Source organism: Pseudomonas sp. HLS-6, assembly GCF_002753995.1.
GTDB lineage: Bacteria > Pseudomonadota > Gammaproteobacteria > Pseudomonadales > Pseudomonadaceae > Aquipseudomonas > Aquipseudomonas defluvii.
Window position 1 is genome coordinate 5,045,646 of record NZ_CP024478.1, and the last position, 57,260, is coordinate 5,102,905.

General features: G+C 60.9%; 55 protein-coding genes, 1 tRNA gene and 1 pseudogene (2 of these 57 cut by a window edge). 26 read left to right on the plus strand and 31 right to left on the minus strand.

The window, feature by feature from the left end; all coding sequences use genetic code 11:
• Positions 1-1,256, minus strand: the 5' portion of a protein-coding gene (gene gabD / locus CS390_RS23790; protein ID WP_065761378.1) for an NADP-dependent succinate-semialdehyde dehydrogenase. 187 nt of this gene lie to the left of the window's left edge; only the first 1,256 of its 1,443 coding nucleotides appear in the window; it begins with the start codon at positions 1,254-1,256; the stop codon falls past the left edge of the window.
• 339 nt (positions 1,257-1,595) lie between these two features.
• Between gabD and CS390_RS23795 the strand changes: the two genes are divergently transcribed.
• Positions 1,596-1,672, plus strand: a tRNA-Arg gene (locus CS390_RS23795).
• A 165-nt stretch (positions 1,673-1,837) separates the two neighbouring features.
• Here CS390_RS23795 and cysC read toward each other — a convergent pair.
• The 5 genes from cysC to CS390_RS23820 are packed head-to-tail and all read right to left on the minus strand — an operon-like array spanning position 1,838 to position 7,730.
• Positions 1,838-2,419 carry an adenylyl-sulfate kinase gene (cysC, locus tag CS390_RS23800; RefSeq protein WP_065759735.1) on the minus strand — a complete coding sequence of 194 codons (582 nt, stop codon included), beginning with the start codon at positions 2,417-2,419 and terminating at the stop codon, positions 1,838-1,840.
• A gap of 55 nt (positions 2,420-2,474) precedes the next feature.
• Positions 2,475-3,605 carry a non-hydrolyzing UDP-N-acetylglucosamine 2-epimerase gene (gene wecB / locus CS390_RS23805; RefSeq protein ID WP_099776289.1) on the minus strand — a complete coding sequence of 377 codons (1,131 nt, stop codon included), beginning with the start codon at positions 3,603-3,605 and terminating at the stop codon, positions 2,475-2,477.
• Entirely contained in the window at positions 3,596-5,371 is a 1,776-nt protein-coding gene (locus CS390_RS23810) for an ATP-binding cassette domain-containing protein (RefSeq protein ID WP_099776291.1), read from the minus strand. The genes wecB and CS390_RS23810 overlap by 10 nt, the downstream gene beginning before the upstream one ends.
• Positions 5,368-6,435 (minus strand): glycosyltransferase family 4 protein, encoded by a 1,068-nt coding sequence (locus CS390_RS23815; RefSeq protein WP_065759738.1) that lies wholly within the window; start codon positions 6,433-6,435, stop codon positions 5,368-5,370. Before CS390_RS23815 ends, CS390_RS23810 begins: the two co-directional genes overlap by 4 nt.
• On the minus strand, positions 6,435-7,730 hold the full coding sequence (locus tag CS390_RS23820; RefSeq protein WP_065759739.1) for a hypothetical protein: 1,296 nt from the start codon (positions 7,728-7,730) through the stop codon (positions 6,435-6,437). Before CS390_RS23820 ends, CS390_RS23815 begins: the two co-directional genes overlap by 1 nt.
• A gap of 194 nt (positions 7,731-7,924) precedes the next feature.
• Here CS390_RS23820 and CS390_RS23825 point away from each other — a divergent pair, with 194 nt between their 5' ends.
• Positions 7,925-8,995, plus strand: coding sequence for a nucleotidyltransferase family protein (locus tag CS390_RS23825; protein ID WP_177442429.1), 1,071 nt, complete (start codon positions 7,925-7,927; stop codon positions 8,993-8,995).
• A gap of 81 nt (positions 8,996-9,076) precedes the next feature.
• Here the strand turns inward: CS390_RS23825 and CS390_RS23830 are convergent, their stop codons facing one another.
• Positions 9,077-10,036: a class I SAM-dependent methyltransferase gene (locus CS390_RS23830; protein ID WP_065759741.1), complete on the minus strand. Its 960-nt coding sequence runs from the start codon at positions 10,034-10,036 to the stop codon at positions 9,077-9,079.
• 258 nt (positions 10,037-10,294) lie between these two features.
• Between CS390_RS23830 and CS390_RS23835 the strand changes: the two genes are divergently transcribed.
• The 9 genes from CS390_RS23835 to CS390_RS23875 are packed head-to-tail and all read left to right on the plus strand — an operon-like array spanning position 10,295 to position 21,811.
• A complete protein-coding gene (locus CS390_RS23835) occupies positions 10,295-11,515 on the plus strand; it encodes a hypothetical protein (protein ID WP_065759742.1) in 1,221 nt (406 codons plus the stop codon).
• Complete coding sequence (locus CS390_RS23840; protein ID WP_099776295.1) at positions 11,512-12,441, plus strand: NAD(P)-dependent oxidoreductase; 930 nt, start codon at positions 11,512-11,514, stop codon at positions 12,439-12,441. Before CS390_RS23835 ends, CS390_RS23840 begins: the two co-directional genes overlap by 4 nt.
• Positions 12,438-13,835: a hypothetical protein gene (locus tag CS390_RS23845; protein ID WP_157767164.1), complete on the plus strand. Its 1,398-nt coding sequence runs from the start codon at positions 12,438-12,440 to the stop codon at positions 13,833-13,835. Before CS390_RS23840 ends, CS390_RS23845 begins: the two co-directional genes overlap by 4 nt.
• 19 nt (positions 13,836-13,854) lie before the next feature.
• Positions 13,855-15,696, plus strand: a complete 1,842-nt coding sequence (asnB, locus tag CS390_RS23850; RefSeq protein WP_099776299.1) for an asparagine synthase (glutamine-hydrolyzing) — start codon at positions 13,855-13,857, stop codon at positions 15,694-15,696.
• Entirely contained in the window at positions 15,689-16,690 is a 1,002-nt protein-coding gene (locus CS390_RS23855; protein ID WP_099776301.1) for a class I SAM-dependent methyltransferase, read from the plus strand. Before asnB ends, CS390_RS23855 begins: the two co-directional genes overlap by 8 nt.
• A complete protein-coding gene (locus tag CS390_RS23860) occupies positions 16,687-17,979 on the plus strand; it encodes an O-antigen ligase (RefSeq protein ID WP_099776303.1) in 1,293 nt (430 codons plus the stop codon). Before CS390_RS23855 ends, CS390_RS23860 begins: the two co-directional genes overlap by 4 nt.
• Entirely contained in the window at positions 17,960-18,748 is a 789-nt protein-coding gene (locus CS390_RS23865; RefSeq protein WP_099776305.1) for a WecB/TagA/CpsF family glycosyltransferase, read from the plus strand. The genes CS390_RS23860 and CS390_RS23865 overlap by 20 nt, the downstream gene beginning before the upstream one ends.
• Positions 18,741-19,967 carry a sugar-transfer associated ATP-grasp domain-containing protein gene (locus tag CS390_RS23870; protein WP_099776307.1) on the plus strand — a complete coding sequence of 409 codons (1,227 nt, stop codon included), beginning with the start codon at positions 18,741-18,743 and terminating at the stop codon, positions 19,965-19,967. Before CS390_RS23865 ends, CS390_RS23870 begins: the two co-directional genes overlap by 8 nt.
• Positions 19,958-21,811 carry an asparagine synthetase B gene (locus tag CS390_RS23875; protein ID WP_099776309.1) on the plus strand — a complete coding sequence of 618 codons (1,854 nt, stop codon included), beginning with the start codon at positions 19,958-19,960 and terminating at the stop codon, positions 21,809-21,811. The genes CS390_RS23870 and CS390_RS23875 overlap by 10 nt, the downstream gene beginning before the upstream one ends.
• Here the strand turns inward: CS390_RS23875 and CS390_RS23880 are convergent.
• The 9 genes from CS390_RS23880 to CS390_RS23920 form a co-directional block, all read right to left on the minus strand.
• Complete coding sequence (locus tag CS390_RS23880) at positions 21,805-22,287, minus strand: lasso peptide biosynthesis B2 protein (protein ID WP_157767165.1); 483 nt, start codon at positions 22,285-22,287, stop codon at positions 21,805-21,807. The genes CS390_RS23875 and CS390_RS23880 overlap by 7 nt on opposite strands.
• On the minus strand, positions 22,271-22,573 hold the full coding sequence (locus CS390_RS23885; protein ID WP_099776313.1) for a PqqD family peptide modification chaperone: 303 nt from the start codon (positions 22,571-22,573) through the stop codon (positions 22,271-22,273). Before CS390_RS23885 ends, CS390_RS23880 begins: the two co-directional genes overlap by 17 nt.
• A gap of 59 nt (positions 22,574-22,632) precedes the next feature.
• A complete protein-coding gene (locus CS390_RS23890; RefSeq protein WP_099776315.1) occupies positions 22,633-23,487 on the minus strand; it encodes a sulfotransferase domain-containing protein in 855 nt (284 codons plus the stop codon).
• Positions 23,484-24,317: a hypothetical protein gene (locus tag CS390_RS23895; protein WP_157767166.1), complete on the minus strand. Its 834-nt coding sequence runs from the start codon at positions 24,315-24,317 to the stop codon at positions 23,484-23,486. The genes CS390_RS23890 and CS390_RS23895 overlap by 4 nt, the downstream gene beginning before the upstream one ends.
• A gap of 583 nt (positions 24,318-24,900) precedes the next feature.
• Positions 24,901-25,395, minus strand: a complete 495-nt coding sequence (locus tag CS390_RS23900) for a GNAT family N-acetyltransferase (protein WP_157767167.1) — start codon at positions 25,393-25,395, stop codon at positions 24,901-24,903.
• Between the two features lie 11 nt (positions 25,396-25,406).
• Positions 25,407-25,970: a phage tail protein gene (locus tag CS390_RS23905; protein WP_099776320.1), complete on the minus strand. Its 564-nt coding sequence runs from the start codon at positions 25,968-25,970 to the stop codon at positions 25,407-25,409.
• Positions 25,971-25,987: 17 nt separating this feature from the next.
• Positions 25,988-26,524 carry a phage tail protein gene (locus tag CS390_RS23910; protein WP_099776322.1) on the minus strand — a complete coding sequence of 179 codons (537 nt, stop codon included), beginning with the start codon at positions 26,522-26,524 and terminating at the stop codon, positions 25,988-25,990.
• Positions 26,525-26,558: 34 nt separating this feature from the next.
• Positions 26,559-27,089: a phage tail protein gene (locus tag CS390_RS23915; RefSeq protein WP_099776323.1), complete on the minus strand. Its 531-nt coding sequence runs from the start codon at positions 27,087-27,089 to the stop codon at positions 26,559-26,561.
• Between the two features lie 894 nt (positions 27,090-27,983).
• The gene (locus tag CS390_RS23920; protein ID WP_099776325.1) at positions 27,984-29,648 is read right to left on the minus strand and encodes a bifunctional diguanylate cyclase/phosphodiesterase; all 1,665 of its coding nucleotides are present in this window, start codon (positions 29,646-29,648) and stop codon (positions 27,984-27,986) included.
• Positions 29,649-29,913: 265 nt separating this feature from the next.
• Between CS390_RS23920 and rep the strand changes: the two genes are divergently transcribed.
• Positions 29,914-31,923, plus strand: coding sequence for a DNA helicase Rep (gene rep / locus CS390_RS23925; RefSeq protein WP_065759761.1), 2,010 nt, complete (start codon positions 29,914-29,916; stop codon positions 31,921-31,923).
• A 63-nt stretch (positions 31,924-31,986) separates the two neighbouring features.
• Positions 31,987-32,556, plus strand: coding sequence for a xanthine phosphoribosyltransferase (gene xpt, locus CS390_RS23930; RefSeq protein WP_065759762.1), 570 nt, complete (start codon positions 31,987-31,989; stop codon positions 32,554-32,556).
• An 80-nt stretch (positions 32,557-32,636) separates the two neighbouring features.
• Here the strand turns inward: xpt and CS390_RS23935 are convergent, their stop codons facing one another.
• From CS390_RS23935 to dadA, 5 genes are all read right to left on the minus strand, one after another.
• Entirely contained in the window at positions 32,637-33,059 is a 423-nt protein-coding gene (locus CS390_RS23935) for a cytochrome c5 family protein (protein ID WP_176717423.1), read from the minus strand.
• Between the two features lie 140 nt (positions 33,060-33,199).
• On the minus strand, positions 33,200-33,748 hold the full coding sequence (locus tag CS390_RS23940) for a cupin domain-containing protein (protein WP_065759764.1): 549 nt from the start codon (positions 33,746-33,748) through the stop codon (positions 33,200-33,202).
• 107 nt (positions 33,749-33,855) lie between these two features.
• Positions 33,856-34,929, minus strand: a complete 1,074-nt coding sequence (gene alr / locus CS390_RS23945) for an alanine racemase (protein WP_099776326.1) — start codon at positions 34,927-34,929, stop codon at positions 33,856-33,858.
• Between the two features lie 90 nt (positions 34,930-35,019).
• A complete protein-coding gene (locus CS390_RS23950) occupies positions 35,020-35,373 on the minus strand; it encodes a RidA family protein (RefSeq protein WP_065759766.1) in 354 nt (117 codons plus the stop codon).
• Positions 35,345-36,646, minus strand: a complete 1,302-nt coding sequence (gene dadA, locus CS390_RS23955; RefSeq protein WP_065759767.1) for a D-amino acid dehydrogenase — start codon at positions 36,644-36,646, stop codon at positions 35,345-35,347. Before dadA ends, CS390_RS23950 begins: the two co-directional genes overlap by 29 nt.
• A 156-nt stretch (positions 36,647-36,802) precedes the next feature.
• Here dadA and dadR point away from each other — a divergent pair, with 156 nt between their 5' ends.
• Positions 36,803-37,291, plus strand: a complete 489-nt coding sequence (dadR, locus tag CS390_RS23960) for a transcriptional regulator DadR (protein WP_042121505.1) — start codon at positions 36,803-36,805, stop codon at positions 37,289-37,291.
• Positions 37,292-37,294: 3 nt separating this feature from the next.
• On the opposite strand, the gene CS390_RS23965 is transcribed toward dadR, so the two are convergent.
• Entirely contained in the window at positions 37,295-37,648 is a 354-nt protein-coding gene (locus CS390_RS23965; RefSeq protein ID WP_099776328.1) for a YkgJ family cysteine cluster protein, read from the minus strand.
• A gap of 114 nt (positions 37,649-37,762) precedes the next feature.
• On the opposite strand from CS390_RS23965, the gene CS390_RS23970 reads away from it, so the two are divergent.
• Positions 37,763-39,076: an FAD-binding oxidoreductase gene (locus tag CS390_RS23970; protein WP_099776330.1), complete on the plus strand. Its 1,314-nt coding sequence runs from the start codon at positions 37,763-37,765 to the stop codon at positions 39,074-39,076.
• On the opposite strand, the gene CS390_RS23975 is transcribed toward CS390_RS23970, so the two are convergent.
• Complete coding sequence (locus CS390_RS23975) at positions 39,073-39,303, minus strand: DUF1127 domain-containing protein (RefSeq protein WP_065759770.1); 231 nt, start codon at positions 39,301-39,303, stop codon at positions 39,073-39,075. The two genes, CS390_RS23970 and CS390_RS23975, sit on opposite strands and share 4 nt — an antisense overlap.
• 177 nt (positions 39,304-39,480) lie before the next feature.
• Between CS390_RS23975 and CS390_RS23980 the strand changes: the two genes are divergently transcribed.
• Both CS390_RS23980 and CS390_RS23985 read left to right on the plus strand, forming a co-directional pair.
• Entirely contained in the window at positions 39,481-40,905 is a 1,425-nt protein-coding gene (locus CS390_RS23980; RefSeq protein ID WP_099776331.1) for a PLP-dependent aminotransferase family protein, read from the plus strand.
• Positions 40,906-40,968: 63 nt separating this feature from the next.
• On the plus strand, positions 40,969-42,525 hold the full coding sequence (locus CS390_RS23985; RefSeq protein WP_099776332.1) for a phospholipase D family protein: 1,557 nt from the start codon (positions 40,969-40,971) through the stop codon (positions 42,523-42,525).
• On the opposite strand, the gene CS390_RS23990 is transcribed toward CS390_RS23985, so the two are convergent.
• Both CS390_RS23990 and CS390_RS23995 read right to left on the minus strand, forming a co-directional pair.
• Positions 42,522-43,664, minus strand: coding sequence for an MFS transporter (locus CS390_RS23990; RefSeq protein WP_065759773.1), 1,143 nt, complete (start codon positions 43,662-43,664; stop codon positions 42,522-42,524). The genes CS390_RS23985 and CS390_RS23990 overlap by 4 nt on opposite strands.
• Positions 43,665-43,775: 111 nt before the next feature.
• Positions 43,776-45,269 carry an aldehyde dehydrogenase gene (locus tag CS390_RS23995; protein WP_065759774.1) on the minus strand — a complete coding sequence of 498 codons (1,494 nt, stop codon included), beginning with the start codon at positions 45,267-45,269 and terminating at the stop codon, positions 43,776-43,778.
• Between the two features lie 200 nt (positions 45,270-45,469).
• Here CS390_RS23995 and CS390_RS24000 point away from each other — a divergent pair, with 200 nt between their 5' ends.
• Positions 45,470-45,832 carry a cupin domain-containing protein gene (locus CS390_RS24000; protein WP_065759775.1) on the plus strand — a complete coding sequence of 121 codons (363 nt, stop codon included), beginning with the start codon at positions 45,470-45,472 and terminating at the stop codon, positions 45,830-45,832.
• Between the two features lie 99 nt (positions 45,833-45,931).
• Here the strand turns inward: CS390_RS24000 and rpmG are convergent, their stop codons facing one another.
• Together rpmG and rpmB are read right to left on the minus strand one after the other, a co-directional pair.
• Positions 45,932-46,087, minus strand: coding sequence for a 50S ribosomal protein L33 (gene rpmG, locus CS390_RS24005; RefSeq protein WP_013793373.1), 156 nt, complete (start codon positions 46,085-46,087; stop codon positions 45,932-45,934).
• Positions 46,088-46,098: 11 nt separating this feature from the next.
• The gene (gene rpmB, locus CS390_RS24010; RefSeq protein WP_010225868.1) at positions 46,099-46,335 is read right to left on the minus strand and encodes a 50S ribosomal protein L28; all 237 of its coding nucleotides are present in this window, start codon (positions 46,333-46,335) and stop codon (positions 46,099-46,101) included.
• Between the two features lie 362 nt (positions 46,336-46,697).
• Between rpmB and CS390_RS24015 the strand changes: the two genes are divergently transcribed.
• A complete protein-coding gene (locus tag CS390_RS24015; RefSeq protein ID WP_099776333.1) occupies positions 46,698-48,287 on the plus strand; it encodes an ABC transporter substrate-binding protein in 1,590 nt (529 codons plus the stop codon).
• On the opposite strand, the gene radC is transcribed toward CS390_RS24015, so the two are convergent.
• Positions 48,284-48,958 (minus strand): DNA repair protein RadC, encoded by a 675-nt coding sequence (radC, locus tag CS390_RS24020; protein ID WP_099776334.1) that lies wholly within the window; start codon positions 48,956-48,958, stop codon positions 48,284-48,286. The two genes, CS390_RS24015 and radC, sit on opposite strands and share 4 nt — an antisense overlap.
• 134 nt (positions 48,959-49,092) lie before the next feature.
• Between radC and coaBC the strand changes: the two genes are divergently transcribed.
• The 4 genes and pseudogenes from coaBC (at position 49,093) to argB (ending at position 53,218) form a co-directional block, all read left to right on the plus strand.
• Positions 49,093-50,301, plus strand: coding sequence for a bifunctional phosphopantothenoylcysteine decarboxylase/phosphopantothenate--cysteine ligase CoaBC (gene coaBC / locus CS390_RS24025; protein WP_099776335.1), 1,209 nt, complete (start codon positions 49,093-49,095; stop codon positions 50,299-50,301).
• A gap of 6 nt (positions 50,302-50,307) precedes the next feature.
• Positions 50,308-50,763 (plus strand): dUTP diphosphatase, encoded by a 456-nt coding sequence (gene dut / locus CS390_RS24030; protein WP_065758157.1) that lies wholly within the window; start codon positions 50,308-50,310, stop codon positions 50,761-50,763.
• A 136-nt stretch (positions 50,764-50,899) separates the two neighbouring features.
• Positions 50,900-52,285: pseudogene (locus CS390_RS24035) on the plus strand (phosphomannomutase/phosphoglucomutase); the annotation flags it as partial.
• A gap of 27 nt (positions 52,286-52,312) precedes the next feature.
• A complete protein-coding gene (argB, locus tag CS390_RS24040; RefSeq protein ID WP_065758155.1) occupies positions 52,313-53,218 on the plus strand; it encodes an acetylglutamate kinase in 906 nt (301 codons plus the stop codon).
• An 81-nt stretch (positions 53,219-53,299) separates the two neighbouring features.
• Here argB and pyrE read toward each other — a convergent pair whose 3' ends face one another.
• The gene (gene pyrE, locus CS390_RS24045; protein WP_065758154.1) at positions 53,300-53,941 is read right to left on the minus strand and encodes an orotate phosphoribosyltransferase; all 642 of its coding nucleotides are present in this window, start codon (positions 53,939-53,941) and stop codon (positions 53,300-53,302) included.
• Positions 53,942-54,021: 80 nt separating this feature from the next.
• Here pyrE and CS390_RS24050 point away from each other — a divergent pair, with 80 nt between their 5' ends.
• Positions 54,022-54,801 carry an exodeoxyribonuclease III gene (locus CS390_RS24050; RefSeq protein ID WP_065758153.1) on the plus strand — a complete coding sequence of 260 codons (780 nt, stop codon included), beginning with the start codon at positions 54,022-54,024 and terminating at the stop codon, positions 54,799-54,801.
• A gap of 185 nt (positions 54,802-54,986) precedes the next feature.
• Here CS390_RS24050 and CS390_RS24055 read toward each other — a convergent pair whose 3' ends face one another.
• Positions 54,987-55,355, minus strand: coding sequence for a DUF4870 domain-containing protein (locus CS390_RS24055; RefSeq protein ID WP_099776339.1), 369 nt, complete (start codon positions 55,353-55,355; stop codon positions 54,987-54,989).
• Positions 55,356-55,369: 14 nt separating this feature from the next.
• Entirely contained in the window at positions 55,370-56,092 is a 723-nt protein-coding gene (rph, locus tag CS390_RS24060) for a ribonuclease PH (protein ID WP_065758151.1), read from the minus strand.
• A 261-nt stretch (positions 56,093-56,353) separates the two neighbouring features.
• On the opposite strand from rph, the gene CS390_RS24065 reads away from it, so the two are divergent.
• Positions 56,354-57,217 carry a YicC/YloC family endoribonuclease gene (locus CS390_RS24065; protein ID WP_099776341.1) on the plus strand — a complete coding sequence of 288 codons (864 nt, stop codon included), beginning with the start codon at positions 56,354-56,356 and terminating at the stop codon, positions 57,215-57,217.
• 13 nt (positions 57,218-57,230) lie between these two features.
• Positions 57,231-57,260, plus strand: partial view of a guanylate kinase gene (gene gmk / locus CS390_RS24070; protein WP_099776343.1) — the 5' portion only. Its footprint extends 591 nt past the window's final position; the window shows 30 of its 621 coding nt (coding positions 1-30); it begins with the start codon at positions 57,231-57,233; the stop codon falls past the right edge of the window.

A 57,260-nucleotide genomic window follows, 5' to 3' on the forward strand; every position in this document is an offset into this window, starting at 1 on the left:
CGGGCATAGAAGTACGAGGCCAGGCCGAATTCGGTGTCGTTGGACATGGCGATGACTTCGGCCTCGTCCTTGAAACGGAACAGCGGTGCCAGCGGGCCAAAGGTTTCTTCCTTGGCCACAGCAGCCGTCTTCGGTACGTCGACCAGTACGGTCGGCTCGAAGAAGTTGCCCTCGATCAGCTTGCCACCGGTCAGTACCTTGGCGCCTTTGCTAACGGCGTCAGCAATGTGCTCCTGGACCTTGGCCACAGCCTTGTGGTCGATCAGCGGGCCGGTGGTGGTACCTTCTTCCAGACCGTTGCCGATCTTCAGTTTGGCGACCGCTGCACGCAGCTTCTCGGCGAAGGCATCGTAGACACCATCCTGCACGTAGATACGGTTAGCGCAGACACAGGTCTGGCCGTTGTTGCGGTACTTGGAGATGATCGCGCCTTCAACGGCCTTATCCAGGTCTGCGTCGTCGAACACGATGAACGGTGCGTTACCGCCCAGTTCCAGGGAAACCTTCTTGATATCCTTGGCGCATTCGGCCATCAGCTGGCGACCGATTTCGGTCGAGCCGGTGAACGACAGCTTGCGCACGATCGGGTTGCCGGTCAGCTCGCTGCCGATGTCGCCAGCGCTGCCGGTCACCACGCTCAGCACGCCTTGCGGAATGCCGGCACGGTGCGCCAGCTCAACCAGGGCCAGGGCCGAGTAAGGGGTCTGCGAAGCAGGCTTGAGCACCATGGTGCAACCGGCGGCCAGGGCTGGGCCGGCTTTACGGGTGATCATCGCCGCCGGGAAGTTCCACGGGGTGATCGCGGCAGTAACACCGATTGGCTGCTTGATAACGATCAGGCGCTTGTCTGGCTGATGGCCAGGAATGGTGTCGCCATAAACGCGCTTGGCTTCTTCAGCGAACCACTCGATGAAGGAAGCGGCATAGGCGATCTCGCCCTTGGCTTCGGCCAGTGGCTTGCCCTGCTCGGTGGTCATCAGGCGCGCCAGGTCATCCTGGTGCTCAATCATCAATTCAAACCAACGACGCAGCTTGCCAGCGCGCTCTTTGGCGGTCAGTGCGCGCCAGGCTGGCAGCGCCTTGTCGGCGGCCTCAATGGCACGGCGGGTCTCGGCGGCGCCCATCTTCGGCACGGTGCCGATGATTTCGCCCGTTGCCGGGTTGTTCACCTTGATCGTCTGACCGTTGTCCGCGTCCAGCCAGATACCATCGATATAGGCTTGCTGGCGGAACAACTGGGCGTCTTTAAGCTGCATGTCGGCGTCCTTAACAGCACCGTGCGCACACGGAGCGAATTGTTGATTGTAAAAAAGGAGCCCTCAGGTGGGGCTGCCGTCAGGAATTCACACACCGGGCCAGCCCACGAAACCACCGTCGCAGGATCAGGCACCACGCAAGAGCGTTTGAAATCTCAAACGAATCCTAGGATTAAAGGGGTTAAAGGACAATAGGCTGTTCGAAAAAAAGAACAAAAAGCTGCTCAAAGAACCTTTTTTCGGATCAACGTCACTTATAGCCCCTTCAGTGTGCGAAATCGACTACAGATTCTGACGATGGACGCCGACAGGTGAGATGGGTATCATGGCGCCCGCGTTGCACTCGTAGCTCAGCTGGATAGAGTACTGCCCTCCGAAGGCAGGGGTCGTGGGTTCGAATCCCGCCGAGTGCGCCATCTTTCCTTACCCTTTGGCTCCAAAGGGTCGGCCTTGCGCCACCAGGGCAAGCATCACCGCCCAACCTTCATCACCCCCATTGTTCGACAAGTACGCTGACGCCTGCCGCTGCCCAGCCAACTGACAACGCCGTTCGCTGTGGACAACCGACAGGACACAGGCGTTCAGCGTCTGGACAAAAGTTGTCGGTCCTTGCTGATGCGCATCAGGAAATCAACGATCTGATGAGCCGACGCCAAGGGCGATCCGACACTCGCATCAATTTCCAGATCGGGTTGCACGGGAGCTTCGTACGGGTCTGTTATGCCGGTAAACAGTTGGATTTCGCCCGACCTTGCCTTTGCGTAGAGCCCTTTGACATCACGGGACTCACAGACGCCAATAGGCGTATTGACGTAAACCTCGTAGAAACGCCCATATCGCTGAACCATTTCACGCATTGCAATCCTGCTCTGCGCATAGGGCGCGATGACGGCGCACACCGCTATCCCCTCGTGCTTGACCACTTCAGAAGCGACATACGCTAAACGCTGGACGTTGGTCATGCGGTCTTCTCTTGAGAATCCCAACCCGGCACAAAGGTGCTTACGCACTTCATCACCGTCCAGCAATGTAACCCGGCGCTTTGCCTCTTGCTGCAGGTACTCAACCAGATGCCTGGCGATACTCGACTTTCCCGCGCCTGACAGGCCGGTCAGTAACAATGCAAATCCATTCCCACTGGACTCATCACTTTCGTTGGTCATGTTCGACTCAGCTTTGGTGGAACGATACGGTTGAACCATGGGTTGACGATGGCGCTCAAGACACGACCGGCCGAGGCAATGCCCCTGGGCGCAGCGCCGCCTCGACATTGAGTTGGCCCATCAAGGCATCAAGAATCTGTCGATGGGCATTGCCATCACCAAACGGGTTCTTCCAGGTCACCTGCGTCTTGAACAGTGCTTGTGCCGCCTCGACCAGGCTGTTGGCACCCACATGGGAAACCAGGCGGGCACCACCGGTTTCCAGACTTTCCGGGCGCTCAGTGTTGGGGCGAAGTATCAGGCAGCGCCGCTGCAGTACGCACGCCTCTTCCTGCAACCCACCGCTGTCGGTCAAGACCAAGGCTGCGCCTTGAAGCAAGGCCAGCATGTCCAGGTAACCCACCGGATCAATGGTGCGGATACGCGACATACCCTGCAGCACCTTCCAGTGCCGCTGGTCGAGCCGCGGGTGGACGGAAAACACCACCTGCCGCTGTTGCTCTTCAGCCAGGCACTGCACCGCCTGCATCAACTGCGCAAAATGCGCAGGGTCGTCGGTATTGGAAGGTCGATGACAGGTCAGCAACAGGTAGTTGTCGTGCTGCAAACCCAGTCGCTCATGGATGACGGATCGTTCGGCAGCCGCGCGCGCATGAAGCAGCGTCGCGTCATTACCCGTGTTACCGGTAATGAGCACATTCGGGCCCTCAATACCCTCTCTGGCCAGCAGCTCAACCTGCAGGGGCGACGGACAGAACCAGAAGCTGGACAGGTGATCCAGCAGCACCCGGTTGGTTTCCTCCGGCATACTCCGGTCGAAACTGCGCAACCCTGCCTCCACGTGACCGACCGGAATACAGGCCTTGCTGGCGGCAAGCCCACCTGCCAATGCACTGTTGGTGTCCCCTTGGACGATGACACAATCAGGCTTCACTTCCTGCAACACCGGCTCGATGCCCATCATCATCCGGGCCAGTTGCAAGCCTGCCGGGCCAGACCCCACGCCCAGGTTGAAATGCGCACGAGGCAAACCAAGCTCTTCAAAGAACAGACGATCCATGGCCGCGGCATAATGCTGATTGGTGTGGATCAAGGTGTATCGCACACCGTCACGGATACAGGCAGATATCAACGAAGACAGCTTGATGATCTCGGGGCGAGTGCCCAATACGAATGCTATATGCATTTATCCTTATGCCCCAACTGTCCTGTAGCCTGAATCATGTGTGGATCGGGAATGAACTCATCCAGTGCGCCATTGACCATCAGCAGGCTGCGGTCGGTGTAGCGCAAGACCGTCAAGCGATGCGTGATCAGCAACACCGCCAGGCCCGGCCGCGCAGTGCGCAGCCCCTCTAAAAAACGACTTTCAGTCGATTGATCCAGGGACGCCGTTGCCTCATCAAGGATCAGCAACGAATGAGCGTGGAGCAAGGCGCGCGCCAGCCCTATGCGCTGCCGCTCACCACTGGAAATCCGCTGTTCGAAAACCTCCACCGGTGTATCCAGCCCTTCTGGCAGGCGTTCGAGCAACGACCCGATATCCGCGATGTGAAGCGCTTCCACTAATTGCTGGTCAGTACAGTACTCGCCCAGAAAACTGACATTATCACGCAACGTCCCGGGGATCAGCGTCGTTGATGCACCGGCATAGCCAATGCCAGCGTGCGCACGCCCTGCACTGAACCACTGGATACGGCCCTGGAGGGGCTGTAACGCGCCAATCAGCAGGTCAACCAGCGTCGACTTCCCGACCCCGGACTCACCGACCAGCCCTGTCCACTCCCCCTTGCGCAAGCAGAGGTTCAAGCCACAGATAACGTCTTGGCCAGCACCGGGATAGCGGTACCGCAACGACTCACAGAGCAGCAATTGCTTTTCTGATTCATCTTCACACGGTGCGATGAGCGCCTCATTGGCTGCACGCGGCGCTACGGCGGTCAGTTGCGCCAAGGCAGGACGAACGAACCTCAAGGTTTGCAAAATGCTCGTGATGCGTCGGAAGCCAAGAATCAAACGCAGCCCCACTGCCGAAAACAGTGCTAGCAAATGGAAGTCCGCCTGCCCGGAACCCTCGCTGGCCACCAATACAGCACTGCCAAGGACCAGCAGGAAAAACAGCTCCATAACCGGCGACTGGATGTCCATGAATGTCCGCTCACGGGCACTCTCTCTGGAGAAATGCCTGGCGACCGGACGATACCGGGCGAGAACCGCAGGCACTCGCTGGTAGAGCCGAATCTCCCGCAGGCAGGCGACACTGTCGGTCACCCAGCGCTGCATCAAGGTCTGATGCCTGAATTTCAGGTCGCCGCGAGCGCCCATCAGTAGGCGTGACACGACGTTGCCAATGCAGAGCGCAACCAGCAAGGCCACAACCATCATCGACGTGGCAACAGGCTCCAGCGCCACCAAGACACTCAGCAGGACACCAATCAGCAGAGCTTCCGTCAGCAGGTCGAGGCTCGGCAGAATGGCCCCCATCACGATCCTTGGCACGACAAAATTGACCGCAACATTGCTGCTCTGCACATGGGTTTCCTGCCGTTGCCGAACACCCGGCGCCAGCTCTCGCTCTAGGACACTCATCGACACCAGCAGCGTCCATTGGTCGATCAGCCAGCCACGCAACCACAGCAGCAGCGGCGTCAAAATACCCTTGCACAGCACCAGGATCGCCACCAGCAACAGCATTGGCGACAACACACCGTGCAATGGACCATACGAGAAGGCTTCTACCTGTGCATACCAGCCCCCCATAGGTCGGCCCACAGGAAGCATGAGGGCAAGGACACCTGCCAACAGCAGGGCGGATAACGCGTCAATGCTCGCCTTGCCCAGCAGCAGCAACAGCATCGAAGCAAGGCTTGCCCTGCTTACGCCGCACTGCCTGACAAAGCCCAGGGCACGTGATGGAATCTGCAACAACGCCACAGGCTTGTTGATACTCATGAGCTCACCGCTCGACGCGGCGTAACCAGGCGGGCGTAGTAGGCGGCCAGCTCGGGCGCCTTGCGTTGCCAGGTAAAACCCTCCTTGACCGCCTCAATGACGGTATCCGGCACAGCGCTGCGGGCCGTGCGAGAAAGGCATTCGCTCAAAGCAGCAATATCGCCAACCGCGAACACCTCGCCCCACCCAACCGCGTCGGTGATGGAGCGGCAGCCCTCGATATCCGAGCAGGCAATCGGCACCCCGGCCAGCAGCGCCTCCAATACCACGGTAGGCATGCCTTCGCGCTCCGAGGCCAGGACCATCGCATCGCAGCCTGCCATCATCTGTTCACTGACAGCATCATCCTGCCAGCCATGGAAACGCACGCGAGAGGCAAGGCCCAACTGCATGACCAAGGCTTCGAGCCGGGCGCGGTCCTCGCCTCGCCCGATGATATGCAGCACCGCTTGCGCGAGCGGCGGCGTGGCCAACGCAGCAATTACATCGTCCAGGCGCTTGACCGGGTCAAGCCGCCCAACAGACAACAACGCAGGTGCGCCCTCCAGGCGGTCGACGCCAGCCGAGACGGCCTGACGCCGCCCCTCGATACAGTTGGGTACGATCATCACACTGGCCGGATGCAGGCCGCGCCGGGCCAGATCGGCGACCCAACCCTCATGCAGTAGCACCACCACACCGGCAGCGCGCACCAAAGCCCGCTCTATCGTGCTGTCCCAGAGCGCCTTGAGCGCTCGGCGCCACGGCGTCCCCGTGTCGTAGTAACAGTGCGGCGTGTAGACCACCGGCACACCGCGCAGCCACGCGAGAAACGCGGCAGACGCAGCGAACGGGGTGCGGGCACCGTGGACATGCACCAGGTCACTGGCACCAACCGCCGCCCACAGGTGCCTGTACCCACCTTGCTGCACGCGACAGGGGGCAGCGCCCGCATCAATTGTCGGGGCCAGAATGTGCAGTTCAATCTCGGTATTTTCCTGCATTGCCTGGACGAGCCCCTGGATGTGGCGCGCCACACCGCTGGACAACGGCTGGAATTCCTTACTGACATGGAGTACGCGCATCACTGCGTACACGCCGCAGACGACGGCTGGTCGATTCGTTCAAGCAACCCTGTGAGCCCTCCGGACTGGCTGGAAAAACTGGCGCGCAACCACTGGGCCTGCGCCTCGGCCGCCTCGCGACGAAACTCGGCATCCTCGCGCAAGCGCCTATAAACAGCCACGGCCTGCTCGGCCGTATCGGCACGCAATGGGGCGGCCAGTACGCTGCGGGCCGCATGATTACCGTCGAGCGGAAGTTGCAGCGCGACCACCCAATGCCCTGCCAACGCCGCATCCAGCATGGCCGTGGAGCAATAGCCCATGACCAGGCGAGGCGCACACGCACCGGGCTGCAATTCCGGGTGCGGAGGATGCCGGGTCGCCAGCGCCGCGGGCCCCGTATAAGGCTCGCGTTCCAATGGATGCAGGAGGATCCTCGCCTGCGGGGCACGTTTCAAGAGGGCATCGGCAAACTCGCGCAACGCGTTATCAATACGGTCTCCCAGCACGTACGCATGAGTTTGCGACAGCAAGGCAAGCCCGTCTGGCGCTTCCAGCGCACGTAGCGGTACCTGGCCACGGCCCAGTGCGTCCTCGACAAGACGGCTGGACCGGCTGTCGACTGCATCGAACGCCTGACGACTGCTACCTCCCCAGATCAGGTACCAGTCCGCACGGGTGGGAAAAAATTCATCGGTAGGCACGCCGTGCTGCAAGCAAATGGCAGGCAGGCCTTTGTTGATCGCCGCCCGGCTCATCAGGTCGAAGTCATTGTGCAGCAACAGCACGCCGCGGCTATTGGCCAGCGTCCGCCTGAGACTGCCCTGCCACAGCCGACGCCGGGCCAGGCAGCAGGCCAGTAACAGCGGGCGCCGCAACAACAGGGTGTCGACGAGAACACGCAAGCTAGATAACAGATCGGCTACGCCAGCCCGTGCGGGGCGCGCAACCTGCAGATTCGATGGGAAAGCCTTGGAGGATAACCGTGGGTGAGCCAGTATCAGCCGCTCATACCCAGCCAATGCAAGCGCTGGCAGGCTACGCTCCAGCGTACCCCAGCCACTGGCGCCATGAAGCGTGGTCAGCAGAATCGCCTGTCGCCCTGCAGAAACCGGCAAACCAGGGCCTGCGCGCAGCAACAATAGCCAGGCATCGCGCAGTAAAGCGCCGAAGGCTCGCAGCCCCGCCGCCAAGGACGTTTTTCCTGCAGCGAGGTAGAACAGCTCGTGACGTACATCTACCGCTTCATCGCCAAAGTGCTGACGCAACGCGGTGAGGTGCTCCGAGAAAGATCCCCGCCAAACCGACGACTTCATCGGGTAATATCCCTATTCGTTGATGGCACTACGCTACAGATGCTTGATTGAGTTGCCAACCTCCCATTGGAAATGGGCCGCGCCCCCACCAAGGATGGATATCCACGCCAATCATGCCCACTCATCGTTCCCCTGCTGCAAGCAGCGAGATACCTCGCGCTCACCTCCAAAATGTACCGTCCAACGACGCACTGTTGCGCGCCACCCTCTGGTTGATGGGCTTCGGCCAGCACGTCGCAGAGGTAGACAGCCAGGCGCTCAACGCTTTTGTACGACACCATGGTGTTGCAGGCCTGCTCGATCGCACGCGCGTCGACGCCCTCGACCGGACGCACTCAACGGCACTCACCCAGGAACAGCGACGCATTGCATTGCGAGCCCTGCAACTGGGTGCGGCACTCCAGAACCTGATCCCGGCAATGACAGCACGCGGCTTGCAGCCGCTGGCGCTAAAGGGCCCGGCACTGGCCGTTCAGGCTCACGGCGCGCTCAGCACACGTGGTGGCGTAGACCTGGACATCCTGCTCAGCGAGGAGCAGTGGCCGGCAGCGCTTGAGGTATTGCAACAGCAGGGGTACGCGCCTGCGCCAGGGCAGCGCCTGCCACTTGCCAGAGGCACCCACGAGTTGGTCCTGCTGCACCGGGAACGTCGCCCGCGTGTCGAATTGCACCGTCGGCTGCTGCGCCACCGACACTTGATCGCGGACACCCAGGGGATGGCTCAGGAGGTTGACCTGCAAGGCACCCAGGTGGCCAGCCTCGACCCCATCCATGCCTTGCCTTACCTCATTGCGCATGCAAACCAGCATTGCTTTCGCAGACTGATCTGGCTGATGGATATTCACGCCCTGCTGCAACGACCCGATCTGGACATGCAACGCGTTGCCCGCGAGATTCAGCGAACGGGCACCTGCGCAATGCTGGATACCTGCCTCACGCTGCTCGACACATTGTTCGGCACGCCAGTAGCCGCTCCACTCCAGCGGGTTCGCCGCCCTTGTCGGGCCAGCCACATCATGGCCGCGCTGGCGCTGGAGGCGATTCGTGAATCACTGTCCGACGATGAAGTGGCTCAACGCCTTGGCCCCTTGAAACGGGTGTCCATGGACATTGCCCTGCAGGACAGCCTGAGCGGGCGCTTGCATGCATTGAGTGGTTGGCTGAGCCCGACCGACAAGGACAGTAACTGGATGACGCTTCCACCGGCCCTGTCCTTTCTCTATCCCTTAATCCGCCTTTACCGACTCGCTAGACGGTTTCGTTGAATAGCCGCCCCAATGGCCGTGCGGCGCCATCAGCCATTGCTCGAACGCCTCTCTGAGCCAGTGCAAGGCACGGGGCCGGGCTCAACGGCCTTTCAGTGACAACCTGCCAAGGCGCACGGCCGCGCGCGGATAGCCATTGCGAAGACTCAAGGGCCGAATCTGCCTGTGAATATGCGCGGTCAGTTCGGTCAGTCGTTGCGGGGTTAACGGCGCAGAGGTAACTGCCTGAGCACCAGGCCTGGCATAGACCCGCAAGTTGCCTTCATAAATGCCATGAGCCTCACGGCAGATGCGATGCACCGAGAAGCCATTATTGCGCAGCAGTGCTTCAAGGGTTTGCGCACAAAAATAGCTACGGTGGGAAACATGAATTTGCCACAAGCCCAGCCCAGGCCAATTGGCACCCATATCGGGTACTTCAATGACCAGCCACCCTTGCGGATCAATCAGCCCGGCTAACCATTGAAGCGCCTTACCAGGCTCTTCCAGGTGTTCAAGGACATGAAACAAGGTGATCAGTTGCGGCTTGAACGGCAACTGAGTGCTTGCATTCAGCCCTTGCGCGCGAACCTTGTCCCCTAACCCCAGCGTGTGTACCGCATGATCGCGCTGCGGCCCGCCAGGCTCCAGGCCCAAGTACTGCTGGCAGCCATTACTGCGACACGCCGCAAGGAAAAACCCAAGGCCGGCCCCCACATCCAGCACCGACTCAATCGCACCGATGACCGAGGTAATCTCACTGTGCCGATAGCCTGCAATAAGGCGATAGTTCCAGAGCATCTGGTCCGAAGGTGGCTGAACCATCAGCCGCGGATAGACCTGTTCATAGAACGACGCTTGAACATCCCCCTGCAGCCCGCGCGCCAAGTACACCAGGCCACAACCACGGCAGACCGAGAGATTCACTCGCAAGAAGTAACGATCACGGCGCCAGACCGGATGCGGATCATTTAACCCACAGGACGGGCAAGACAGCGCAACCAGACGCTGATCAAGCGTGCGCAGATCGGTGAGCAGGGAAAAGGCTCGAGGCACTGGCATTGATATCCATTCATGTAGATAAAGAACGAAACCGTGCCCGAAGAGGCCATGTCGCGCAAGTACCCTATCGAGAAGCACCTGCGAACGCCTGAAAGAGCGGCCACGGTCAGGTCGAGTGACTAAATGCAGGCGTAAATACTGGCCAATTGCAACAGCCTGCAGGCTATGGCAAATTCACAACACCTCGACAGCATGGGTGTTCGACCGGATAGCGGACGGACGGCAGGAGGCCATCAGCGTTCCCTTCAGGTTGGATGCATGTACTCAACAGCAGCACATGGCCCGAAGCGGCCTCACGATGACGAAACTTCACTCGGCGAATTGTTCCTGCGTGTATTGCGCTTCTACCAACGCTTCGGCCGGTTACTGTTGCTACCAGCCTTGGTCCTGTCGGTGTGCACAGCGTGGTGGGTTGCCCAGCGCCCCCTGTATAACGTAACGGCCTTAGTTGAGGTTCCCGACATTTCGCTGGAAGAATGGCGACAAGCCCAGTCGTTCCTGTGGGACGAACGCTGGGTGGCGGAGTCTTTCAGCGATGCGGATGGCGGGAACATACCCCCTCAACTCAAACAAATGGCGCTGAACCCCGCGTATTGGGCCCGCACGGTACTTTACCGTTCGGCACTGAACAGAGACGATCTGCGCGACGTGCCGGTCGCCGAACTCCAGAAGACCCGGGGCCTGGGTTTGAGCCTTTCAGTACAGGCACGCGATGACGCGCAGGCCAGCCGTACCTTTGAGCTGCTAACCCGACATGTGCGCGAAGCCTTGCTGGCCAACAGCCTGATAGGCCTGATCCGAGAAGGCCAGCAGGCACTTGCCCGGCGCCCGCAGTTGCACCTCGACTTGCTGCAAGCAGACTTCGACATCGAGCAGTACCGCCAACGTATCGAAGATATGCGCCGGCTGCTGGAGCGCTACCCCGAACTGCGGCACATGGAGGCCAACACCGTTGTATCGGTGAGCGACGGTGGCGGCAAGTACCTCGCTCCATTGCCGCAGATCGTGGCGCTGGAAGCGACCGTTTCCGAGCTGCAAGCCAAATCGCGCAAAATCCGTCGTGAGCTGGAAAAGCTCGATTGGACAACGCAATTGCTGGCGGGCATGGACCAGACCGTCCGCAATGTCTCCTCCGGGGAGGAGATCATCGACAAATTACGCGAGAACCGAAGCAAACTGCTCGCCGACAACCCGCAACTTCCCGCTGTTGCTCAGGAAGCGATCCAGGACATGGGCCTCAAGCTGGCGTTGGCCGAGGCCCGACAGCAGGCCATCGGCATCAAGACCCGCTCGGCGCTTTCCGGCACGCTGGTAACAGCACGCAACCCCATCATGGCTGGCCTGACCGTCTTTGGGGTGCTGTTTGCGGGGCTGTCGCTGTTGTTGGCAATCCATGCCCTGATGCACCGGGATCGTGAAATCCTGACCTGGCTGCCACGCCCCCTGCGTCGCAGACTGATCGTCGAGGTGCGCCCATGATGCGCCTGTTGGTCACCGGTGGAGCCGGTATGCTGGGGCGTCGCGTTACCCGACAATGGCGCGAGGCTGGCGGCGAAGTTGCGGTGCTGGACAACCTGTCGAGCGGCCTGCCGATGCCGGAGGAAGCCACCCTGGCGGTGTGCGGCGATCTGTGCAACAGCGAAACACTGACAGCCCTGCTGGACGCGTTTCGTCCAGATGCCATCATCCACCTGGCAGCGGTGCATCACATTCCCACCTGCGAAACCCAACGCGCCCACTGCCTTGACGTCAACGTCGTCGGTACCGAGCGATTGCTGGCTGCTGCGGAGCAGGCAGACATCAGACGCATCGTGATCGCGTCAAGCGGCGCCGTCTATGCCTGGCAGGATGCCCCGCTGGCAGAACTCACCAGCCCGCTGGCGCCCTGCGACAACTATGCCCTGTCCAAGTACAGCAACGAACAGCAGTTGAAGTTCTGGGCCAGCCGCGGCCAACGCGTGGGCAGAGCAGCCAGGATCTTCAACGCCATTGGCCATGACGATCCCAATGGGCACCTGATTCCCGAGGTGCTGGCACAACTGCGCAATGCAAGCGATGGGCGCGTGCGCCTGGGGAACCTGACCCCAAGGCGCGACTACCTGCACGCTGACGACATCGCTCGCGGCCTGATCGCCATGCTGCTCGACCCTCGCCACGATGTTCCGTTCGATACCCTGAACCTGTGTTCTGGCGTGGAGCACTCCGTAGAGCAATTGGTCCGGCAACTGGGCCAGATTCTCGGCATGCCGGTAACGGTTGAAGTTGACCCGGCGCGCAAGCGCCGAGTCGACCGCCCCAGCCAACTCGGTGATCCCGGCCGCACGCTGGAACTGCTTGGCTGGCAGCCACGTTTGCGCTTCGATGAAGCCTTGCGAAGGGTCGTGTTTCCGGACAATGCGCAGTGAATCCAGGCGCCTCTCAAGAGCCTGCTCAACCGACGCCTGGCAAACACGCTCGACACCCCAAGGCAGGGTCGATCAGCCAGCCGTTGCTCTTCGCGGCCTCGACGTACGCGCTGGGCCAAGTGGCCAATTTCCTGTTCCAGTTACGCCTGCTGTACCTGTTGGGCCCTTCGCAATACGGTGAAACCGGACTCGCCCACCTGCTGCTGGTTACGCTGATTTTCCTGGCGGACCTCGGCTACTCGTCACTGTTCCTGCGCGAATCCGGCAACTCGCCCGACTGGCAACACACCTGGCGATATGCCTTGGGACATCGGTTGGCCGCTACCACCGTGCTGCTGGCCGCCAGCGCACTCGGCTGGCAGCTATGGGGCAGTGAGGGTGCCAGCCAGGAGTACCTGCTCTGGGCCGCGCCAGCCTGCCTGCTCGCGCTGTTCAATTATTCGTCGCCAATGATCGCCGAGGGGCGGCGTTTGGCCGGTCTGCTGGTCACACAAGTTGCTTGGCCCGCCGCGCTGCTCTTCTGGTACCTGTTACAGGACTCGCTCGCGCAGTCGATGGCGGCCACCGCCGGTCTATCGGTCAGCCTTGGCTATCTGGTACAGGCACTCGTCAATGTGTTCTGCAGCCGCCAACTCAAGCTCTGGCTGCCTTTGGTGGGCAAAGGTCAGATAGGCGCTGCCGTCCATCTCTCGCTGATCGGCATATGCGGCACCCTGCATGATCGGCTCACACCGTTTCTGCTGGCGCCGCTGGCACCGACTTTCCTGCCGTTTTTCCTGATCTTGAACCACGTGCTCAGTGGCCTTTCAGGGATACAGGCCCAGCTTGCACGGCTCCTGCTGCCCACTGCCAACACGGCACCCGGGCAGGCGCGGATTCTGACTGTGGCCTCACTGTTGCTGTGGGGCACAGCAACAGTATTGCTGGCGGGCCTGCTGATAAAGGATCTGGCGTTGTTTACTGGGCAACGCCCATGGCTGGGGCTGGCAGCAATCGTGATATTCGCTTGGGGGATCTCAGCATCGAGTGGGGTTCTCGCCACACTGCTCATCAGCGCTCGCCTGGAGGGTCGCTTGATGAGGTTGCTGGTGATCGGCATGACCGACAGCGCACTGCTGCAGATCGGCGCCGCTTGGGCAGGCGACGCCGGTTACCTTCTGTGGGCCCGCATGGCAGGCGTACTCGCGATATTGGTCTGGCAGCTCAAACTGCTCAAGCTGCGCTTCGGGCTCGCTGGGCTGACGACCCTGGCCCTGTCGTTGCTCGCGTGTGTTGCTGACGCAACCGATTGGGCGATGACGATCGGCACGGTGCTGTTGCTGCCAATCCTGATCGGACTGCTGCGGCAGGCACCCTGCTATTTGCCCGCCCGCCGCGCAGGCGCTCACCCATGAACACACCGGAGCAGCTGTCATGTGCGGTTTGATTGCAGTACGCGCGCTCCACGCCTCCGCCGGCCTGGAACAAAGGGCCAGATCGGCACTGGCGAGCCTGGCCCGACGTGGTCCGGATGCAGAAGGGCTACTCACCGTAGAGCAGGCACCCGCGACCCTGCTCGGCCATCGCCGACTGGCCATCCTCGATACCAGCAGCGCTGCCGAACAGCCTATGCGCTGCCCGATCAGCGGTACGGTGCTGGTGTTCAATGGTGCGATCTACAACTTTGTCGAGCTGCGCGAAGAGCTTCGCGCACTGGGCTGCCTGTTCGTCACAGACGGCGATACCGAGGTGCTGCTACAGGGCTGGCGCCTCTGGGGTGAGGGTGTATTTGCTCGCTGCAACGGCATGTGGGCGGCGGTGCTATGGGATGCGCCCAGCGGCGACCTGATCTATTGCCGCGACCGGCTCGGCGTGAAACCGCTGTACCTGCATCACGATGGGCACCACGTAACGCTGGCCAGCGAAATCAGCGCAATTGCCGCAATACGTGGCGGGTACCCAGCCCCTAACCCAGAGAAACTGTTCGATTTCCTGGTCACCGGCTTTTCCGAGCAAGGCACCGCCACGTTCTTTACCGGCGTTCAGGCGGTACCGCCTGGCCAGGTCTGCCGCATGAGCCGAGCCGGGCGTTTCAGTGCCGCCCCTTATCATGACTGGCCCGAGCCCGGTAGCGCAGAACCGCTGTCGAGCACTGAAGTACGCGGGCTGGTGGAAGATGCAATTCGCCTGCGCCTGCAGGCAGACGTCCCCGTGGCCAGCCTGCTGTCCGGCGGGCTGGACAGCTCCATCATCACGCATGTCGCGCTTGGTGCTAGCCAGCAAAACCGACAGCGGCTGTCGGGCGCCTTTACCTACGGCTATCACGATGCTGTGCAGTCGGCGTTCGATGAGTCGGCCAGAGCCACAGCGTTCATGGGCGACAGTGGTCATGCGGCCTTGCATCGAATACTGCGCTTTAACCCCATCCCCTCAGCCGATGAGCTAATGAACCTGGTCAGCGTCCAGGGCGAGCCGTTCAGCACGCCGTCGGCGATTGCCGGCTTCAGAACCTACCGTGCCATCCGCGAACAAGGCTACAAAGTCGTGTTATCCGGGGAAGGCGCCGACGAGCTGTTCGGCGGGTACACCGCGCGTTACCACGCCCTGGCGACGAGGGATGCGTTCAAGGCGGGCAAACTGCTGCATATGATTCGCCTGCTCAGGTACCGCACTTTCGCGCCCGGCCTGCTCTTGAATCGCCTGGTCTGGGACCTGCCACTGCCTGCGGTGGGGGCATTGCTGCGGCGCAAAAGACCCAGCGTCGGCCTGATGAGCGAGGCACTCTGGGCGTCGCAGCGGCATCGCCTGGAATACCTGCAAGAACGCATGCGCAGCAATCTGGAAACCCGGCTGCGCCAGGATGAACTCGATAACCTGCTGCCCATGAGCCTGCGGATTGCCGACCGCAACAGCATGAGCGCGGGTATCGAACTGCGCAGCCCATTCATGGACCATCGCCTGGTGCAACGCGCCTTTGCCACCCCGGCATTGACGCGGGTGGGTGAAGGGCGCTCCAAGGCGCTGCTCCGGGACGCCTTCAAAGGGCTGCTGCCCGAGGCCATCATCGAAACGCCGAAGAACACCGGTTTCGGTCATGCCGAACAGTTTCTCGTCGGTCGTTTGCCGTGGCGCGAGTTGCTCGATGACCTGCCCTCCGGGCTGGCGGCATTCATCGACGTGGATGGGCTACGCGCCCAGCTCGCCCAGCCCCGTAAGCACAGCACGTTGTGGCTGGCACTGTCAGTCGCGCTCTGGTATCGGAGGTTCCATGCGTGAGCACAGCGCGGACTGGGGGTTGGCAGCGGACTGCGGCCAGTGTCGACTGTGCGGCAGCACCGAGGCACAGCGGCATTTCTGGCCGGAAATCTATGCCCGATCTGGCCAGCAACTGAGGCGTTGCGGACACTGTGCCGCGGTTTATCTGGCACCGGGCTTTACCGAAGCCGGCCTGTCGCGGTTCTATGAAGGCGCCTACCGCCGCCTGTTTCCGGCGGAGGTTCCCTGGCACAGCACCACGCGCTTCTTTGCCTGGCGCGGCGACCGGGAAACTGCCCGCCTGCGTCTGTCGCTGATTGCGCCGAAGCTGCCACAGAAGGCGCATCTTTTTGGAATGGGTTCGGGCTTCGGTGCTTTTCTCGGCGAGGCCTCAATGCTGCGCCCAGACCTGCAACTGACGGCCAGCGAGCCGGACACGTCGCACCGCGGCGCCTTGCTGGCGCACGCGCAGGTCGCGTTCATCAATGACCTGGCCGCCCTCCCAACAGAGCACCTGGACGCGCTGGTAGCGTTCCATGTCCTGGAGCACCTGATCGACCCTCGGGGTTTCCTGGAACAGGCCGCACGCACGCTCCGAGTAGGCGGACAGCTATGGATAGAGGTACCGGACCTGATGAGCGACTGGCAGACGCGCCTGTTCGTGCACCCGGCTCACTTGAGTTACTTCTGCGCCGACAGCCTGCAACGCCTCGCCGAAGCAGCCGGTCTGCAGGTCACCTACTGCGGCGCTCATCCACTGACGGCATTGCCCGGCACGCTGTGGCTTGAAGCAAAACGCCCGGAACGCCTGGTGCAATCCCCCATGGCGCCCGCTGCCAAGGCAAGCGTCAACACCATTGATCAATGGATTGAGCGGGTTGACTGGGGCCTCAAGGACCGCCTGAAGGCCATGCTCAAGCGTGCGGCCCTGAGCCTGCTCGGGGCTGGCGCGCTCGGCGAGCTACAGCGCTGGCGCCAACATCGTGCCCGGCAGCGTCAGGAGCTGCGCCGATGAGGTTCGTGGCGCTGGTGATCATCATACTTTGGGTCCACTTGGGCGACCTTGGCAGTGCCTGGCTGTATGATGGCGGCGCGTGGCCTGGCGCGGGCGTGCTGCGCAATCTGCGCGACCTGCTGGTCATCGTCCTCGCGGGCTGCTGCCTGCTCAGCGTTCGCATGCCGACGCGCCTGCTGCTGCCAATACTGGCCTATGGCAGCCTGGCAATGCTGTACCTGCTGTTCAATCGCGGCGGCGTCTCCTTTGGCATCCTGGTCGGCTCATTCGGCACCCTGCTGATACCCATGCTGTTCTTTCTGGCGGGCTATTACTGCGTCCGGGAACGCCAGCAACTGCACAGTTGTGCCACCCTGCTGGTAGCACTGGGCATCGCCAGTACCCTGTTCGGCGCCTGGGAACAACGAAACACCCATTTCTGGATCGACACGCTCGCGTATCCGAGCTACATGCTGCATGTCAAAGGCTTGCTGCTGGGGGCTCAACCGGACACCGGGCTGCCCTGGAATTTCTACTCCAATCTCGAGCTGGATCGCCGGGCCGCAGGCCTGCTGGCCTCGCCTCTGGCCCAGGGAATGTTCCTCGCCGTCGTCGCGCTGACCGCAATCGCTTGGTTGGAGCGGCGTGCGCGCTGGTTCGGCCTTGCCTTGTGCGGCCTGATGTTCATCGGTATCTGGATGTCCGGGACACGAGGCGCCATGCTCGCGGGCAGCCTGGCGCTGGTCGGCTACCTGATGACCGGCACGACCTTGTTCCGCTCCCGGTATTCGCGTCTGGTGATCGCAGGGTGTGCCTGTATTGCTATCGCCATTGCGTCATACGGCATCGTGCTCATCAGCATCCGATTTCAGGATGGTTCAACCATCGGTCACTGGATGGCCTTGCAGAAAAACCTTCAGGACTTGCCCAAGGTATTGCTGCTGGGAGCCGGGTTAGGTGAGCAAGGCGCAATCGCCGCACAAGAAAGCCGCCCGGCCATCGGTGGCGGTGAAGGGGCCATCTTCAGTATCGCCTTTCAATTGGGCCTGCCCGCCGCCCTGCTCTTCCTGTACTTCTATGCCAACGTCGCGCTGGCCTTGTGGCGCGGCTATCGCCAGCATCGCGAGCCCATGGCCCTGGCGGTTTTCTGGCTGTCGCTCGGTGTCGCCACGACCCTGATCAGTTCCGAGCACGTACTGGCAGTCTCCGGTACCGGCGCTTTCTGGCTGCTCTGCGGTGCCACACTGCGCAGCCTGCCCAAAACACAACATCATGCAGCAGGGATGCGCTATGAATACTCAGCCCGGTAACCGTCGGATCGACTTTCTCGGATGCCCCCTCGACCTGATCGCCCCACACGATCTGATGGAGGAAGCGAAGCGTTCCCTTGCCGGCGAGCGCCGCCTGCACCTGGAGGGCCTGAATGTTGCCAAGCTGGTCGACGCCCGTCGCGCACCGCTGCTGATGGGCGCGCTGAACGAAGCCGAGTGGGTGCATATTGACGGTGCCGGCATTTCACTCGGGCTCAAGCTTCTGGACATACCGGTCCCACCACGCCGCGCAGGCATCGATCTGTTGGGTGATCTGTGCGCCCTGGCAGCGGAAACCGGGGCGTCTGTCTATCTGCTGGGCGCTCGCAGGGAGGTGGTGCAACTGACTGCTCAGCGCTTACTCGGCCGCTATCCGAAACTGCGCATTGTCGGGGTGCGTGATGGTTACTTCAGCGCCGAAGAAGAAGCCGATGTGGTCGAAGCGATTCGCACCAGCGGTGCGGACATGCTGTTCATCGGCATGAGCTCCCCAAAGAAGGAGCTGCTACTGCAGAAACACTGGCAGCACCTTGGCGTAAAGATCGGCATGGGGGTCGGCGGCTCGTTCGATGTGCTTTCCGGCACACTGCCGCGTGCCCCTCGCTGGATGCAAGTCATTGGCATGGAGTGGTTTTTCCGGCTGCTCATGGAGCCCCGTCGCTTGCTATGGCGCTATGTACGGACCAACGTCGCCTACCTGTTTCTGTTGATCGTCGCCAAGTTCAAAGGCCTCTTCCAGCGCCACGCCGGGTCGGGCACCAATGCGTAAGGCACGCCTGGTCAAAGCCGCCCGGGCGTTCGGGCTGAGCAAACGAGGCTTCCCCTTCATGGTTCTGCGCTCCTCGCGCACACCCATGGGGCGCATTCGTTCGGTGGCACGTTCTGAATACTTCGCCCATCGACCGTTGCTGCAGCGCTGGGCCTTGCGCGCCCTCATGACCCTGGCCTGGCCCATCGGTGCCCTGCTGGAAACCCGACGCAACCTGCGCCAAGCACCAGCGGACATACGTCCGAGCAGCCCCTGGGAGAGCGTTCGGCAGGGTTGGCAGATGTGGCGCCTGGCAATGCTGCACAATGTGCCGCCAGTGGAATTCAACAGCTACCGACTCGCCGATAAATCGCGCCAGCACCTGGCCGGCGATTACTTTTACTGGTGCGAGGCAAACCTGCTACGCACCTTGAATACGCGACGCGGCGCCTCGCATTCGGACGTTCAGGACAAGGCGCGCTTCGCTGACATTTGCCAGCGCCATACCCTGCCCTGTATCCCCACCCTCGCCGTATTCCGCGAAGGGCGACAAGACCCTTCGCACACCCCGTTTCTGCCAGACCAGGCCAGGCTGTGGGTCAAGGACCTACACGGCAGCCAGGGTAGCGGCGCGCAACAGTGGCTGCGCGAAGCAACAGGCTACCGCGACATCAATGGCCAAACCCTGCAGCCCACTGCACTGGTGGAGCACTGGCGACAACGCGATTGCATTGTGCAACCCTGGTTGCACAACCATCCCACGCTTGCGGAGCTGTCCCACGGGCCGCTGGTAACACTGCGCATCGTCACCGGCATCACCCTGGCAGGCGAGGTGCAGGTGGTCGCAAAACTGATGATGCTGTTCACCGATGAACACCATGGCAGACGCCGCCCCATCCTCTGTGCGATCAATGCAGAAACCGGCAAGGTCACACGCAGCCTCACCGCCAAGGGCGACGTGGTTACGCATCATCCGTTGACGGGCAAGGCCATCACCGACCTTACGATCCCTCACTGGCAGGCCTGTGTGGAACTGGTGCAACGCGCCCATCGCCAAGCGTTTGAACGTTTCGTCTTTCTGGGCTGGGATGTCGCGGTAACGCCTGACGGTCCCGTGCTGATCGAAACCAACGCCGGCTGGGGATGCTTGTTTCACCAATTGATCGACGACACTGCGCTGGGTGATACGCCCTTTGCCACCATCGCACTGGAACATCTGGAAGCCTACCCATGCGCCTGATTTGCGGATTTGTACATCTGGATGGCCGAGCAGCCGAGGCCACATGCCTGGAGCGCATGGTGAGTGCGATGATCGAGCCAGGCTTGATACCGAGTGTCGCCCGCCTTCTGCAAGGGCCTGCCGCACTGGCAGTACTGGACTTCAGTGGGGGGGAAGCCTCGTTGCCGCACGCCGCAAGCGGTGCGGTGATGGCTGCCGACGCCCGCATACACGAGCCACAGATCGACGGCGAAAGGCAGCTACTGGCAGCGCTGGAAGCCCCCCACACCGAAGCGCTGAAACGCATACTCGGTGAGTTCGCCGTAGCGCTCTGGGATGCACGCTCGCGTACCATGACCTGCGCCCGCGATGGCATGGGGGTACGACCGTTGTTCTTCACCCATCAGCCAGGCAACCTGTTCGCCTTCGGCTCACTCCCTCGGGCCATCCACGCTGGCGGTTTCGTCACCCGAGAGCTTGATCAAGACTATTTCCTGAGTGACCTGCTCAGTGCCTTGCACGGACCGGAGCGTTCGCTTTTCAGAGGCATCGAACGGCTCGCACCGGGCGAGCGGATACGCGTATCGCCGCTGCACATCGAGCGCCAGCATCACTGGCGACTGGAGCCAACCCTCGGCGGGCAGCGTACCTGCAGCCCGGAAGAGGCCGCCGAGGAAATGGCCACGCTCGTCCGCGAAGCAGTGCGTTGCCGCGTGCCTGCCGAAAGACCGGTAGGCGCTCACATAAGCGGTGGCCTGGATTCTTCGTCCCTGGCAGTCCTGGCGGCCCGCCTGCAACGTCAGGCAAACCAGCCACTGCTGGGCTACTCCTTTCTGCCCGGCACCCTGACCGGGCTGGACCTGCAAGGCGAAGGGGATTACGTCGAGGCCATATTGCGTCAGGAGCCTGACATCGCCTGGCAGCCGATACGGATCGACAATCAAGCAGCGTTTGTCTTCCCACGCATGGATGTCGATCAATTGTTACCGTGCGACCCGGCTTTCCCGGATAACCAGGTCTGCGCACATGCCGCCGCTCACGGTGTGACGACCCTGCTGTCGGGCTGGGGTGGCGACGAAGGGGCCACCTACAACGGTCGAGGGGCGCTGGCAGAAGCGTTACTGGGCGGGCAATGGCGCTACCTGGCCGGAGAATTTCGGGCGCTGGCCAACGAACACGGCCAATCCCCACTTCGAACAATACGCGCCGAATTGTTGCCTTACCTCATACCGGGCGCCGCCCTCGCTTTCTTGCGCCAGCGGCCTACCGCCGGGGCTCATCCGTACAAACTGCAAGACATGTTGAAGCTCGACGACCATCGCATCATCGGCCCAGGCATCAGGATTGGCGCCAATGCGGTGGGCAATCGCTGGCAACTGCTTGCGGCACAGCCACACCTGGCGCGCAGGACCGAGCACTGGGCGCTAATGGGCGCGCGCCACGGCATCGCGTTTTCCTTTCCGCTACTGGACCGGCGGGTGGTCGAGTTCGCCTGGTCGTTACCCAGCTCGTTGTTTTGTCGCGGCGGATGGAAACGACGCCTGTTCCGCGATGCCATGGCCAATGTACTGCCCGAGAAAATTCGTTGGCGGCGTAACAAGCTCAGCCCATTTCCTGAACTACTGATGATCCAGGCGGCGCAACGCGACGCGCTGTACGCGCAGATGGAAGCACTGCGCGCCCATCCCCTCGCAGGCGATCTTTTTAACCTGCAGGCGATACAGCGCCGCATCGACCACCTGCCCACGGTCGAGGATGCAAAACACCTCGTGCTGGCCGAGAACCGGACGCGCATGGCCAGCGCAGGCGCCATTGTGCCAATGCCACTGCTGCGCGCCATGGCCTGGTTGCTCCAACATCACTGAACAGGGGGGGGGCCAGATGCTTCCTGGGAAAAACGAGCCAGCTCGCTAAAACCCTGGCTGGCGGGTATGCCGATCACCCCTTGCTCGCCTACGGTCAGCCAGGCATGGGCCAACATGCGGCGACTGCCATCCGTGCTGAGCGCCATACCAAAATGCAGGGTGGAGGCGATACCACGCCGACGCAGCATGCGCTGGGCAGCAATGGCCTGGGGCAGGCATAGCAGCGTCAATGGCAGGTGCCGAGCAGCACGTACCACGGCCCGCCCGACCTGCCCCGGCAATGCAGGGTGCAAGGGCGGCAGCGACGACACTTCACCCCGCTGCGTTTGCCCTGACAACTCCCCGGCCCCTCTGGCGACCCAACGAAACGGTAGAAGCTTGAGCATGACCGCCGCGCACACGAGCGATACCGCAGCCTCCAGCGTCAGCCAGCGGTCGGCGCGGGATATACGCCGATATTTAGCCAGCCAACGCATTGCTGACCGTGACCAAACCGCGCTCATGCAAGGCGCCGAGAAAGGTTTCCAGCTCCTGGCGTGCCACCTCAGGGGTGACATCGTATTCGGCAAGCAAAGTAGCAAGCATGGCCTGCACCATCATCGGCCTTTCCAGAAGCGCCCAAATCCTGGCGCCAACCGCATTGAGGTTGAAGTACCTGCCCAGATCAACGCTCATCATCAACAACTCTTCACCCGCCTCAGCAGCGAGCAACCCTTCGGTGCGCTGGAACACGCCCTCGGAAAGCAGCCTTGTATCGATCATTAACTTCTCTGCTCCATGACTGTATGGGTCATCCGATAAAAACCATTACCGCGCGCGGCTCATAGGTAACCCAGACGCTCCATGAGCGGACGATGGGCGCACACAATGCGCTCTTGCTGTTCCGGGGACAACACCTCGGACCACGCCCCTGCCCGCCCCGAGCGAAAGAACGGCGCGCTGGCTCGACCGAGCTTTTCCTGAAAACCATGCGTCTGCTCCTGGCGCTGCAATTGATCGAACGCAGCAAAGTGCAGGGCACGCTCTATGGCTTGGGCCGACACGTCGAGGCCCAGAAACGCAACAGCCTCAGCAAATGCTGCCGGCCCATTGGCCAGCAAGTCCTCATAACGCAGCAGGTGCACAGGAACATCGCGCTGCTCAAGCCAACTGCTCACATGCTGGCTCCAACTGTACAGGTAGCTATCGAATCGAGCCGCATACCGGCGAGGTACCCGGCCTGCGTCACCAGAGCCGTCATTCAGGTAGCCTATAGCCTTGTCGAGCGAACAGCCGAAATGATGGGCCAGCGACACGGCCACGTCTCGCGGATCGCGAACGACATACATCGCAACACTGTGGGTAAGTCGGCCAAGTATGGGCTCACCGGCAGCGTTGAGGCGCCAAAGGTCGTGCGTTTTGATATAAGAGCGTTCCGTCGCATCGGCTGTTGCCAATCGGGTCCACTGAGGGCGTAGCCGGTCCACTTCGCTGTGGGTCAACAGGCTGGTATCGATAAGTGTCAGCGCTTCAATGGCATGGCGGCTAATGGGCGAGCTGCCCGGCAAGGTGATGTGGTTGATATCGACCGGCTGCTCATCGGCATACAACAGATTGGCCAGCAACAGCCGTAACCAGGTATTGCCTGACTTGGGAAAGGAGGCCAACCACACCACACCGTGGTCGCGTGCTGTCATTTGGCGCTTTCCAGACAGCCCAGCACCAGACGCACATCATCGCCAAGCCGAGCAAAATCGGCATGCCGATCAAGCCGAAACACCTGAACCTGCCCCAGCAGCGCGGCTATCTGGACAAACAACTGCGCATCACGCCCCAAGCGCGACGCGAACAGGCCACGGAATACGTCATTGCGAAGCAACGCGACGGCATCAGCGGACGAGAGCCGCACAAGCCCATGACGGTGCGCCCCCCGCGCCTCGCGCAATACTACGATGGCGTGCAAGGGAACGGGCACCGGCTGGCCTTCACTGGCCGGATCCACGTGAAACTTCTGCAGGCTGGCCCGCACTGCTGCACCCTGACGATCGTTCAGGGAAAGGCGTGCAACGCTATCAGCCCATAGCCGATGCTGACGCCCGTCCGGAATCACCAAGGGCCTGCACGCAGTGGCCGTGTGAATGACCGATACATCATCACTGACAAAACTGCAGCCCGCCTCGCACAACGCCGCCGCCAAGGTGGATTTGCCCACCCCACTCGGCCCGCAAATCGCGACAGCCTGACCGTTAAAAGAAACGGCGGACGCATGCAGCACCAGGCGCTGGCGTTGATGCAGCAGCACACCGACCACGGTACTGAGAAAAAACGGCACAACATCGTCATCGCGGCCAGAGGCTTCGAGCTCGAACTCAACCTGTCGGCCACCGGCAATCAGAAACCGAACGATCCCCGGCACCCGGAACAACACATCGGCACCGTCGACACGCCAATTCAGGCCGTGATCCTGCTCAGGGGTACAAGGCAAAGGAACGGTTGCCCGGCGCACTAGCACATCCGGCTCGCTCACCGGGGCCTCGGCTCTTACGATGCCGGGCAACAGCAACTCGGAACGAACAGACAGCCCACAAACAAGATAATCGACCAAGGCGAACCTACGTGTATTAGCAAAGAACTCATTCAAAATGGCTTGGCCCGGATCGACGACAGGCAAGGCTTCGATCACTCAGGAACCGGCAAGAACAAGCATGCCGCCAGTGAGCTCTAAAAGCCGCGATGAACATTGTAGATGCCTGTCAGCCGTTGAAACACTTCAAAGACAAAGCGCTAACGTACAAAAGCCAAGTGATGTCACTTGCCGAACGGCTGCGCGGGAAGCAGATCAGGAAGGCGGCCCGCTTAGGGCTGAGGACTCACTTGGCCACACGATCTTGCCCGCCTCGGTAAGACTGTTAATGCTTTGATCGCGCACCTCAGGCGTAAACCACTCTTTTTTCTGGCTCTCGGGCTGGGCGCCCTTTGCATCAACAGTATTGTGGGAGGTCACGACCAGTATCCTTTGGCAGGTTTTACTGCGGCCAATCCGCAGTAAAAGAACGATTAAAAGCCTACATAATTGCTTTTTGCTATACAAGACATGCCCGTCAAGGTACTCATGTCGATGGGCGCCAGATCATATGCCAATAGGGACCTGACTGGCCGGTCTGCTCGAAGCCCAGACGCCGGTACAACCGCAGAGCAGGGTTGCTCATCTCCACGTTGAGGCTGACGGTCTTGCCCTGCATGCCGGCCTGACGCTGCACCGCACGCAGCAACGCCGAGCCAAGCCCGATGCCGCAGCTCTGCCGGGTCAGGGATACATCGACCACCCGTACATCGTGATCCGTCCTGAACAGGCAAAGCCTGCCAACAGCGCCTGCATTGTGTTCGACAATATAGAAATCGCCACCGGCATAGGCGTTGGCATAATGACGGCGCTGCAAATCAAACTGGCTGACCAGGAACGTATGCCGCATCTGTTCCGGCCAAGCCGCAAAACCCGGCTCTGCGGCTCGGTTCGAGACGAAAAGCCGTTCCAGGAACGGCCTGTCGTCAGGGTTCTCGCCGCGCAATGCCAAGCCCGATAGCAGATATTCCATGGGCAACATGCGCATCCCCGTCAACTGAAACTAGGGTAAGTACCGTTCCAGCAAATGCAGAACTCAAGCGCTAGATAGGGTTGTCGGTTTTCATGGGGAGCTCCTGTGCCCTGAACGGATAACGTCGTGCCGGAAAGCTGAGTATTCGGAGCCCCTGAGGCATAGGCCGCCATTGCGGCTGGCGGCGCCTGATTCATGACCAATACTCTGGACAGCCATGATGCGTTGGCGTCCGGTGTAGCCTGCATATCGGTTGCCACGCTTGTGAGCACGGGGTACTTAACCGTCACGGAGTGGTTATGGGGGGGTAGCTGAGCCTCGGTCAATGCTACCGCGGCCTGCCCGGTAGTATCGGCCCAGGCGCGGGGGGTCAGGTTTGGGCCTGCACCACTGCCCATGACCACGCGCTGCCTCAGGTCAGGCACCGCGAACGTCTGCTTGCCGTCCCCTCCCCACTTGCTGCCAATGAGCGAGTACAGCGCTGCGTATGCCTGTATCGACAGAACGGTTCCGTCACAGGCCAGCCAGCCTTCAGGGACGTATCCATAAGGAAACGACCTGATTTCACCGATAAAAGCATCCATGTTGAGCTTTCCTGATATCAAGATTGTGTTGGGTAGATACCGACCAGAGCAATGATGTACGTCAAGACAGTGCTGGGCATGACGTTGTTGTGCGCCTGACCTGATCCCACAGGTGCGACGGTGGAAGCGGACAGCTGTACTTGCTGTGAAGAAGCTGCGCCACTCTTGAGGTACTGGGCTAAAGGTGAAACCGTATTGGCCAAGGTCACCGCTGGCCCTGGCGTGGCAGCACTAGCGTCTGAACCCGCAGTCATGATTACATGCGCGTGCGCTGGCATCTGTGACGGGTCCAAGGCCACTACCTCAGCACCACTGGCCACACCGATACCCCTGGCCGTCAGTCCTAATCCCTGCCCCTGCCCGATAGGCACACGACCGCGTAAATCAGGAAGCGCGAATGTCGTCACCCCATTTCCGCCATAGGTCGTGCCAATCACGGAATACAACACCTCGTTGCCGCTGATCGACAGCTGAGTGCCGTCACACGCATGCCAGTTGTCGGGGACTCTCGAGCCAGCAAACAAACGCACTTCACCTACATAACAATCAACCATGTCTTTGATTCCTCAATGCTGGGGTCAACTAGCGTCAGCTGCGTGGCGGGAATATGCCCGAGACGGCAATACAAGGATTGAGCACCAGGAACGGCTGCATGTTTGCATGCGCTGCACTACTGCCTGACACCGATACACTTTCCTTGTTCAGCGGGATCATGGCGCCGGGCGCCCCATAAAGACGTGGGTCACTCACGCCACCCGCTGCAGCGGCATCCGCCAGAAGATTGCCCTTCGGCTGCGGAGCCGTTCCCTCTGCCGTTGATGCATTAAAGGCGTGGGTATGTGCAGGCATTTGTGCAGCAGTCAGCGCGACTGTTTCAACACCCGCCTTGGCTCCAAGTATGTAATCAGGTTGAACCCCGCTATAGTGCAGGGCCGCACGGCCGCGCAAGTCCGGTAGCTTGAACGTTGTTACCCCATTCCCTCCGTACCTTGTCCCAAGCAAGGCATACAAGGCCTGGTTCTGAGCGATTGGCATGTCTCTTCCATCACATGCAAGCCATCCGCTGGGCGCCCAACTCGTCGGAAACCAGCGAATTTCACCCAAAAAATAATCTGACATCCCCCGCTCCTTTCCTTAGAAAAGCATGTAGTTAAGACTCAACTGATTAACCTCAACGCACGCAATGCACATCGCAGCCCAAGGCAATAACGAACCTTGTGCTCACGTGCACTTTTTAATCATAAAAACGCTGGCGATTATTGGGATGGGCCTGGGCAAAAGACGCCACCCTCCGGAACACGGTATCGAGACGGTGTCGACACTTCAGAAGATTGGGTAAACGGAGAAATGGGTTTGCTTTGTCAGTGACGTGACCTGTCGCAATTCCCGAAAAGTGTTGCGCAGTCAACGGCGACATCCGTGCCTCCAATTGAAACGTTCATCCTGTTTTAAACCCGTCGGGAGAACTCCAGCCTTTTCGACGGTTTCGCCTCTACTCCATGGCTGGATTGCCCATGCCACACGAGCGTAAAGTCAAAACGATATCAACGACGGTTATATATCTAGCAGATATCCAACCCAATGCAAATACCTCAAGGCCCCAACAGAAAGGGTATCGAGAGGTACGCGCCAAGTATGTTGGCTCACCGTCTTTTAATGACTCAAATGTTAGATTTTGATTCGAATAGGCAAAATGGCTGGCTGATCTTGCGTCCTAGGAAATGCCCTACGCAGTCTGTCTATGCATGATGACTTGTCCCCGGAAACCCGGCCCTCTAGGCTGGCTTCGTCGCTGAACATACAGCGCTCGGGGTGGTAACCCGAGCGGTCGTAGACATCCATAGACCCTGCTTTATGGCAGCTGTACGCGGGAGGCCTCAGGGCCTGCCGGATGTTCCTGTCCACCGGTTTACCACCCCGCGTATAGCTGCCACCCTCTTTGGCAACTGCCGCCGGCCAAAGGGCTGGCGGGCGCGCTGCAGGCGCTTAACCGACACCCTCGCAGGCCAGCGCCTACACAGTCGCTTTCAGGGGAGCAGCGCCTTGCGTCAGGTAGGCCAGCAATTCGTCGATCGGGAGCGGGCGACTGATCAGGTAGCCCTGCGCCTGATCGCAGTCGAAGCTGCGCAGCAACGCCATCTGTTCTTCAGTCTCAACCCCTTCGGCCACCACTTCCAGCTTCAGGTTGTGCGCCAGGTTGATCATGGCGTGAACCAATTGGCGGTTCTCTTCGCGCTGCTCCATGCCACCGACAAAGCTGCGGTCCACCTTGAGCAAGGTAATCGGCAGGCTGTTGAGGTGCACGAACGACGAAAACCCGGTACCAAAGTCATCCAGGGAGAAACGCACGCCTAGCCGGCCCAGCGCATCCATGGTCTGTTTGACCAGATCGCTACGGCGCATCACGGCCGTCTCGGTCAACTCAAACTCCAGCCAACGCGCATCAACCCCATGCTGGATGATCAACCGGCTCAAAGTGGCCAGCAACTGGCTGTCCTGGAACTGGCGGAACGACAGGTTAACCGCCATATGCAGAGGGGCCACCCCATGCTCACGCAGTGCCTGCATGTCGCGCAGGGCACGGGAGATCACCCAGTACCCCAACGGCACGATCAGCCCGCTCTGCTCGGCCAGCGGCACGAACTCGCTGGGCGGCAACAGGCCTCGCTCGGCATGCCGCCAGCGTACCAACGCCTCAAGCCCGACGATCTGGCCACCCTTCAGGTCAAAACGAGGCTGGTAGTGCAACTCCAGTTCGTCACGGCGCAGGGCGCGGCGCAGTTCGGTTTCCAGGTCGGCCAGGCTGCGCGCATGGCGATTGATACGCTCGTTGAACACATGGAACGTACACCCCTGGGTGCCCTTGGCCTGCTGCATGGCGATATGGGCATGCCACATCAGTGGGTCTGCACCGCCCTCGGCACGGGCATGCGCCACGCCCAGACTGCAGCCAAGCAAGAGGCTTTCACCATCGATCCAGTAAGGCTCGGCCAGCGCTTCGACGATACGTTCAGCCATCCATTCGGCACGTTGCGGCTCACGGCGGGTATCAATCAGCAGGGCAAATTCATCACTGCCCAGACGCGCCACCTGATCACCCGCTTCGAGCTGGCTTTTGAGCCGACCGACCACTTGCAGGATCAGGCGATCGCCCGCCTGGTGGCCCAAGGCGTCGTTGGCGTGCCGAAAGTTGTCCAGGTCGAGGTGGCCAAGGGCGACACCGCGGCCTTCGTTATCGGCCAGGCGTGCGGTGAGCAGGGTCTGGAAACCCTGACGATTGGCGATGCCGGTCAGTGGGTCCTGCTCGGCCAGGCGCTGCAAGGTGGCCTCCAGTACGCCACGCTCTCGCACATGGCGCAGGCAACGCCGCAGGGTATCGGTGCTCAGCGCTTCACGCACCAACCAGTCGCTGACACCCAGCGGCGGCTGCACAGGTTCTTCTTCCAACAGCAGCAGCATGGGCAGGTCGCAACGACCTGGCGCCGGTTGCAGCGCAGGAGTGGCCAGCACCAGCGCATTGCGATCACTGACAAACAAGCTGTCGACCGACTCCCAGTTCGGCGCATTGATCAGCACGGCACTACCGGCCAGCGGCTGCAAGCAGTGTTGCAGCGCCGCGGCCCAGCTAGGCTCATCAGCCAGCAGGAGCAAACGCAAAGGTTCGACAGGCGTAGACAAGCTGGCTCCTTAGCACGTTGACGCAGTCTAAATGACGATGAGTAGCAGGGATGCCCTATCCTAAATCATTAGTAGTAATGATTTTCACTTAAACACATGCCATTCCTTTGCCGACATCCACATACGTTGCAGCGCATCCTGCGGGAAAGTAACAGAACCAGCAAATTTAGATCGCGTGCTACGTCACACTGTCAGACGGTCGCGGCACAATCTCGTCGCGCCTGCTAAAATGCCCGGCTATTTTCAGGCGACCCCAGGTTCCCCCATGTCCCGACTCAACCCCCGGCAACAAGAAGCCGTGAGCTACGTCGGCGGCCCACTTTTGGTGCTCGCCGGTGCCGGCTCCGGCAAAACCAGCGTGATCACCCGCAAGATCGCCCACCTGATCCAGAACTGCGGCATCCGTGCCCAGTACATCGTGGCCATGACCTTTACCAACAAGGCCGCGCGGGAGATGAAGGAACGGGTCGGTACCCTGCTTCGCGGCGGCGAAGGGCGCGGCCTGACCGTCTCGACCTTCCATAACCTGGGCCTGAACATTATCCGCAAGGAGCATCAGCGGCTGGGCTACAAGCCAGGCTTCTCGATCTTCGACGAAGCTGACGTCAAGGCCTTGATGACCGACATCATGCAGAAGGAGTACTCCGGGGACGACGGCGTCGACGAGATCAAGAACATGATCGGCGCCTGGAAGAACGACCTGGTGCTGCCTCCAGAAGCCCTGGAAAAAGCGCGCAACCCCAAGGAACAGACCGCCGCCATCGTCTATGCCCATTACCAGCGTACGCTCAAGGCGTTCAACGCGGTGGACTTCGACGACCTCATCCTGCTGCCGGTAAAGCTGTTCCAGGAACACGCCGACATCCTGGAAAAATGGCAGAACCGCGTGCGCTACCTGCTGGTGGACGAATATCAGGACACCAACGCCAGCCAGTACCTGCTGGTGAAGATGCTGATCGGCACGCGCAACCAGTTCACCGTGGTCGGCGACGATGACCAGTCGATCTACGCCTGGCGCGGCGCGCGCCCGGAAAACCTGATGCTGCTCAAGGACGACTACCCCTCGCTGAAGGTGGTCATGCTCGAACAGAACTACCGTTCCACCAGCCGCATCCTGCGCTGCGCCAACGTGCTGATCTCGAACAACCCGCATGCCTTCGAGAAGCAACTGTGGAGCGAGATGGGCCACGGCGACGAGATCCGTGTGATCCGCTGCCGTAACGAGGAAGCCGAAGCCGAGCGGGTGGCCATGGAAATCCTCAGCCTGCACCTGCGTACCGACCGCCCCTACAGTGACTTCGCGATCCTATACCGGGGTAACTACCAGGCCAAGCTCATCGAGCTGAAGCTGCAGCACCACCAGATTCCGTACCGGCTCTCCGGCGGCAACAGCTTCTTTGGCCGCCAGGAGGTCAAGGACCTGATGGCCTACTTCCGTCTACTGGTGAACCCGGACGACGACAACGCCTACCTGCGGGTGATCAACGTGCCGCGCCGGGAAATCGGCTCGACCACGCTGGAAAAGCTTGGCAACTACGCCACCGAGCGAAAGATCTCGATGTACGCCGCCAGTGAAGAGCTGGGCCTTGGCGAACACCTGGACAGCCGTTTTACTGACCGCCTGCAGCGCTTCAAACGCTGGATGGACGGCGTACGCCAGCAGGTCGCGCAGAACGATCCGATCGCGGCCCTGCGCAGCATGGTCATGGATATCGACTACGAGAACTGGATTCGCCAGAACAGTTCCAGCGACAAGGCGGCAGACTTTCGCATGGGCAACGTCTGGTTCCTGATCGAGGCCTTGAAGAACACCCTCGAGAAAGACGAAGACGGTGGCATGACCATCGAGGAAGCCATCGGCAAGCTGGTGCTGCGCGACATGCTCGAACGCCAGCAGGAAGAGGAAGAAGGCGCCGAGGGTGTGCAGATGATGACCCTGCATGCGTCCAAAGGGCTGGAGTTCCCCTACGTGTTCATCATGGGCATGGAGGAGGAAATTCTGCCGCACCGCTCCAGCATCGAAGCCGACACCATCGAAGAAGAACGCCGCCTGGCCTATGTCGGCATCACCCGGGCTCGCCAGACCCTCGCGTTCACCTTTGCGGCCAAGCGCAAGCAGTACGGCGAAATCATCGACTGCGCACCAAGCCGTTTCCTCGACGAGCTGCCCGACGACGACCTCGTCTGGGAAGGCCTCGACGATGCCCCGACCGAGGTCAAGGCCGCACGTGGCAATAACGCATTGGCGGATATCCGCGCCATGCTCAAACGTTAGATAATCCACCTTTGCCCTGGCACGCTGCCGGGGCCTTTTTGTTACATCGAGGAATTTACCGCCGTGGAAGCACTGCACCAGAAGATTCGCGAAGAAGGCATTGTGCTTTCCGATCAGGTCCTGAAAGTCGATGCGTTTCTCAACCATCAGATCGACCCTGCGCTGATGCAACTGATCGGTGACGAGTTCGCCCGTCTGTTCGCCGACTCGGGCGTCACCAAGATCGTCACCATCGAAGCCTCCGGCATTGCCCCGGCGGTAATGACCGGCCTGAAGCTCGGCGTTCCGGTGATCTTCGCCCGCAAGCACCAGTCACTGACCCTGACTGAAAACCTGCTGACGGCCTCGGTGTACTCCTTCACCAAGCAGACCGAAAACACCGTGGCGATCAGTCCGCGTCACCTGAACAGCAGCGACCGCGTGCTGGTGATCGACGACTTCCTGGCCAACGGCAAAGCCTCCCAGGCCCTGATCTCGATCGTCAAGCAGGCCGGTGCCAGCGTGGCCGGCCTGGGTATCGTCATCGAGAAGTCGTTCCAGGGCGGCCGTGCCGAACTGGACAGCCAAGGCTACCGCGTCGAGTCGCTGGCACGGGTCAAGTCGCTGGAAGGCGGCGTCGTTACCTTCCTGTAAGCCCGCCTGCAGGGAATACAGCATCCCGCAGAAACGACAAAGCCCGCACGCGGCGGGCTTTGTCGGGGGAAGCGTATGGCTTAAAGGCCAGACATCTTCTTGATGGCGCCTTTCAGGTCGTCATCCGAGCAATCGGCACAAGTGCCTTTTGGTGGCATCGCGTTGATACCGGTGATGGCCTTGGCCAGGATACCGTCCAAGCCACCCTGCTGGCTCGCACGCTCTTTCCAGGCAGCAGTGTCACCGATTTTCGGCGCGCCGAGCAGGCCGCTGCCATGACAGGCATTGCAGTGCTTGGCGATGATCTCGTCAGGCGTCTTGGAACCGCCGCCGCCAGCAGAGGCAGCCACTTCCATACCTTTACATTCCTGGCCTTGAACGCAGACCTGACCAACAGGCTCCAGTCGCTTGGCAATGTCGTCATTGGTCGCAGCTTGAGCGCTGACTGCCCAAAGGGCCAATACGGCAGCTGGTACGGCCAGCATTTTCTTGATTAGATTCACACGTACACCCTCATGGTGGCTAGTCACGCCCGCGGCCACGGTTTCGCAGGCGGTCGCAAGTATAACGAGAACCCTGCCGCACTGAAACAACCCTAAAGACCTAAGGGGATTAGACGCGACAATAAGCCGCGCCTGGCCTATCAGAAGTTGGCAGGGGTCGCCGCACTGATCAGCCGCGCCGGTTCATCGAATGGATTGCGGAAACGGTGCGGCTTGGTGCTTTCAAAATAGTAGCTGTCGCCGGCTTCAAGGATGAAGGTTTCCAGCCCCACGACCAGCTCGAGGCGACCTTCCAGCAAGATGCCGGTTTCTTCACCATCGTGCGTGAGCATCTCTTCGCCGGTATCTGCACCAGGCGGATAGACCTCATTGAGGAAGGCGATGGCCCGGCTCGGGTGCGACTTGCCGACCAGCTTCATGGTCACCGCACCATCGGAAATGTCGATGAGCTCGTTGGCCTTGTAGACGATCTGAGTGGGGTTTTCCGGCTGCAGTTCTTCAGAGAAGAACTCGACCATGGACATGGGGATACCCCCCAGCACCTTGCGCAGCGAGCTGATTGAGGGGCTCACGCTGTTTTTCTCGATCATCGAGATCGTGCTGTTGGTGACACCCGCGCGTTTGGCGAGTTCACGCTGAGACAGGCCCTTGAGCTTGCGTATGGCCTGCAGTCGTTCACCGACGTCCAAGGCTTAAGCCCTCCTAAACGAACAAATGGGGTCGAAATTGAACGTTATCATCGCACAGCGTTCAGTATTTACAACACTTCGACCCACTGCCAGTCCGTCCAGTTGCCTCAATCGCCAGAATAGACCAGCGGTACGCGGCGCAGGTTGCAGAAGATCTGGTAGGGAATGGTCCCGGCCTGAATCGCCACGTCGCTGGCCAGGACGTTCTTGCCCCACAGCTCGACCGGGCTGCCGAGGCCGGCTTCAGGTACATCGGTCAGATCAATGCAAAGCATGTCCATTGACACACGACCAATCAGTTGGCTGCGCTTGCCTGCCACCATCACCGGGGTACCGGTCGGGGCAAGACGCGGGTAGCCGTCGGCATACCCCATCGCAACCACACCGACACGGGTTGGCCGCTGGCTGATGAACCGGGCGCCATAGCCCACCGGCTCACCGGCCGGCAGTTCACGTACGCTGATGACTTTCGATTCCAGTGTCATCACCGGCTGCAGGCGCTGAGCCTGGGCTTGCTGCACCTCGAACGGCGTCGAACCATAGAGCATGATGCCTGGGCGCACCCAGTCGCTGGGGATCTGTGGCCAGCCGAGCACCGCCGGCGAGTTGCGCAAGCTGATCTCGGCGTTCAGGCCTTGGCGAGCCGCCTGGAACACCGCGACCTGGTCGTTGCTGGCGCTGCAGTCGAGTTCGTCGGCACGGGCGAAGTGGCTCATCAGGACAATGCGCGCCACCTTGCCGGTTGCCTGCAGACGCTGATAGGCCGACTGATAATCCTTCGGGTGCAAACCGACGCGGTGCATACCCGAGTCGAGCTTGAGCCAGACGGTAATCGGCTTGCTCAGGCTGGCCTTTTCAATGGCTTCCAGTTGCCACAGCGAATGCACCACGCACCAGAGGTCGTGCTGGACGATCAGCTCCAGTTCGCTGGCCTCGAAGAACCCTTCAAGCAGCAGGACAGGGCCATGAATACCGGCCGCACGCAGCGCTAGCGCCTCTTCGATACAAGCCACGGCAAAACCATCGGCGTCGGCCTGCAGCGCCTGAGCACAGCGTACCGCACCATGGCCGTAGGCATCGGCCTTGATCACCGCCAGGGCCTTGGCCCCGGAGAGTTCGCGGGCGAGTTGATAGTTGTGACGCAGCGCTTGAAGATCGATCAGGGCACGGGCAGGACGCATGACGGCAGCCTTCTGGCAGTCTGGTTAGAAGTAAAAAACCCGGTGCTCGCACGTAGCGCAATGCCACAACGGCACCGGGTGAGGGATGGGTTACGGCAGTGCGGCGACTACCGATAGCTCGACGAGAATTTCAGGCTCGCACAGCTTGGCTTCGACCGTGGCACGGGCCGGGGCAACACCTTTTGGCAGCCACGTGTCCCATACCTGATTCATGCCCTGGAAGTGAGCATCGATGTCTTTCAGGTAGATGGTCACCGACAGCAGACGCGTTTTGTCGGTACCCGCCAGGTCCAGCAGACGCTCGATGTTGGCCAAGGCCTCGCGGGTTTGTTGCTCGATACCCGCGTTCATGTCGTCACCCACCTGGCCCGCCAGGTAGACGGTGCCATTGTGGGTAACGATCTGGCTCATGCGCTCATTGGTGAGCAGGCGCTGGACTGCCATGCTTTGCAATCTCCTGGTTGTTGCCGTAGCGAGAAATATCGAGGCCTTCAGCACTGATTTGCGGCTTTTTGCGGGCCATCAGGTCTGCAAGCAGGCGACCGGAACCGCACGCCATGGTCCAACCGAGGGTGCCGTGGCCCGTGTTGAGGAACAGGTTACGGAACGGGGTCGCACCGACGATCGGCGTACCGTCCGGGGTGGTCGGACGCAAGCCGGTCCAGAAGCTGGCCTGGCTCAGATCACCGCCGCGAGGATAAAGATCGTTGACGATCATCTCCAGTGTTTCACGCCGACGCGGGTTGAGCGACAGGTCAAAACCGGCGATTTCAGCCATACCACCAACGCGGATACGGTTGTCGAAACGAGTAATCGCGACTTTGTAGGTTTCGTCGAGAATGGTCGACGTCGGAGCCATGGCCGGGTCGGTGATCGGTACGGTCAACGAATAGCCTTTGAGCGGGTAGACCGGGGCCTTGATGCCCAGCGGCTTGAGCAATTGCGGCGAATAGCTGCCCAGCGCCAGCACGTAGCGGTCGGCGGTTTCCAGCTTGCCGTCGATCCACACGCCGTTAACACGGTCACCGGCATAGTCCAGACGCTCGATGTTCTGCCCGAAACGGAACTCGACACCCAGGTTGACGGCCATTTCCGCCAGGCGGGTGGTGAACAGTTGGCAGTCACCGGTCTGGTCATTAGGCAGACGCAGGGCGCCCGCGAGAATATTGGTGACGCCAGCCAGGGCCGGCTCAACGCGGGCGATGCCCTCACGGTCGAGCAGCTCGTAAGGCACGCCGGACTGCTCAAGCACAGCGATGTCCTTGGCGGCGTTGTCCAGTTGCGCCTGGGTACGGAACAGTTGGGTAGTGCCCAGGGTGCGACCTTCATAGGCAATGCCCGTTTCGGCGCGCAGCTCGTCGAGGCAGTCACGGCTGTACTCGGACAGGCGGACCATGCGCTCCTTGTTCACGGCATAGCGGCTGGCCGTGCAGTTGCGCAGCATCTGGGCCATCCACAGGTACTGGTCAATGTCTGCCGTGGCCTTGATCGCCAGCGGCGCATGGCGCTCCAGCAACCATTTGATAGCCTTGAGTGGAACACCCGGTGCAGCCCACGGCGAGGCGTAACCTGGCGAGACCTGCCCGGCGTTGGCAAAACTGGTTTCCATGGCCACCGCCGGCTGACGATCGACCACGACCACTTCGAAACCTTGCCGGGCCAGATAGTAGGCACTGGCGGTTCCGATTACACCGCTACCAAGTACCAGAACTCGCATGTTTGTATCCCTCGACGCGGCGCACCGCAGACATTTGTTGTTAATGGCGTAGATGGACGCAGTATAGGAAGGTATGGGCAGTGCTTTTCACTATATAAAAGCCTATATTTGGCGAGAATTCTCGGCAGAGTCAGCTTTTACGGAGGGGCATCCCCTATGAGAACCCAGCATCAAAGTAAACGTGAACTGGACAAGATCGACCGCAATATCCTGCGCATCCTGCAAACGGACGGGCGCATTTCCTTCACCGAGCTGGGCGAAAAGGTCGGCCTGTCGACTACGCCGTGCACCGAGCGGGTTCGACGCCTGGAACGTGAAGGGATCATCATGGGCTACAACGCCCGGCTGAACCCGCAACACCTGAAGGGCAGCCTGCTGGTGTTCGTTGAAATCAGCCTGGACTACAAGTCTGGCGATACCTTCGAGGAATTCCGACGTGCGGTGCTCAAACTACCCCACGTATTGGAGTGCCACCTGGTCTCCGGTGATTTCGACTACCTGGTGAAAGCGCGGATTTCGGAGATGGCCTCCTACCGCAAGCTGCTGGGCGACATCCTGCTGAAACTGCCGCATGTGCGTGAGTCGAAGAGCTACATCGTCATGGAAGAAGTGAAGGAAAGCCTGAACCTGCCGATTCCGGACTGAGGCTCAGACCAACACCTGACGGGTGGTGGCGATGTAGTGGTGGATCAGTTGCTCGGCCCCGGGATCAATCGGTTCCTCGGGGCCGCGGCCACGCGGGCACGGCAAGCGTGGCGTGGTACCGAACAAGCGGCAGATCAACGGCCGCTCTTCATACACCGTGCAACCGTTCGACCCCAGGTGTACGCAGTTGAGTTCGGCCAGGGCAGCGTCCTGCTCCGCTTCAGTCTTGCGCGGCAGCCGGGCCATTTCTTCCGTCGACGTGGTGACCGGCCCGCAGCAGTCATGGCAACCCGGCACGCACTCAAACGACGGGATCTGTTCGCGCAGGAAGCGGATCTTGTGGCTGTTGCAACTCATGGCGGCCTGCGCAATATCGGTGTGAACGTCGATTTTGCCTGACGGTTGCCTCTGCGCGAAAGCGCGGCTTATGCTCCGTCAAGTTTTCCAAACATAACAATCAGGATAACGCACATGAACGTCCGCGTTCAGCAGCCCGCTTCCAGCGCCCTGCATACCGCCTCCTACTACGCTGCCAGCAGTGCCGCACAGCCGGACTATCCAGCGCTGCAGGGCGAGATGAGCTGCGATGTCTGCGTGGTCGGCGGTGGCTTTTCAGGCCTCAACACCGCCATTGAACTGGCTGAACGTGGCATGCGTGTTGTCCTGCTGGAAGCGCACAAGATCGGCTGGGGCGCCAGTGGGCGTAATGGCGGGCAATTGATTCGCGGTGTCGGCCACGGCCTGGACCAGTTCGCCCCGATAATTGGCAGCGACGGCGTACGCCAGCTCAAGCTGATGGGCCTGGAGGCTGTGGATATCGTCCGCCAGCGCATCGAGCAGCATGCCATCGACTGCGACCTGACTTGGGGCTACTGCGACCTGGCCAACAAACCCAGCGACCTGGAGGGTTTCGCCGCCGATGCCGAGGAACTGCGCGCGCTCGGTTACCGCCATGAACTGCGCCTGCTGCAACCTGAAGAGATGCATCGCGTGGTCGGCTCCGACCGCTATGTCGGCGGCCTGATCGACAGGGGTTCGGGCCACCTGCACCCACTGAACCTGGCGCTGGGCGAAGCCCGCGTTGCCGAAAGCCTGGGCGTGCGCCTGTTCGAGCAATCGACCGTAACGCGCATCGACTACGGTAGCCAGGTTCGCGTGCATACCGGACTAGGCTCGGTCCGCGCCAGCACCCTGGTGCTGGGCTGCAATGCCTACCTCAATGGCCTGAACGCCGAACTGAGCGGCAAGGTGCTGCCGGCCGGCAGCTACATCATCGCCACCGAGCCGTTGAGCGAGGCCATGGCCCGGCAGTTGCTGCCGCAAAACATGGCGGTCTGCGACCAACGTGTTGCGCTGGACTACTACCGCTTGTCTGCCGATCGCCGCCTGCTGTTCGGGGGTGCCTGTCACTACTCCGGGCGCGATCCCAAGGACATCGCCGCCTACATGCGGCCCAAGATGCTCAAGGTCTTCCCGCAACTGGCCAACGTGCGCATCGACTACCAGTGGGGCGGCATGATCGGCATCGGTGCCAACCGCCTACCGCAGATCGGGCGCCTGCACGATCAACCCAACGTGTATTACGCGCAGGCCTATTCCGGCCATGGCCTCAACGCCACACACCTGGCCGGCAAGCTCCTTGCCGAAGCCATCAGCGGCCAGCACAGCGGCCGCTTCGACCTGTTTGCCCAGGTGCCACACATCACCTTCCCCGGCGGTAAACACCTGCGCTCGCCACTGCTGGCCCTGGGCATGCTCTGGCACCGCTTCAAAGAGCTGATCTAAGGACGCCAGAAGGGTTTCAACCCCTCATGCAGGGCCTGCTCGCGGGTCAGGCCAACGTCGCGCAACTGCTCAGCGTCCAGCGTCAGCAGTTCGCGGCGGGAGTGCCAGCGGTGCACCATCAGCGCCCATCGACCCATGCCACACGCCACACCAGACACGTCAGGGGTTTGTTGCGCCTGCAACTCACCGCTGTAGATCTTCAGCCGCACATCGCTTAATCCGTTCATCACGCCTGCCTCCTGAGTAGTTCCGAGCGTGGAGCCATGATGCGCGTCAGGCAAAAAGCATTACAGATTCAAAGCTCACCTATTACGCCCATACAGAATTGGCAAAACGGCGACTGAATGCTGTATTTTTGCCTAATCTGTATGGAACCATCGCGAACAATCGCCAAGGAAAGAGCCATGACGCTTTACGTCAACCTCGCCGAGCTGCTCGGCGCACGTATCGAACAAGGGTTCTACCGGCCAGGCGATCGTCTGCCCTCTGTACGGGCCTTGAGTGTCGAGCACGGTGTCAGCCTCAGTACGGTCCAGCAGGCGTATCGGGTGCTGGAAGACCATGGCCTGGCGGCACCGCGGCCCAAGTCGGGCTATTTCGTGCCCAGCACCCGATCCCTCCCCGCCCTGCCCGCGATCAGCCGCCCCGCACAACGCCCGGTGGATATCTCCCAGTGGGATCAGGTCGTCGAACTGATGCGCAGCGTGCCGCGCAAGGACGTGGTGCAACTGGGCCGGGGCATGCCCGATGTCGACAGCCCGACCCTCAAGCCCTTGCTGCGCAGCCTCGCCCAACTCAGCCGACGCCAGGACATGCCCGGCCTGTATTACGACACCATCTACGGCACCCACCCCCTGCGCGAGCAGATCGCCCGGTTGATGCTCGACTCCGGCTGCCACCTCAGTGCGGCCGACCTGGTCGTCACTACGGGTTGCCATGAGGCGTTGTCTGCCAGCATTCGCGCGGTCTGCGAGCCGGGCGACATTGTCGCGGTCGACTCACCCAGCTTTCACGGCGCCATGCAGACCCTCAAGGGCCTGGGCATGAAAGCCCTGGAAATCCCCACCGACCCGCTCACCGGGATCAGCCTCGAGGCACTGGAACTGGCGCTGGAGCAATGGCCGATCAAGCTGATTCAGCTCACGCCAAGCTGCAACAACCCGCTGGGCTACAGCATGCCCGAAGCCCGCAAGCGAGCCTTGTTGACCCTGGCGCAACGCTTCGACGTGGCGATTCTCGAAGACGACGTGTATGGCGACCTGGCCTATACCTACCCGCGCCCACGCACCATCAAGTCCTTCGACGACGACGGCCGCGTGCTGCTGTGCAGTTCGTTCTCGAAAACCCTCGCCCCAGGCCTGCGGATCGGCTGGGTGGCACCCGGGCGTTATCTGGAGCGGGTGCTGCACATGAAGTACATCAGCACCGGCTGCACCGCCACACAACCGCAATTGGCGATTGCCGACTTCATCGAGGGTGGCCACTATCAGCCACACCTGCGCCGGATGCGCAGCCAGTACCAGCGCAGCCGTGACCTGATGATCGACTGGGTGACACGCTACTTCCCGGCAGGTACCCGGGCCAGCCGACCACAGGGCGGCTTCATGCTCTGGGTCGAATTACCGGAAAGTTTCGATACGCTGCGGCTGAATCGGGCTTTACTGGAGCAGGGCGTACAAATTGCCGTGGGCTGTATTTTTTCGGCCTCAGGCAAGTACCGAAACTGCCTGCGCATGAATTTCGCGGCCCGCCCCAGCGCCGAGATCGAAGCGGCGGTACGCAAAGTGGGTGAAACCGCCATTCGTCTACTGGCCGAGGATATAGGCTGAGGGTAACGTTGCGCCGCCCTTGCGGGCCCTGTTCATCTCCCTGAGCGGTTAAGGAATCGCCCTTTGAACCACCCTCGGCTCGTGCCTCTGTTGCTATGGCTGGTGTTTGCCCTGGCAGGCTGCGCCAGTGTCGACAGCCCCCGTGAAGTCAGTCAGGCACTGCCGGCCAGCGACTCGGCGTTCGGGCGCTCGGTCCAGCGCCAGGCCCAAGCCTACGGTGGCCGCTCCGGCTTCCGCCTGCTGCCCAATAGCAGCGAAGCATTCCGTGCCCGTGCCGAGCTGATTCGCAATGCCCAGAGCAGTATCGACCTGCAGTACTACATCGTCCGCGACGGCCTGAGTACCCGCGCACTGGTCAGCGAGCTGCTGCAAGCCGCCGACCGTGGTGTACGGGTGCGCATCCTGCTCGATGACACCACCAGCGATAGCCTGGACAACCTGATCGACACCCTCACGGCCCACCCCAACATCCAGTTGCGCGTCTTCAACCCGCTGCACCTGGGCCGCAGCACCGGTGTGACACGAACCCTGGGGCGGCTGTTCAACCTGTCGCGGCAACACCGGCGCATGCACAACAAGCTATGGCTGGTGGACAACAGCATGGCCATCGTCGGCGGGCGTAACCTGGGTGATGAGTACTTCGACGCCGAACCCAACCTGAACTTCACCGATATCGACCTGCTTGGCGTCGGCCCGGTGGCGGAGCAGTTGGGGCATAGTTTTGACCAATACTGGAACAGTGCCCTGAGCCGGCCGATCAACGACTTTTTCCTGCGCCAACCAGATGCCGACGACCTGCGCCGCACCCGCCAGCGCCTGGACAGCGCCTTGCAAGCGGCCAGCACCCAGCGCAAGGCCCTCTACGACCGGTTGATGGCCTATCGCACACAGCCGCGCCTGGACATCTGGCGCAACGAGTTGATCTGGGCCCATAGCCAGGCGCTGTGGGATGCGCCCAACAAGGTACTGGCCACGGAAGAACCCGACCCACAGTTACTGATGACCCCGCAACTGGCGCCCGACCTGAATGCCGTGGCCCACGAACTGATCCTGATCTCGGCCTACTTCGTACCGCGCGACACCGGCCTGCTGTACCTGACCAGCCGGGCCGACGCGGGTGTCTCGGTCAATTTGCTGACCAACTCGCTGGAGGCGACTGATGTGCCGGCGGTTCATGGCGGCTACGCCCCCTACCGCAAGGCCTTGCTGGAACATGGCGTGCACCTGTTTGAGCTGCGCCGCCAGCCCGGCGCGCCTCATCGCCATCCGCTGTACCGCCTGCACGGCAGTTCAGACTCAAGCCTGCACAGCAAAGCCATTGTCATTGACCGCAAGAAGACCTTTATCGGCTCGTTCAACTTCGATCCACGCTCAGTGTTGTGGAACACCGAAGTCGGCGTGCTGGTCGACAGCCCCGAGCTGGCGGAGTACACCCGCGACCTGGCAGCTCAAGGCATGGCCCCCGCCCGGAGCTATCAGCCCAAGCTGGAAAACGGTCGCGTGGTCTGGGTCACGCAGGACAACAACCAGCTGCACACCCTGACAACCGAGCCAGGCGGCCTATGGCGTCGTTTCAATGCCTGGATCAGCAAGGCCGTCGGCCTGGAGCGCATGCTTTAAGAAGCCAGCTTCACCTCAAAGGCATTCGGTCGCCGGGCCAGCAACACCAGGCCAAACGCGCCAACGGCCATCAGCAAGGGCAAGGCATGCCCACTGATCCACTGGCTGCCAGCGCCAGCCAGCAAAGGCCCGATCAGGCAACCAATACCCCACAGTTGAGCCACGTGGGCGTTGGCGCGCACCAGCGCATCGTCACGGTAACGCTCACCAATCAGGATCAGCGACAAGGTGAACAAGCCACCGGCGCTGGCGCCGAACAGCACCCACAGCGGCCAGATCAACGAGGTGTGCAGCAGCAGCGGAATCATCAGGCTGGAAATCAACAGCACCAGTGCGCACCCCGAGAACAATGTGCGCCGCGACATGCGGTCGGCCAGTGCGCCTATCGGCAATTGCAGCAGCGCATCGCCAATCACGACGGTACTGACCATAAACAGCGCCATTTCAGTGCCAAAGCCCTGCTGCAGGCAGTACACCGGCAACAGGGTCAAAATCATCGCCTCGAACGCGGCAAACAGGGAAATGGCCCAGGCAATGACCGGAAGGTTGCGACAGAACCAGACCAGATCACCCAAGGTCACCGAACAGGCTTCGGTTGTCGGCGCACCACTGCGCCCGATCAACAACAGGGGGGCCAGCAATAACAGGCCTGCACCCGCCCAAAAACCGAAGTCACCCTCCGGCCCCAAAAATCCCAGCACCAACGGCCCGGCCAACTGGCTCAGTGCATAGCTACTGCCGTACAGCGCGACCAGGCGCCCACGCCACGCCTCGACCACCAACTGGTTGATCCAGCTTTCACCAAGGATGAAGACGATGGTCAGCACCATGCCAATCAACAGGCGCAGCACCAGCCACACCGGGTAACTGGGCAACAATGCCAACAACCCGATCGACAGCGCGCCGCCCCACAGGCACAGACGCATCAACCCAGGGGTGCCGAAATACGCCGCCAGGCGGCTGGCCAGGCTGGCCCCGAACAGCACACCGATTGCCGGCATTGCCGCCATCACACCAATGGCAAAGCCACCGTAGCCCCAACTCTCCAGCCGCAACGACACCAGTGGCATGCTCACGCCTAGCGCCAAGCCAACACTGAGCACTGCCGCCAGTACCGCAAAGTAGGTACCCCAGCGCATTACAGCCCCCTTTTTGTTGTTTTAAACAGGCACAAACAACACAGCCGGGCTTGCTGCGATGCAAGGCCCGGCCGTGTCACTGAACACGCGCGGCACCCGGCCGCGCAAGGCTTACAGCTTGATCCAGGTCGCCTTGAGTTCGGTGTACTTGTCCAGCGCATGCAGCGACTTGTCACGGCCGTTACCCGACTGTTTGAAGCCACCGAACGGTGCGGTCATGTCGCCGCCATCGTACTGGTTGACCCAGACGCTACCGGCACGCAGCGCCTTGGCAGTCTTATGTGCCTTGGAGATATCTGCCGTCCATACGCCCGCCGCCAACCCGTAGGGGGTGTCGTTGGCAATGTTGATGGCCTCTTCAACGCTGTCGAAGGTGATCACCGACAGCACCGGGCCAAAGATCTCTTCCTGCGCGATCTTCATGGCATTGCTGACGCCGTCGAAAATCGTCGGTTCGACATAAGTGCCACCGGTTTCTTCGAGGATACGCTTGCCACCGACCAGCAGTTTGGCGCCGTCGCTATGACCGGCTTCGATGTACGACAACACGTTGTTCATTTGCTGGGTGTCGACCAGCGCGCCGACCGTGGTCGCCGGGTCAAGCGGGTTGCCCGGTTTCCAGGCCTTCAGTGCCTCAAGCACCAGCGGCAGGAAACGATCCTTGATGGAACGCTCAACCAGCAGACGGGAACCTGCCGTGCAGACTTCGCCCTGGTTGAAGGCAATCGCACTGGCTGCGGCTTGTGCGGCCGCGTTCAGGTCCGGGGCATCCGCGAAGACGATGTTCGGGCTCTTGCCACCGGCTTCCAGCCAGACGCGCTTCATGTTCGATTCGCCGGCATAGATCATCAGTTGCTTGGCGATCTTGGTCGAACCGGTGAACACCAGGGTGTCCACGTCCATGTGCAGGGCCAGGGCCTTGCCGACGGTGTGGCCATAGCCTGGCAGCACGTTCAGCACGCCTGCAGGGATACCGGCTTCGATGGCCAGTTGAGCGATGCGAATGGCGGTCAGTGGCGACTTTTCCGAAGGCTTGAGGATCACCGAGTTACCGGTGGCCAGCGCCGGGCCGAGCTTCCAGCACGACATCAGCAGCGGGAAGTTCCACGGTACGATGGCCGCGACCACGCCCACCGGCTCACGGGTGACCAGACCCAGCTGATCATCCGGCGTAGCGGCCACTTCGTCGTAAACCTTGTCGATGGCCTCACCGTTCCAGCTCAGAGCATTGGCCGCGCCTGGCACGTCGATGCTCAGCGAGTCGCTGATCGGCTTGCCCATGTCCAGGGTTTCCAACAGGGCCAGCTCTTCGACGTTCTGCTTGAGCAGGCCGGCAAAGCGGATCAGGGTTGCCTTGCGCTTGGCTGGGGCCAGGCGCGACCAGACACCGGAGTTGAAGGTGGCACGGGCATTTTCGACGGCGCGCTGGGCATCGGCTTCATCACAGCTGGCGATGTGCGCCAGAAGGCGTCCGTCGACCGGGCTGATGCACTCGAACGTCGCATTCGATGCGGCGGCGGTGTATTCACCATTGATGAAAGCACGGCCTTCGATCTTCAGTTGCTGGGCACGCTGTTCCCAGTCCGCACGAGTCAGGGTGGTCATACGAAACTCCTCCTCTTATTGAAGTGCAGCACCGCACGAGGGCTCACGGGTGCTGTCAGAAATTTTGCCGGAGCGATACGACGCTCGACGGCATCAGACACCCTAAACCAGCAGCACCCAAATTATCAATATATTTGACACAAATAGGCAAAAAGCCTACTGATGTGCAGTTTATTAAACACAATAAGGGTGACCCGTCCATGAAGATTCAGCAGATCGTCGATTTCAGCCAAGCCATGACGGAAGCGGAACGTTACCGCCCTGCAGCAGAGAAAATCCTCAAGGGCGATCCTGAGCAGGCGGTCTTCAACCACTATTCCAGCCCCTGCGGGCAATTTGCCGCCGGCGTATGGGAAGGCGCTGTCGGCCAATGGACAGTGAACTACACCGAACACGAGTACTGCGAGATCCTTCAGGGCGTCTCGGTACTGCGTGACAGCGAAGGGCAGGCAAAAACCCTGCGGGCAGGCGACCGTTTTGTCATCCCCGCCGGTTTCACAGGCACCTGGGAGGTGCTGGAGCCGTGCCGTAAAATCTATGTGATGTTTGAACAGAAGGCCTAAGCCCAACGTTCAGGTATGACAGCAACAAAAAACCCGGCACGAAGGCCGGGTTTTTTGTGTGCCAGCACCCTGAAAGGACACCGGCGAGAAACCAATCAATTACTTGATTTTGGCTTCTTTGTAAGCAACGTGCTTGCGAACCACAGGATCGTACTTCTTGATTTCGATCTTGTCGGGGGTGGTGCGCTTGTTTTTGTCAGTGGTGTAGAAGTGGCCAGTACCAGCGCTCGACACCAGACGGATCAATTCACGCATGATTCTCTCCCTTAGACCTTGGCGCCGTTGCGGCGGATGTCAACCAGAACGGCATCGATGCCGCGCTTGTCGATGATACGCATGCCTTTGGCGGATACGCGCAGACGCACGAAACGCTTCTCAGACTCGACCCAGAAGCGATGATGCTGCAGGTTCGGCAGGAAACGACGACGGGTTTTGTTGTTTGCGTGGGAAATGTTGTTCCCGGTTACCGGACCCTTACCGGTAACTTGACAGACTCTCGACATGCCTCAGCCCTCTAAAACCACATGCCCAACCCGGCATGGGTTGGCCGCTTAATCTCTCAGTCTATGGCGCCAGGCGCCGTGTTTCTTCAGGGTCTTATCGGTTATACGCACAGACGCGACAAACCGGGCCCCTAGAAAAGAGCGCTGCTTTATACCAGAAAGACCAGAGTACAACAACAGCAGATACGAATTGCCGTGCAACGAATCATACGCGAACAGCACAGCCGTGGGCTTGGAGCACCCTCGACCACTCGTCGCAAGATAAGCCAAAAAGGATATAGCCATTTAGTCCGGCGCGCACTAGGGTAGGACACTTCCAGACTGCATCGGCAGATGGGCCATCGATCAGCCAAGGAGTCCCCATGCGTCCTGCCGCTCTACCGTTACTGTTCGCCGCTGTATTTCCGCCTGCACTGGCCCAGGCAGCGGCACTGAGCGTTTGCACCGAAGCCAGCCCTGAAGGCTTCGACGTGGTTCAGTACAACGCGCTGACCACCACCAACGCGTCAGCCGATGTGCTGATGAACCGGCTGGTCGAATTCGACGCGACCCAAGGCCAGGTGGTGCCGAGCCTGGCGGAGCGCTGGACAGTTTCCAGTGATGGCCTGACCTACGAGTTCAAACTGCGTCCCGAAGTGAAGTTCCACAGCACCGCCTACTTCAAGCCCAGTCGCACACTGAATGCCGACGACGTGCTGTTCAGCTTCCAGCGCATGCTCTACCCCGCTCATCCCTGGCACAAGATTGCACAAAGCGGCTTCCCCCATGCGCAATCGCTGCAACTGCCTGAGCTGATCAAGCAGATCGAAGCGCCAGACCCGCTCACCGTGCGCTTCACCCTCGACCACCCGGACGCCACCTTCCTGGCCACGTTGAGCATGGGCTTCGCCTCGATCTACTCGGCCGAATACGCCGACCAACTGTTCAAGGCCGGCACCCCGGAGAAGCTCAACAGCCAGCCCATCGGCAGCGGGCCGTTTGTCTTTGGTCGCTTCCAGAAGGACGCCAACATCCGTTATCGGGCCAACCCGGACTACTTTGCCGGCAAACCGGCGGTCGACCCGTTGATTTTCACGATCACCCCCGATGCCAACGTGCGCCTGCAGAAGTTGCGGCGCAACGAATGCCAGATCGCCTTGTCACCCAAGCCACTGGACATCGCCGAAGCCGCCAAGGACGAAAACCTGAAGGCCGAAAAAACCGATGCCTTCATGACCGCCTTTGTCGCCATCAACAGCCAGCATCCGCCACTGGATAAAGTGGAAGTCCGCCAGGCCATCAACCTGGCATTCGATAAAGCCAGCTACCTGAAGGCGGTTTTTGAAGACACCGCCGTCGCTGCTAACGGCCCTTACCCGCCCAACACCTGGAGTTACGCCAAGGACCTGCCCGGCTACCCCACCAACGTGGACAAAGCCCGCGGCTTGCTGGCCAAGGTTGGCTTGGCGAAGGGCTTCAGCACCACGATCTGGACGCGCCCTTCGGGCAGTCTGCTCAACCCCAACCCAAGCCTGGGCGCACAGTTGTTGCAGGCCGACCTCGGCAAGATCGGCATTCAGGCCGAGATTCGCGTCATCGAATGGGGCGAGCTGATCCGCCGGGCCAAGGCGGGCGAGCATGACCTGCTGTTCATGGGCTGGGCTGGCGACAATGGTGACCCCGACAACTTCCTCAGCCCACAGTTTTCCTGTGCCGCTGTGAAGTCCGGTACCAACTTTGCCCGTTATTGCGACCCGCGCCTGGATCAATTGATCAGCGCCGGCAAGACCACCAACGACCAGAGCGTGCGCAGCCGCCTGTACGAGCAGGCACAGACGCTGATCCAGCAACAGGCATTGTGGCTGCCACTGGCGCACCCAACTGCTGCCGCCCTCACCCGCAAGGGTGTGGAGGGCTATCAGGTAAGCCCGTTTGGCCGGCAGGACTTCTCGAAGGTGAATGTGGCCCGCTAGAACCAGCCGTACTCGACCATCGACAAGGGTTCGCCATCGCCGATGATGAAGTGATCCAGCACCCGGACATCCACCAGCTCAAGCGCCGTCTTGAGCCGCCGGGTGAGGATCACGTCAGACTGGCTGGGATCCGAAACCCCCGACGGGTGGTTATGGCACAGGATCAAGGCAGCCGCATTGTGTGCAAGCGAGCGTTTGATCACTTGCCGTGGGTAGACACTGGCGCTGTCGATAGACCCGCGAAACAGCACTTCAAACGCAAGCACCCGGTGCTTGCTGTCCAGGAACAGACAGCCAAACACCTCATGCGGCTCGTGACGCAACTCGGCCTTGAGGTAGTCCTTGACGGCCTGCGGGCTCTCCAGGACCGAGTCCCGGCGCAAACGCTCGGCCAGATGGCGCCGGGCCATCTCCATGACCGCCTGCAACTGGGTAAACTTGGCAGGCCCCAGCCCTGGCTCGGTGCTGAACCGCCTGAGGTCTGCTTCCAACAGCGCTCGCAAGCTGCCGAACTGCTGTAACAGGTAACGCGCCAGGTCGACGGCACTGCGCCCGCGAACCCCGGTTCGTAGAAAAATAGCCAGCAATTCGGCGTCCGAGAGGCTGGTGGCCCCTCGCGCCAGTAACTTCTCCCGAGGCCGCTCCGCGACCGGCCAATCCTTGATGCTCATGCTACCTCCCTGCCCACTGGGTACTGCTGTCTGGCTTGAGTGCTGTGCTATCTTAGCCCCTCTTTTTCTTCGCCGATTTCGCTTCCTACAAGCCTGATCGGCACGTGCAAACCCTGATTTGACAAGGCAAGCCTATGCAGCGGCTGTATCGGAAACGCATTGTTCTCGGCGTCGGCGGCGGCATCGCCGCCTACAAGAGTGCCGAACTGGTTCGCCGACTTCTGGAGCACGGCGCGCAAGTCCGTGTCGTCATGACCCGTGGCGGTGCCGAATTCATTACCCCCCTGACGATGCAGGCACTGTCCGGGCACCCGGTTCATCTGGACCTGCTCGACCCGGCGGCCGAAGCGGCCATGGGCCATATCGAGCTGGCAAAGTGGGCCGACCTGGTGCTGATCGCACCGGCCACCGCTGACCTGATCGCACGCCTGGCCCAAGGCGTCGCCAATGACCTGCTGACCACACTGGTGCTGGCCACTGATGCGACGGTTGCCGTCGCCCCGGCCATGAACCAGGCCATGTGGCGCGACCCGGCCACCCAGGCCAACCTTGAACTGCTGCAAAGCCGCCAGATCCAGGTATTCGGCCCGGCGTCCGGTAGCCAGGCCTGTGGTGATGTAGGCCTGGGCCGCATGCTTGAAGCCAACGACCTGGCGTGGCATGCCGCCGAATGCTTCAAGCGCGAGTCGCTGACCGGCAAGCATGTACTGATTACGGCCGGCCCGACCCAGGAAAACATCGACCCGGTGCGCTACATCACCAACCACAGCTCCGGCAAAATGGGCTTTGCCCTGGCCGAAGCAGCGGTCGAAGCGGGTGCCAAGGTCACGCTGGTCACTGGCCCTGTACACCTGCCAACCCCTGACCGGGTGACCCGCATCGATGTGGTCAGCGCCCGCGACATGCTCGCCGCGTGTGAAGCCGCCATTCCCTGCGACCTGTTTATTGCCTCGGCAGCGGTTGCGGACTACCGGCCAGAGGTCGTAGCCCCACAAAAGCTCAAGAAAGACCCGACCACCGGTGACGGCCTGCTGCTGCAGATGGTGCGCAACCCCGATATCCTTGCCACCATCGCCACCCGTCCGGATCGTCCGTTCAGTGTCGGCTTTGCCGCCGAGACCGAACACCTGCTCGACTACGCCGCACGCAAGCTCAAGGACAAGAACCTTGACCTGATCGTCGCCAACGATGTCGCCAACCCCAGCATTGGCTTCAACAGCGAAGAGAACGCCTGCAGCGTGATCGACCGGCAACTGCAAGAAACCCTTTTCGCCCAGACCAGCAAAGGCAAGATCGCCCGTCAGCTGATCGCCTTTATTGCTGAACGTCTTAACCAGGTTTAATCGCGCATGCACGCTCTACAAGCCAAGATTCTCGACCCTCGCATCGGCAACGAATTCCCGCTGCCACAGTACGCCACCCCAGGCTCCGCCGGCCTTGACCTGCGTGCCATGCTCAAGGAAGACACCGTCCTGGAGCCAGGCCAGACCCTGCTGATCCCGACTGGCCTGTCGGTGTACATCGGCGACCCAGGCCTGGCAGCCCTGATCCTGCCACGCTCGGGCCTTGGCCATAAGCACGGCATCGTGCTGGGCAACCTGGTCGGCCTGATCGACTCCGACTACCAGGGCGAACTGATGGTGTCCTGCTGGAACCGCGGCCAGACCGCATTCACCATCGCTGTTGGCGAGCGAATCGCCCAACTGGTGCTGGTACCGGTGGTACAAGCCCATTTCGACATCGTCGAAACGTTCGATGAAAGCCAACGCGGCGCGGGTGGCTTCGGCCACTCCGGCAGCCACTGACCCACCGGGCAGCCTCGGCTGCCCAACGCAACCCAACGGATTGGCGAACGCTCTGGCAGAAACACTGTCAAAGCGCTCAATTTGAGCCTGCACCGCACGCCCTTGAGATTGGAGCTCCCCAGTGATGAATGACATGACACAACTGGCACCCACACTCCCTGAAAGCATCTTTCGCGCCTATGACATTCGTGGCGTGGTTGGCGACACCCTGACCGCCGAGACTGCCTATTGGATTGGCCGGGCCATTGGTGCCCAGAGCCTGGCTCAAGGTGAGCCGCAAGTTTCAGTGGGCCGTGACGGCCGCCTGTCCGGGCCGATGCTGGTCGAGCAGTTGATCAAAGGTCTGGCCGAGGCCGGTTGCCAGGTCAGCGACGTGGGCCTGGTGCCTACGCCTGCCCTGTACTACGCCGCCAACGTTCTCGCCGGCAAATCCGGCGTCATGCTGACCGGCAGCCACAACCCACCGAACTACAACGGTTTCAAGATCGTCATCGCCGGTGACACCCTGGCCAACGAGCAGATCCAGGCGCTGCTGACCCGCCTGAAGACCAACGACCTGAGCCATGGCCAAGGCCATGTCGAGCGCGTCGAAATCCTTGATCGCTACTTCCAGCAGATCACTGGCGACATCAAGTTGGCGAAAAAGCTCAAGGTCGTCGTGGACTGCGGCAACGGCGCAGCCGGTGTCATTGCCCCACAACTGATCGAAGCCTTGGGCTGCGAGATGATTCCGCTGTTCTGCGAAGTGGACGGCAACTTCCCGAACCACCATCCAGACCCAGGCAAGCCCGAAAACCTGGTCGACCTGATCGCCAAGGTGAAAGAGACCGGCGCGGACCTGGGCCTGGCCTTTGACGGCGACGGCGACCGCGTCGGTGTCGTGACCAACACCGGCAACATCGTCTACCCGGACCGCTTGCTGATGCTGTTTGCCAAGGACGTACTGGCCCGCAACCCGGGCGCCGAAATCATCTTCGACGTCAAATGCACCCGCCGCCTGAGCCCATTGATCGAGCAGTACGGTGGTCGTCCACTGATGTGGAAAACCGGTCATTCGCTGATCAAGAAGAAAATGAAGCAGAGCGGCGCCCTGCTGGCCGGCGAGATGAGCGGACACATCTTCATCAAGGAGCGTTGGTTCGGCTTCGACGACGGTATTTACAGCGCCGCGCGGCTGCTGGAAATCCTCAGCAAGGAGTCGGTCGACGCCGAAACCCTGTTCGCCGCCTTCCCAAATGATATTTCCACGCCGGAAATCAACATTGAAGTGACCGACGAAGGTAAATTCAGCATCATTGATGCACTGCAGCGTGATGCGGATTGGGGCGAAGCCAGCCTGACCACCATTGATGGTGTTCGAGTCGACTACCCCAACGGCTGGGGCCTGGTGCGCGCCTCCAATACCACCCCGGTACTGGTGCTGCGCTTTGAAGCCGAAACCGACGCCGAACTGCAACGCATCAAGGATGTTTTCCACGCGCAACTGAAGCGTGTTGAACCCAACCTGCAACTACCGTTCTGACCGACTACTGTTCCACTGGAGCTTTGCATGACCCTCGATCGTGATGCCGCCACCCATGTCGCCCAGGTATTGTCCGAAGCGCTGCCTTATATCCGCCGCTTTGTCGGCAAGACCCTGGTGATCAAGTACGGCGGCAACGCGATGGAGAGCGAAGAGCTCAAAACCGGTTTCGCCCGTGACGTGGTCCTGATGAAAGCCGTGGGTATCAACCCTGTGGTCGTACATGGCGGCGGCCCGCAGATCGGCGATCTGCTCAAGCGCCTGTCGATCGAGAGCCACTTTATCGATGGCATGCGCGTCACTGACGCACAAACCATGGACGTGGTCGAGATGGTTCTCGGTGGCCAGGTCAACAAGGACATCGTCAACCTGATCAACCGTCATGGCGGCAGCGCCATCGGCCTGACCGGTAAGGACGCTGAGCTGATTCGTGCGAAGAAGCTCAAGGTCACCCGTCAGACCCCGGAAATGACCTCGCCTGAAATCATCGACATCGGCCATGTAGGCGAAGTGGTTGGGGTAAATACCGACCTGCTGAACATGCTGGTCAAGGGCGACTTCATCCCGGTGATCGCACCGATTGGTGTTGGTGCCAACGGCGAGTCCTACAACATCAACGCCGACCTGGTCGCTGGCAAGGTCGCCGAAGCCCTGAAGGCCGAGAAGTTGATCCTGCTGACCAACATCGCAGGCCTGATGGACAAGCAAGGTCACGTGCTGACCGGTCTGACCACCGAGCAGGTCAACGACCTGATCGCCGATGGCACCATCTACGGCGGCATGCTGCCGAAGATTCGCTGCGCGCTGGAAGCCGTCCAGGGCGGCGTCAACAGCTCGCACATCATCGACGGTCGGGTACCGAATGCGGTCCTGCTGGAAATCTTCACCGACAGCGGCGTCGGCACCCTGATTACCAATCAGAAGCCTGAGTAACAGCCTCAGCTCCCGAGCTGGTGGCACACCAGAGAAGCAAAAAGGCCCTGCATTGCAGGGCCTTTTTGTTGCGCATGGGCTTCAGATACCGTACTGGGCCCGGTACGCCTCGACCGCAGGCAGATGCTGCTTGAGCGCTGGATCGTCAGCGAGGAACTCCAGTACCTGGGTCAACGAAACAATGCTGACCACCGGGATACCAAAGTCACGCTCCACTTCCTGGATCGCCGACAACTCGCCGTTGCCGCGCTCCTGACGGTTCAGTGCGATCAGCACGCCAGCGGCCTTGGCCTGCTGCCCCTGGATGATCTGCATGACCTCGCGAATCGCCGTGCCGGCAGTGATCACGTCGTCGATGATCAATACGTCGCCGGTCAGTGGCGCGCCGACCAGGCTGCCGCCTTCGCCATGGCTCTTGGCTTCCTTGCGGTTGAAGCACCACGGCACGTCGAGCTGGTGATGCTCAGCCAGCGCTACAGCGGTCGCCGCTGCCAGCGGGATGCCTTTGTAGGCCGGGCCGAACAGCACGTCGAACGGAATCTTGCTGTCGACAATCGCCGCCGCATAGAAACGCCCGAGCTGAGCCAGGGCCGCGCCGCTGTTGAACAGGCCGGCATTGAAGAAATACGGGCTGGTACGCCCCGACTTGAGGGTGAACTCACCGAAGCGCAGAACCCCACGATCGATGGCAAAACGAATAAAGTCGCGCTGATACGGCTGCATGTAGAGTCCCGGATGCCACGGATTTAGCTAATTGAGTACAGCTCGGGTATCATACACGCACGAGATTTTTGGGGCCATTTATGCGGATCATCAGTGTGAACGTAAATGGCATTCAGGCTGCAGTCGAGCGTGGTTTGCTCAGTTGGCTGCAAGCCCAGAATGCCGACGTCATCTGCCTTCAGGATACCCGCGCCTCGGCCTTTGAACTCGACGACCCAGCTTTCCAGCTCGATGGCTACTTCCTTTATGCCTGCGACGCAGAAGTCCCCGCCCAAGGCGGTGTGGCACTTTACTCGCGCTTGCAGCCCAAGGCAGTCATCAGCGGCCTGGGCTTCGAGACAGCCGACCGCTACGGACGTTACCTGCAGGCAGACTTCGACAAAGTCAGTATTGCCACCTTGCTGCTGCCTTCCGGGCAGAACGGCGACGAAGACTTGAACCAGAAGTTCAAGTTGATGGACGACTTCGCCAAGTACCTGGACAAGCAACGTCGCAAGCGTCGTGAATACATCTACTGCGGCTCGCTGTATGTCGCGCAGCAGAAGCTCGACATCAAGAACTGGCGCGACAGCCAGCAGTCCCCGGGCTTCCTGGCCCCGGAACGGGCCTGGATGGACACCATCGTCGGCGACATGGGCTATGTCGATGCCCTGCGCGAAGTCAGCCGCGAAGGCGAGCAGTACAGCTGGTGGCCGGACAACGAACAGGCCGAGATGCTCAACCTGGGCTATCGCTTCGACTACCAGTTGCTGACACCAGGCCTGCGTCGCTTCGTGCGTAGCGCACGCCTGCCACGCCAGCCACGCTTCTCCCAGCATGCGCCACTGATCGTGGACTATGACTGGACGCTGACCATTTAAACGGTCACGTACAAAAACGAACCCCCGCTTTTCAGCGGGGGTTCGTTTTTATGTGCCAAAAATAACGCAAGGCACCCTGTGGGAGTTGGCTTGCCAACGATGCAGGCGCCGCGTACTCATTGGCACCCCGCCGACGCCATCGCAGGCAAGCCTGCATCCCACAGGAAAAGCCAACAACCCTGCCGCTACTGAATCACCCGCCAGGTAAAGGGGTAGCGATACGCCTGCCCCTCATTGACCTTGACCGAAGCGATGATCATCAGGATGGCTGCGGCCACTACCAGCAGGCCGAGCAACGCAAAGCCAATCAATAGGATGAACAGTGCGATGCAGATCACGTAGGCAATGGTCACGGTAATCTGGAAGTTCAGCGATTCCTTACCTTGGGCATCGATGAACGGGTCCAGCTCACGCTTCCATTGCCAGATGATCAACGGCCCCAGCAAGTTGCCGAAGGGGAACAACAACCCGCAGAACGCCGCGAGGTGGCAGAACATCGCCCACTGGCGCACATCTGCACTCGGGGTGGATACATTCAGAGGTTGTTCGCCCATCAGGCCATCCTCACTCAGTCGGCCAGCGAAGCGCTCTGCAGCTCGAAGAGGTCGCTCATGCCTTTTTGCGCCAATGCCAGCATGGCATTGAGCTCTTCAGGCTGGAACGGCGCGCCTTCAGCGGTGCCCTGCACTTCGATGAAGCCACCGGCGCTGGTCATGACCACGTTCAGGTCAGTCTCGGCAGCGGAGTCTTCCAGGTAGTCCAGGTCGAGCACTGGAACGCCTTGGTACATGCCCACCGAAACGGCAGCGATCATGTGCTTGAGCGGGTCACCGCCCTTGAGGCCACCACGCTTCTTGACGACACGCAGGGCATCGACCAGCGCGACCATGGCACCGGTGATCGACGCCGTGCGGGTACCGCCATCGGCCTGGATCACGTCGCAGTCGACGTAGAGGGTAATGTCGCCGAGCTTGCTCATGTCCAGCGCAGCACGCAGCGAGCGGCCGATCAAACGCTGGATTTCCAGGGTGCGGCCACCCTGTTTGCCACGGCTGGCTTCGCGCTGGTTACGCTCACCAGTGGAACGCGGCAGCATGCCGTACTCTGCTGTCAGCCAACCTTGGCCCTGACCTTTGAGGAACCGGGGAACACCATTTTCGACGCTGACCGTGCAGACGACTTTGGTGTCGCCGAACTCGACCAGTACCGACCCTTCGGCGTGCTTGGTGTAGTTGCGGGTGATGCGGATCGAGCGGAGCTGATCGGCAACGCGACCACTTGGACGTTTCATAGGGGATACCTGTACTGGACTTGAATCTGCCCAGCATTATAGAGCGCCCGGGCTCCGCTGGACATGCCCAGGGTAGAAACAGCTGTTTATGCGCCCGCAGAGTACACGCCAGCCTTGAGCCAGAGACGTTGGTCGGTTTTTTCCGGTAATCCAGAGAGTGTTTGTAACATCAGTGGATTGGGAGCACACCTCGCACTGCGCTACAATCCTGCGCCTTTGCAGCCTGTCGGCTTCCCTTCAACCTACTGCGAGGTACTTCCCATGGTGCATAGCATGACCGCCTTTGCCCGCGCCGAACGCGCTGGCGCCCAAGGTACCCTCATCTGGGAATTGCGCTCGGTCAACCACCGCTACCTGGAACCCCACTTACGTCTGCCTGATGCCTTCCGCGACCTTGAAGGCACGGTACGTGAAGCCCTCCGTCAGGGCCTGTCACGCGGCAAGGTCGAATGCACGTTGCGCTTCAATGAAGAAAGCACTGGCAAACCCTTGCAGGTTGATCGCGAGCGCGCTGCGCAACTGGTTGCCGCCGCCGAGACCGTCGCCAGCCTGATCAAGCAGCCTGCTGCGCTCAACCCGCTGGAAGTGCTGGCGTGGCCAGGCGTACTGGTGGCAGACGCAACAGACCCGCAAGCGTTGAATATCGAGGCTATGAGCCTGTTTGAAGAGGCCCTGAAGGAGCTGCGCAACGGTCGCAACCGCGAGGGCACCGAGCTGGCCAGGCTGATCAACGAACGCCTGGACAACATGGCCACCGAGGTCACGACCCTGCGCGCCCTGGTACCGCAGATGCTGGCCGTTCAGCGCCAGAAGGTCCTGGATCGCTTCACGGACATGAAAGCCGAACTCGATCCGCAGCGCCTGGAACAGGAGATGGTGCTACTGGCCCAGAAAAGCGACGTCGCCGAAGAGCTGGACCGCCTGAGCACCCACATGACCGAGGTACGCCGTGTACTCAAGTCCGGTGGTGCCGCAGGCCGGCGTCTCGACTTCCTGATGCAGGAGCTGAACCGCGAAGCGAACACCCTTGGCTCCAAAGCCTTCGACCCACGTAGCACCCAAGCAGCGGTCAACCTCAAGGTCCTGATCGAGCAGATGCGTGAACAAGTACAGAACATTGAGTAAGGCCACCCCGACCATGAACCACAGCAGCGGCATCCTCTACATC

Coding starts and splice junctions, on each gene's coding strand:
- cysC (WP_065759735.1), bottom strand. CDS start 2,419: ATGACCAACGAAAGTGATGAGTCCAGTGGGAATGGATTTGCATTGTTA.
- wecB (WP_099776289.1), bottom strand. CDS start 3,605: ATGCATATAGCATTCGTATTGGGCACTCGCCCCGAGATCATCAAGCTG.
- CS390_RS23810 (WP_099776291.1), bottom strand. CDS start 5,371: ATGAGTATCAACAAGCCTGTGGCGTTGTTGCAGATTCCATCACGTGCC.
- CS390_RS23815 (WP_065759738.1), bottom strand. CDS start 6,435: ATGCGCGTACTCCATGTCAGTAAGGAATTCCAGCCGTTGTCCAGCGGT.
- CS390_RS23820 (WP_065759739.1), bottom strand. CDS start 7,730: ATGAAGTCGTCGGTTTGGCGGGGATCTTTCTCGGAGCACCTCACCGCG.
- CS390_RS23830 (WP_065759741.1), bottom strand. CDS start 10,036: ATGCCAGTGCCTCGAGCCTTTTCCCTGCTCACCGATCTGCGCACGCTT.
- CS390_RS23835 (WP_065759742.1), top strand. CDS start 10,295: ATGTACTCAACAGCAGCACATGGCCCGAAGCGGCCTCACGATGACGAA.
- CS390_RS23840 (WP_099776295.1), top strand. CDS start 11,512: ATGATGCGCCTGTTGGTCACCGGTGGAGCCGGTATGCTGGGGCGTCGC.
- asnB (WP_099776299.1), top strand. CDS start 13,855: ATGTGCGGTTTGATTGCAGTACGCGCGCTCCACGCCTCCGCCGGCCTG.
- CS390_RS23855 (WP_099776301.1), top strand. CDS start 15,689: ATGCGTGAGCACAGCGCGGACTGGGGGTTGGCAGCGGACTGCGGCCAG.
- CS390_RS23860 (WP_099776303.1), top strand. CDS start 16,687: ATGAGGTTCGTGGCGCTGGTGATCATCATACTTTGGGTCCACTTGGGC.
- CS390_RS23865 (WP_099776305.1), top strand. CDS start 17,960: ATGAATACTCAGCCCGGTAACCGTCGGATCGACTTTCTCGGATGCCCC.
- CS390_RS23870 (WP_099776307.1), top strand. CDS start 18,741: ATGCGTAAGGCACGCCTGGTCAAAGCCGCCCGGGCGTTCGGGCTGAGC.
- CS390_RS23875 (WP_099776309.1), top strand. CDS start 19,958: ATGCGCCTGATTTGCGGATTTGTACATCTGGATGGCCGAGCAGCCGAG.
- CS390_RS23880 (WP_157767165.1), bottom strand. CDS start 22,287: ATGCGTTGGCTGGCTAAATATCGGCGTATATCCCGCGCCGACCGCTGG.
- CS390_RS23885 (WP_099776313.1), bottom strand. CDS start 22,573: ATGATCGATACAAGGCTGCTTTCCGAGGGCGTGTTCCAGCGCACCGAA.
- CS390_RS23890 (WP_099776315.1), bottom strand. CDS start 23,487: ATGACAGCACGCGACCACGGTGTGGTGTGGTTGGCCTCCTTTCCCAAG.
- CS390_RS23900 (WP_157767167.1), bottom strand. CDS start 25,395: ATGTTGCCCATGGAATATCTGCTATCGGGCTTGGCATTGCGCGGCGAG.
- CS390_RS23905 (WP_099776320.1), bottom strand. CDS start 25,970: ATGGATGCTTTTATCGGTGAAATCAGGTCGTTTCCTTATGGATACGTC.
- CS390_RS23910 (WP_099776322.1), bottom strand. CDS start 26,524: ATGGTTGATTGTTATGTAGGTGAAGTGCGTTTGTTTGCTGGCTCGAGA.
- CS390_RS23915 (WP_099776323.1), bottom strand. CDS start 27,089: ATGTCAGATTATTTTTTGGGTGAAATTCGCTGGTTTCCGACGAGTTGG.
- rep (WP_065759761.1), top strand. CDS start 29,914: ATGTCCCGACTCAACCCCCGGCAACAAGAAGCCGTGAGCTACGTCGGC.
- alr (WP_099776326.1), bottom strand. CDS start 34,929: ATGCGTCCTGCCCGTGCCCTGATCGATCTTCAAGCGCTGCGTCACAAC.
- CS390_RS23950 (WP_065759766.1), bottom strand. CDS start 35,373: ATGGCAGTCCAGCGCCTGCTCACCAATGAGCGCATGAGCCAGATCGTT.
- dadA (WP_065759767.1), bottom strand. CDS start 36,646: ATGCGAGTTCTGGTACTTGGTAGCGGTGTAATCGGAACCGCCAGTGCC.
- dadR (WP_042121505.1), top strand. CDS start 36,803: ATGAGAACCCAGCATCAAAGTAAACGTGAACTGGACAAGATCGACCGC.
- CS390_RS23965 (WP_099776328.1), bottom strand. CDS start 37,648: ATGAGTTGCAACAGCCACAAGATCCGCTTCCTGCGCGAACAGATCCCG.
- CS390_RS23970 (WP_099776330.1), top strand. CDS start 37,763: ATGAACGTCCGCGTTCAGCAGCCCGCTTCCAGCGCCCTGCATACCGCC.
- CS390_RS23975 (WP_065759770.1), bottom strand. CDS start 39,303: ATGAACGGATTAAGCGATGTGCGGCTGAAGATCTACAGCGGTGAGTTG.
- CS390_RS23980 (WP_099776331.1), top strand. CDS start 39,481: ATGACGCTTTACGTCAACCTCGCCGAGCTGCTCGGCGCACGTATCGAA.
- CS390_RS23990 (WP_065759773.1), bottom strand. CDS start 43,664: ATGCGCTGGGGTACCTACTTTGCGGTACTGGCGGCAGTGCTCAGTGTT.
- CS390_RS23995 (WP_065759774.1), bottom strand. CDS start 45,269: ATGACCACCCTGACTCGTGCGGACTGGGAACAGCGTGCCCAGCAACTG.
- CS390_RS24000 (WP_065759775.1), top strand. CDS start 45,470: ATGAAGATTCAGCAGATCGTCGATTTCAGCCAAGCCATGACGGAAGCG.
- rpmG (WP_013793373.1), bottom strand. CDS start 46,087: ATGCGTGAATTGATCCGTCTGGTGTCGAGCGCTGGTACTGGCCACTTC.
- rpmB (WP_010225868.1), bottom strand. CDS start 46,335: ATGTCGAGAGTCTGTCAAGTTACCGGTAAGGGTCCGGTAACCGGGAAC.
- CS390_RS24015 (WP_099776333.1), top strand. CDS start 46,698: ATGCGTCCTGCCGCTCTACCGTTACTGTTCGCCGCTGTATTTCCGCCT.
- radC (WP_099776334.1), bottom strand. CDS start 48,958: ATGAGCATCAAGGATTGGCCGGTCGCGGAGCGGCCTCGGGAGAAGTTA.
- coaBC (WP_099776335.1), top strand. CDS start 49,093: ATGCAGCGGCTGTATCGGAAACGCATTGTTCTCGGCGTCGGCGGCGGC.
- dut (WP_065758157.1), top strand. CDS start 50,308: ATGCACGCTCTACAAGCCAAGATTCTCGACCCTCGCATCGGCAACGAA.
- argB (WP_065758155.1), top strand. CDS start 52,313: ATGACCCTCGATCGTGATGCCGCCACCCATGTCGCCCAGGTATTGTCC.
- pyrE (WP_065758154.1), bottom strand. CDS start 53,941: ATGCAGCCGTATCAGCGCGACTTTATTCGTTTTGCCATCGATCGTGGG.
- CS390_RS24050 (WP_065758153.1), top strand. CDS start 54,022: ATGCGGATCATCAGTGTGAACGTAAATGGCATTCAGGCTGCAGTCGAG.
- CS390_RS24055 (WP_099776339.1), bottom strand. CDS start 55,355: ATGGGCGAACAACCTCTGAATGTATCCACCCCGAGTGCAGATGTGCGC.
- rph (WP_065758151.1), bottom strand. CDS start 56,092: ATGAAACGTCCAAGTGGTCGCGTTGCCGATCAGCTCCGCTCGATCCGC.
- CS390_RS24065 (WP_099776341.1), top strand. CDS start 56,354: ATGGTGCATAGCATGACCGCCTTTGCCCGCGCCGAACGCGCTGGCGCC.